Source organism: Aureimonas sp. Leaf427, assembly GCF_001425485.1.
Taxonomy (GTDB): Bacteria; Pseudomonadota; Alphaproteobacteria; order Rhizobiales; family Rhizobiaceae; genus Plantimonas.
Map to the genome: position 1 here is coordinate 1 of NZ_LMQW01000009.1, position 55,375 is coordinate 55,375.

At 69.0% G+C, this 55,375-nt stretch carries 51 protein-coding genes, 1 rRNA gene and 2 pseudogenes (1 of these 54 cut by a window edge); 29 read left to right on the forward strand and 25 right to left on the reverse strand.

Going from position 1 to position 55,375, the window contains the following annotated elements; all coding sequences use genetic code 11:
* The 4 genes and pseudogenes from rrf to ASG62_RS07395 form a co-directional block, all read left to right on the forward strand.
* A 5S ribosomal RNA gene (gene rrf / locus ASG62_RS07380) occupies positions 1-85 on the forward strand; the annotation flags it as partial.
* Between the two features lie 511 nt (positions 86-596).
* Complete coding sequence (locus ASG62_RS07385; RefSeq protein ID WP_056697840.1) at positions 597-1,091, forward strand: hypothetical protein; 495 nt, start codon at positions 597-599, stop codon at positions 1,089-1,091.
* Between the two features lie 16 nt (positions 1,092-1,107).
* Positions 1,108-1,227 (forward strand): annotated as a pseudogene (locus ASG62_RS26310) (transposase); the annotation flags it as partial.
* Between the two features lie 74 nt (positions 1,228-1,301).
* Positions 1,302-2,534: pseudogene (locus tag ASG62_RS07395) on the forward strand (transposase); the annotation flags it as partial.
* Between the two features lie 514 nt (positions 2,535-3,048).
* Here the strand turns inward: ASG62_RS07395 and ASG62_RS07400 are convergent.
* Positions 3,049-4,389 carry a dicarboxylate/amino acid:cation symporter gene (locus ASG62_RS07400; protein ID WP_413814187.1) on the reverse strand — a complete coding sequence of 447 codons (1,341 nt, stop codon included), beginning with the start codon at positions 4,387-4,389 and terminating at the stop codon, positions 3,049-3,051.
* Positions 4,390-4,668: 279 nt separating this feature from the next.
* Between ASG62_RS07400 and ASG62_RS07405 the strand changes: the two genes are divergently transcribed.
* The 8 genes from ASG62_RS07405 (at position 4,669) to ASG62_RS07440 (ending at position 18,537) form a co-directional block, all read left to right on the forward strand.
* A complete protein-coding gene (locus ASG62_RS07405) occupies positions 4,669-6,561 on the forward strand; it encodes a sensor histidine kinase (RefSeq protein ID WP_162246019.1) in 1,893 nt (630 codons plus the stop codon).
* Entirely contained in the window at positions 6,558-7,910 is a 1,353-nt protein-coding gene (locus tag ASG62_RS07410; protein WP_056695243.1) for a sigma-54-dependent transcriptional regulator, read from the forward strand. The genes ASG62_RS07405 and ASG62_RS07410 overlap by 4 nt, the downstream gene beginning before the upstream one ends.
* Positions 7,911-8,707: 797 nt before the next feature.
* Positions 8,708-12,253, forward strand: a complete 3,546-nt coding sequence (locus tag ASG62_RS07415; protein ID WP_082537256.1) for an error-prone DNA polymerase — start codon at positions 8,708-8,710, stop codon at positions 12,251-12,253.
* 231 nt (positions 12,254-12,484) lie between these two features.
* Positions 12,485-13,477: a c-type cytochrome gene (locus tag ASG62_RS07420; RefSeq protein WP_244487591.1), complete on the forward strand. Its 993-nt coding sequence runs from the start codon at positions 12,485-12,487 to the stop codon at positions 13,475-13,477.
* A complete protein-coding gene (gene ctaD / locus ASG62_RS07425) occupies positions 13,474-16,143 on the forward strand; it encodes a cytochrome c oxidase subunit I (protein WP_082537258.1) in 2,670 nt (889 codons plus the stop codon). The genes ASG62_RS07420 and ctaD overlap by 4 nt, the downstream gene beginning before the upstream one ends.
* A gap of 14 nt (positions 16,144-16,157) precedes the next feature.
* Positions 16,158-16,538 (forward strand): hypothetical protein, encoded by a 381-nt coding sequence (locus ASG62_RS07430; RefSeq protein WP_056695245.1) that lies wholly within the window; start codon positions 16,158-16,160, stop codon positions 16,536-16,538.
* Entirely contained in the window at positions 16,535-17,263 is a 729-nt protein-coding gene (locus tag ASG62_RS07435) for a cytochrome c oxidase assembly protein (protein ID WP_156382016.1), read from the forward strand. The genes ASG62_RS07430 and ASG62_RS07435 overlap by 4 nt, the downstream gene beginning before the upstream one ends.
* The gene (locus tag ASG62_RS07440) at positions 17,260-18,537 is read left to right on the forward strand and encodes a c-type cytochrome (protein ID WP_056695246.1); all 1,278 of its coding nucleotides are present in this window, start codon (positions 17,260-17,262) and stop codon (positions 18,535-18,537) included. Before ASG62_RS07435 ends, ASG62_RS07440 begins: the two co-directional genes overlap by 4 nt.
* A gap of 9 nt (positions 18,538-18,546) precedes the next feature.
* Here ASG62_RS07440 and ASG62_RS07445 read toward each other — a convergent pair whose 3' ends face one another.
* The 6 genes from ASG62_RS07445 to ASG62_RS07470 are packed head-to-tail and all read right to left on the reverse strand — an operon-like array spanning position 18,547 to position 22,071.
* Positions 18,547-18,867 carry a DUF86 domain-containing protein gene (locus ASG62_RS07445; protein ID WP_244487592.1) on the reverse strand — a complete coding sequence of 107 codons (321 nt, stop codon included), beginning with the start codon at positions 18,865-18,867 and terminating at the stop codon, positions 18,547-18,549.
* Positions 18,868-18,905: 38 nt separating this feature from the next.
* The gene (locus tag ASG62_RS07450; RefSeq protein ID WP_056695251.1) at positions 18,906-19,205 is read right to left on the reverse strand and encodes a nucleotidyltransferase family protein; all 300 of its coding nucleotides are present in this window, start codon (positions 19,203-19,205) and stop codon (positions 18,906-18,908) included.
* A gap of 57 nt (positions 19,206-19,262) precedes the next feature.
* On the reverse strand, positions 19,263-20,198 hold the full coding sequence (locus ASG62_RS07455; RefSeq protein ID WP_056695254.1) for a pirin family protein: 936 nt from the start codon (positions 20,196-20,198) through the stop codon (positions 19,263-19,265).
* Between the two features lie 13 nt (positions 20,199-20,211).
* A complete protein-coding gene (locus tag ASG62_RS07460; RefSeq protein ID WP_056695256.1) occupies positions 20,212-20,499 on the reverse strand; it encodes a GNAT family N-acetyltransferase in 288 nt (95 codons plus the stop codon).
* A complete protein-coding gene (locus ASG62_RS07465; protein WP_056695258.1) occupies positions 20,496-21,116 on the reverse strand; it encodes an alpha/beta hydrolase in 621 nt (206 codons plus the stop codon). The genes ASG62_RS07460 and ASG62_RS07465 overlap by 4 nt, the downstream gene beginning before the upstream one ends.
* Positions 21,117-21,138: 22 nt before the next feature.
* On the reverse strand, positions 21,139-22,071 hold the full coding sequence (locus tag ASG62_RS07470) for a ring-cleaving dioxygenase (protein ID WP_056695260.1): 933 nt from the start codon (positions 22,069-22,071) through the stop codon (positions 21,139-21,141).
* Positions 22,072-22,275: 204 nt separating this feature from the next.
* Between ASG62_RS07470 and ASG62_RS07475 the strand changes: the two genes are divergently transcribed.
* The 8 genes from ASG62_RS07475 to ASG62_RS07510 all read left to right on the forward strand — a co-directional run bounded on the left by ASG62_RS07475 (position 22,276) and on the right by ASG62_RS07510 (position 30,879).
* A complete protein-coding gene (locus ASG62_RS07475; RefSeq protein ID WP_056695262.1) occupies positions 22,276-23,094 on the forward strand; it encodes a polyphosphate kinase 2 family protein in 819 nt (272 codons plus the stop codon).
* Positions 23,095-23,894: 800 nt separating this feature from the next.
* Positions 23,895-24,704, forward strand: a complete 810-nt coding sequence (locus tag ASG62_RS07480) for a DeoR/GlpR family DNA-binding transcription regulator (protein WP_056695264.1) — start codon at positions 23,895-23,897, stop codon at positions 24,702-24,704.
* Positions 24,704-25,663, forward strand: a complete 960-nt coding sequence (locus ASG62_RS07485) for an N-acetylglucosamine kinase (RefSeq protein WP_056695266.1) — start codon at positions 24,704-24,706, stop codon at positions 25,661-25,663. The genes ASG62_RS07480 and ASG62_RS07485 overlap by 1 nt, the downstream gene beginning before the upstream one ends.
* A gap of 15 nt (positions 25,664-25,678) precedes the next feature.
* Positions 25,679-26,941 (forward strand): extracellular solute-binding protein, encoded by a 1,263-nt coding sequence (locus ASG62_RS07490; protein WP_056695268.1) that lies wholly within the window; start codon positions 25,679-25,681, stop codon positions 26,939-26,941.
* A 25-nt stretch (positions 26,942-26,966) separates the two neighbouring features.
* A complete protein-coding gene (locus tag ASG62_RS07495; protein ID WP_056695269.1) occupies positions 26,967-27,884 on the forward strand; it encodes a carbohydrate ABC transporter permease in 918 nt (305 codons plus the stop codon).
* A complete protein-coding gene (locus tag ASG62_RS07500; protein ID WP_244487593.1) occupies positions 27,881-28,762 on the forward strand; it encodes a carbohydrate ABC transporter permease in 882 nt (293 codons plus the stop codon). The genes ASG62_RS07495 and ASG62_RS07500 overlap by 4 nt, the downstream gene beginning before the upstream one ends.
* A 20-nt stretch (positions 28,763-28,782) precedes the next feature.
* Complete coding sequence (locus tag ASG62_RS07505; protein WP_056695271.1) at positions 28,783-29,733, forward strand: SIS domain-containing protein; 951 nt, start codon at positions 28,783-28,785, stop codon at positions 29,731-29,733.
* 66 nt (positions 29,734-29,799) lie between these two features.
* Positions 29,800-30,879, forward strand: a complete 1,080-nt coding sequence (locus tag ASG62_RS07510) for an ABC transporter ATP-binding protein (protein ID WP_056695273.1) — start codon at positions 29,800-29,802, stop codon at positions 30,877-30,879.
* Between the two features lie 116 nt (positions 30,880-30,995).
* Here the strand turns inward: ASG62_RS07510 and ASG62_RS07515 are convergent, their stop codons facing one another.
* Both ASG62_RS07515 and ASG62_RS27530 read right to left on the reverse strand, forming a co-directional pair.
* Positions 30,996-32,504, reverse strand: a complete 1,509-nt coding sequence (locus tag ASG62_RS07515; protein ID WP_056695274.1) for a Y-family DNA polymerase — start codon at positions 32,502-32,504, stop codon at positions 30,996-30,998.
* 25 nt (positions 32,505-32,529) lie between these two features.
* A complete protein-coding gene (locus ASG62_RS27530; RefSeq protein WP_056695276.1) occupies positions 32,530-33,537 on the reverse strand; it encodes a hypothetical protein in 1,008 nt (335 codons plus the stop codon).
* Between the two features lie 326 nt (positions 33,538-33,863).
* Between ASG62_RS27530 and ASG62_RS07525 the strand changes: the two genes are divergently transcribed.
* Positions 33,864-34,286: a metallopeptidase family protein gene (locus tag ASG62_RS07525; protein ID WP_056695278.1), complete on the forward strand. Its 423-nt coding sequence runs from the start codon at positions 33,864-33,866 to the stop codon at positions 34,284-34,286.
* 19 nt (positions 34,287-34,305) lie between these two features.
* Here ASG62_RS07525 and ASG62_RS07530 read toward each other — a convergent pair whose 3' ends face one another.
* On the reverse strand, positions 34,306-34,977 hold the full coding sequence (locus tag ASG62_RS07530; protein WP_056695279.1) for a TIGR02117 family protein: 672 nt from the start codon (positions 34,975-34,977) through the stop codon (positions 34,306-34,308).
* A complete protein-coding gene (locus ASG62_RS07535; protein WP_056695341.1) occupies positions 34,967-35,845 on the reverse strand; it encodes an HpcH/HpaI aldolase/citrate lyase family protein in 879 nt (292 codons plus the stop codon). The genes ASG62_RS07530 and ASG62_RS07535 overlap by 11 nt, the downstream gene beginning before the upstream one ends.
* 164 nt (positions 35,846-36,009) lie before the next feature.
* Between ASG62_RS07535 and leuD the strand changes: the two genes are divergently transcribed.
* Positions 36,010-36,615, forward strand: coding sequence for a 3-isopropylmalate dehydratase small subunit (gene leuD / locus ASG62_RS07540; RefSeq protein WP_056695282.1), 606 nt, complete (start codon positions 36,010-36,012; stop codon positions 36,613-36,615).
* A 97-nt stretch (positions 36,616-36,712) separates the two neighbouring features.
* Here the strand turns inward: leuD and ASG62_RS07545 are convergent, their stop codons facing one another.
* The 3 genes from ASG62_RS07545 to ASG62_RS07555 form a co-directional block, all read right to left on the reverse strand.
* Positions 36,713-38,299 (reverse strand): alkaline phosphatase D family protein, encoded by a 1,587-nt coding sequence (locus ASG62_RS07545; protein ID WP_056695284.1) that lies wholly within the window; start codon positions 38,297-38,299, stop codon positions 36,713-36,715.
* Positions 38,300-38,406: 107 nt separating this feature from the next.
* Complete coding sequence (locus ASG62_RS07550) at positions 38,407-39,627, reverse strand: argininosuccinate synthase (protein ID WP_056695286.1); 1,221 nt, start codon at positions 39,625-39,627, stop codon at positions 38,407-38,409.
* Between the two features lie 112 nt (positions 39,628-39,739).
* Entirely contained in the window at positions 39,740-40,606 is an 867-nt protein-coding gene (locus ASG62_RS07555) for a phosphatase PAP2 family protein (RefSeq protein ID WP_056695288.1), read from the reverse strand.
* Between the two features lie 224 nt (positions 40,607-40,830).
* Between ASG62_RS07555 and ASG62_RS07560 the strand changes: the two genes are divergently transcribed.
* The gene (locus ASG62_RS07560) at positions 40,831-41,472 is read left to right on the forward strand and encodes a LysE family translocator (protein ID WP_056695290.1); all 642 of its coding nucleotides are present in this window, start codon (positions 40,831-40,833) and stop codon (positions 41,470-41,472) included.
* A gap of 4 nt (positions 41,473-41,476) precedes the next feature.
* Positions 41,477-41,896: an EamA family transporter gene (locus ASG62_RS07565; RefSeq protein ID WP_274532608.1), complete on the forward strand. Its 420-nt coding sequence runs from the start codon at positions 41,477-41,479 to the stop codon at positions 41,894-41,896.
* A 25-nt stretch (positions 41,897-41,921) separates the two neighbouring features.
* On the opposite strand, the gene ASG62_RS07570 is transcribed toward ASG62_RS07565, so the two are convergent.
* Positions 41,922-42,836: a LysR substrate-binding domain-containing protein gene (locus ASG62_RS07570; protein WP_056695292.1), complete on the reverse strand. Its 915-nt coding sequence runs from the start codon at positions 42,834-42,836 to the stop codon at positions 41,922-41,924.
* 63 nt (positions 42,837-42,899) lie between these two features.
* On the opposite strand from ASG62_RS07570, the gene ASG62_RS07575 reads away from it, so the two are divergent.
* The gene (locus ASG62_RS07575) at positions 42,900-43,796 is read left to right on the forward strand and encodes a DMT family transporter (protein ID WP_056695294.1); all 897 of its coding nucleotides are present in this window, start codon (positions 42,900-42,902) and stop codon (positions 43,794-43,796) included.
* 106 nt (positions 43,797-43,902) lie between these two features.
* Here the strand turns inward: ASG62_RS07575 and ASG62_RS07580 are convergent, their stop codons facing one another.
* The 9 genes from ASG62_RS07580 to thpR form a co-directional block, all read right to left on the reverse strand.
* On the reverse strand, positions 43,903-44,562 hold the full coding sequence (locus ASG62_RS07580; protein ID WP_056695295.1) for a glutathione S-transferase family protein: 660 nt from the start codon (positions 44,560-44,562) through the stop codon (positions 43,903-43,905).
* 105 nt (positions 44,563-44,667) lie between these two features.
* Entirely contained in the window at positions 44,668-44,919 is a 252-nt protein-coding gene (locus ASG62_RS27160) for a BrnA antitoxin family protein (RefSeq protein WP_056695297.1), read from the reverse strand.
* A gap of 43 nt (positions 44,920-44,962) precedes the next feature.
* The gene (locus ASG62_RS27165) at positions 44,963-45,424 is read right to left on the reverse strand and encodes a hypothetical protein (RefSeq protein WP_056695300.1); all 462 of its coding nucleotides are present in this window, start codon (positions 45,422-45,424) and stop codon (positions 44,963-44,965) included.
* A gap of 36 nt (positions 45,425-45,460) precedes the next feature.
* Complete coding sequence (rlmN, locus tag ASG62_RS07595; protein ID WP_082537263.1) at positions 45,461-46,711, reverse strand: 23S rRNA (adenine(2503)-C(2))-methyltransferase RlmN; 1,251 nt, start codon at positions 46,709-46,711, stop codon at positions 45,461-45,463.
* A 177-nt stretch (positions 46,712-46,888) separates the two neighbouring features.
* Positions 46,889-47,182: a type II toxin-antitoxin system RelE/ParE family toxin gene (locus ASG62_RS07600; RefSeq protein WP_056695302.1), complete on the reverse strand. Its 294-nt coding sequence runs from the start codon at positions 47,180-47,182 to the stop codon at positions 46,889-46,891.
* Positions 47,179-47,430 (reverse strand): type II toxin-antitoxin system ParD family antitoxin, encoded by a 252-nt coding sequence (locus tag ASG62_RS07605; protein ID WP_056695304.1) that lies wholly within the window; start codon positions 47,428-47,430, stop codon positions 47,179-47,181. The genes ASG62_RS07600 and ASG62_RS07605 overlap by 4 nt, the downstream gene beginning before the upstream one ends.
* A 95-nt stretch (positions 47,431-47,525) precedes the next feature.
* On the reverse strand, positions 47,526-48,056 hold the full coding sequence (locus tag ASG62_RS07610) for an invasion associated locus B family protein (RefSeq protein WP_056695306.1): 531 nt from the start codon (positions 48,054-48,056) through the stop codon (positions 47,526-47,528).
* Between the two features lie 358 nt (positions 48,057-48,414).
* Positions 48,415-48,801 (reverse strand): YkvA family protein, encoded by a 387-nt coding sequence (locus ASG62_RS07615; protein WP_056695307.1) that lies wholly within the window; start codon positions 48,799-48,801, stop codon positions 48,415-48,417.
* A gap of 117 nt (positions 48,802-48,918) precedes the next feature.
* A complete protein-coding gene (gene thpR / locus ASG62_RS07620) occupies positions 48,919-49,521 on the reverse strand; it encodes an RNA 2',3'-cyclic phosphodiesterase (RefSeq protein WP_056695310.1) in 603 nt (200 codons plus the stop codon).
* Positions 49,522-49,769: 248 nt separating this feature from the next.
* Here thpR and ASG62_RS07625 point away from each other — a divergent pair, with 248 nt between their 5' ends.
* Complete coding sequence (locus ASG62_RS07625; RefSeq protein WP_056695312.1) at positions 49,770-50,480, forward strand: GNAT family N-acetyltransferase; 711 nt, start codon at positions 49,770-49,772, stop codon at positions 50,478-50,480.
* Here the strand turns inward: ASG62_RS07625 and ASG62_RS07630 are convergent.
* A complete protein-coding gene (locus ASG62_RS07630) occupies positions 50,477-51,154 on the reverse strand; it encodes an arylesterase (RefSeq protein WP_056695314.1) in 678 nt (225 codons plus the stop codon). The two genes, ASG62_RS07625 and ASG62_RS07630, sit on opposite strands and share 4 nt — an antisense overlap.
* A 177-nt stretch (positions 51,155-51,331) precedes the next feature.
* On the opposite strand from ASG62_RS07630, the gene ASG62_RS07635 reads away from it, so the two are divergent.
* The 3 genes from ASG62_RS07635 to ASG62_RS07645 all read left to right on the forward strand — a co-directional run.
* On the forward strand, positions 51,332-52,009 hold the full coding sequence (locus ASG62_RS07635; RefSeq protein WP_056695316.1) for an ABC transporter ATP-binding protein: 678 nt from the start codon (positions 51,332-51,334) through the stop codon (positions 52,007-52,009).
* Positions 52,006-54,600: an ABC transporter permease gene (locus ASG62_RS07640; RefSeq protein ID WP_082537261.1), complete on the forward strand. Its 2,595-nt coding sequence runs from the start codon at positions 52,006-52,008 to the stop codon at positions 54,598-54,600. Before ASG62_RS07635 ends, ASG62_RS07640 begins: the two co-directional genes overlap by 4 nt.
* Positions 54,601-54,811: 211 nt before the next feature.
* Positions 54,812-55,375 carry the 5' portion of a Bax inhibitor-1/YccA family protein gene (locus ASG62_RS07645; RefSeq protein WP_056695318.1) on the forward strand. Its footprint extends 201 nt past the window's final position, so only the first 564 of its 765 coding nucleotides appear in the window; it begins with the start codon at positions 54,812-54,814; its stop codon lies beyond the right edge, outside the window.

Below are 55,375 nucleotides of genomic sequence, written 5' to 3' on the forward strand. Positions count from 1 at the left end.
GATCCCATCCCGAACTCGGCCGTGAAACGCTCCAGCGCCTATGATACTTCGTCTCAAGACGCGGGAAAGTCGGTCGCCGCCAGGTCTGCAAATCGCAAGCTTCTCTCTTCACTCAATCAACACCACCAAACAGCACCACACACCCAAAGCCCCGTGCCCAAAAAGCGCGGGGCTTTCGTGCGTCTAAACGTCAGCCAACATGGCGAAAACAGCGTCAGGGCCGGCAAAGCCGGAAGCGTTGTTGAACCCGAATGATCGGACGGGTTCAGGCCGCCGGCAATCCTGCCGCGATCGTCTCCAGCCCCGCTCACCACGCCGGGGCTTTTGCACATTCCAAGATCGTTCAGCCGATCCGCTCCTACCCAACGTAAGCCGAAAGCGTCGAACGCGTCCCGATATCGCGAAGCGAGCTCAGCGCCGAAACAAACCGAGCCCGGAAAACAGCGCTGGCCCCAAAAAGACGGCTTGCGCCGAGCACCCGTGCGAGTTGTCATGCTCGTCCGGCCAAAGCCGCACGCCCCGAGCGGACGCTCTTCGAACCTGGAGGGGTGAACCGCTCGGATGCCTAGAGTTTCGCCGGCGAACGGGGAGCCCTGATGCCGCTGCAGAATCGCGTGACGCCGTTTGCCGAGATCGCGCGGTCTTCGGCGCGGGGGCTCTTCATGGGGAATCGCGGCGTTCTCCATGATGAGAACAGGGAGCTCGGCGCCGCGCGCTGGCGCAGCGAGCGTTGGATCGTCTGCACCCTCGAGCCGCGCCCGGGGCGGACGACGCGCCGCGCCGTCATGGCGCCGGGGCGCTACACCGAGCTCTTCTTTCTCGACGAGGCGACGGCGCTCGCGGCCGGTCATCGGCCCTGTGCGCATTGCCGTCGCGAGGCTTTCGGGCGCTTTTCCTCGGCTCTCTCGGGGGTGTCCGAGGGCGGCGTTTTGCGCAGTGCGCGGGAGATCGACCGCAATCTTCACGAGGAACGGCTGACCGGAACCGGTGCTCAGCGGCGGACGACCGCCAGCCTCGCCGATGTGCCTGACGGTGCTTTCAGAGGTGGTCCCGAAAATTCGGACCAGTGTTTAGAGTGGATCGCCTGCTGATAGGGACGATCCAAGCATGTCGAAGAGGGCGCGGTATTCCGCGGAATTCAAAGCYAAGGTCGCGCTGGATGCGATCCGTGGCGAGCTGACGCTGGCCGAACTGGCCAAGAAGCACGGGGTGCATCCGAACGTGGTCGGTCACCAGAGGTGGTCCCGAAAATTCGGACCAGTGTTTAGAGTGGATCGCCTGCTGATAGGGACGATCCAAGCATGTCGAAGAGGGCGCGGTATTCCGCGGAATTCAAAGCCAAGGTCGCGCTGGATGCGATCCGTGGCGAGCTGACGCTGGCCGAACTGGCCAAGAAGCACGGGGTGCATCCGAACGTGGTCGGTCAATGGAAGCGCCTGGCCATCGAGAACATGGCGACAGCGTTTGGGGGCGGCGTTGCAGAGACGGCCCGTGATCGCGACGCGGAATTCGAGAAGCTCCACGCCAAGGAAGCGCCTGGCCATCGAGAACATGGCGACAGCGTTTGGGGGCGGCGTTGCAGAGACGGCCCGTGATCGCGACGCGGAATTCGAGAAGCTCCACGCCAAGATCGGGCAACTGGTTGTGGAACGTGATTTTTTGCAGAAGGCCTTCGGTCGATGAGCCGAGATCGAAGGCAGGCGGGCATCGMGAAGAACCATCCTCGTCTCAGCGTCCGGCGCCARTGCCGTCTYTTGTCTCTGACACGCTCGACGCTCTATGCCACACCAGCGGACGAGAGCGCCGAGAACCTCGCCCTGATGCGACAGATCGACGAGCAGTTTTTGGAGACACCCTGGTATGGCTCTCGGCAGATGGCTCGCTGGCTGCATCGGCAGGGCCATCTCGCTGGGCGTCATCGCGTTCGGCGGCTGATGCGCAAGATGGGCTTGTCGCCGATCTACCAGGCGCCGCGCACCAGCCAGCCGCACCCACAGCACCGGATTTACCCCTATCTTTTGCGGGATCTGACGATCGAACGGCCGAACCACGTCTGGTGCACGGACATAACTTACATCCCGATGCGGAGAGGCTTTCTCTATCTCGTCGCCATCATGGATTGGGCAACGAGGAAGGTGCTGGCATGGCGGCTGTCGAACACGATGGACGCGGCATTCTGCATCGAGGCGCTGGAGGAGGCCATGGTTCGCTTCGGCAGACCGGAGATCTTCAATTCCGACCAAGGCTCGCAGTTCACCAGTGCCGACTTCACCGACAAGCTCAAGGCTGCCGGGATCAGAATCTCGATGGACGGCCGCGGCCGCTGGATCGACAATCGGTTCATCGAGCGGCTCTGGCGGTCGCTCAAATACGAATGCGTATACCTGCACGCCTTCGAGAGCGGCTCCGAAGCTCGGTGTAAAATCGGCTCCTGGATCAGCTACTACAACGCCGAGAGACCGCATTCGAGCCTGCGAGACGCGACACCGAACGAAGCCTACGCGATGAGCTGGGCCGATGAAAAACTGGCGGCATAACCACAACCGCGTTCCACTCTGNCCGCATTCGAGCCTGCGAGACGCGACACCGAACGAAGCCTACGCGATGAGCTGGGCCGATGAAAAACTGGCGGCATAACCACAACCGCGTTCCACTCTGAATCCGCCGCCGGATGGTCCGAAAAACAGGACCACCTCTTTCGTCGAGCGCGACGGGAATGCCTGGCTCGTTGTCGGCGGACAGTTTCTGCGATGGAGTTTCGACGGGTACGACCACGCCGAAACGGGCAAGCCCAGCGAGATCCTGAGCGTTCTGACGCCGATGCCGACACTGAACGCCCTTCGCCGGGGATTTCGGCCGATCTTCCATCCGTCCGCCCACCGGTGAAACTGGTTTCAACGATCGGCGAACAACCGGACGCATCAGGGCCCGCCGACGGCGTCGCGAGGATCCCGGCTGCGTCCGAGAGTCTGGATGCATGACACAAAAACGCGCGCCGGGCCGGGGCCGGGCGCGCGTCGAGATGCTGGTCTGGCTGTGCCGCGGCGGTCAGGCCGCCGACGGTGCGCCTTCCGCATGGGCGAGCGACTCGTCGCGGCCCGAGACCGGACGGGCCTTGCCGCTGAGGGCGGCCTTCAGCTTGCCCTCGTCGAGCTCGCCTTCCCAGCGGGCGACGACGAGCGCGGCGACCGCGTTGCCGGTGAAGTTGGTGAGCGCGCGGACCTCGGACATGAAGCGGTCGATGCCGAGGATGAGCGCCATGCCGGCGACGGGCACGGAGGGGACGACCGAAAGCGTGGCGGCGAGGGTGATGAAGCCCGCGCCCGTGATGCCGGCGGCGCCCTTGGAGGAGAGCATGGCGACGAGGAGCAGGAGGACCTGTTCGCCGAGCGAGAGGTCGATGTTCGTCGCCTGGGCGATGAAGAGGGCGGCCAGCGTCATGTAGATGTTGGTGCCGTCGAGATTGAAGGAATAGCCGGTCGGGACGACGAGGCCGACGACCGACTTCGAGGCGCCGGCCTCTTCCAGCTTCTCCATGAGCGCGGGCAGGGCCGCCTCGGAGGAGGAAGTGCCGAGCACGAGGAGAAGCTCTTCCTTGATGTAGCGGATCAGCGCGAAGATCGAGAAGCCGTTGTAGCGGCAGACCGCGCCGAGAACGACGACGACGAAGAGAAGCGCCGTCAGGTAGAAGGTGCCGACGAGCATGGCGAGATTGGCGACGGCCCCGATGCCGTATTTGCCGATGGTGAAGGCCATTGCGCCGAAGGCGCCGAGCGGGGCCGCGCGCATCAGGATGGCGACGAGCTTGAAGATCGGGATCGACAGCGTCTGCAGGAATTCGGTGACCGGACGGGCCTTCTCGCCGACGAGGGCGAGCGAGACACCGAAGAGCACGGAGAAGAACAGGACCTGCAGGATGTCGCCCTTGGCGAAGGCATCGATGATCGTGGTCGGGATGATGTTGGAGAGGAAGGCGACGATCGACTGGTCGTGGGCCTTTTCCGTGTAGGTCGAGACGGCCGCCATATCGAGCGAGGCCGGGTCGATGTTGAGGCCGGCGCCGGGCTGGACGAGATTGCCGACGATGAGACCGACGATCAGCGCCAGGGTCGAGAAGGTGAGGAAGTAGAGCATCGCCTTGCCGACGACGCGGCCGAACTTGGCGAGATCGCCCATGCCGGCAATGCCGGTGACGACCGTCAGGAAGATGACCGGCGCGATGATCATCTTCACCAGCTTGATGAAGGCGTCGCCCAGCGGCTTCAGGGCCTCGCCCCAGACGGGCTCGAAATGCCCGAGCAGGATGCCGGCGACGATCGCGACGATGACCTGGAAATAGAGCTGGCGGTAAAGCGGCTTCTTCGGCTCGGGCGTAGCGCCCGCGCTCATGGTGGTCGATGGCAACATGGTGTCTGGCCTCCCCAATGGACCGGTCGGAACGGCGCTAAACGCGCCCGGCTTCGCTCCCGAAGACGGCCGCCCCGGAACCCCGGCCGCAATCTCCCTATCGCAAGCCGCGTGCCAAACCGGATTTGCAGGGCTGCCATGCGCGAATGCAGGGGCTTCGGGGAGGGAGGAGGACCGGGTCCGAGCGGATGTCGGGCGAAATTCCGCTCGCTCCACGGGCCGAATGTGCGATAAACCGCACAGATGGACGGACGGGAAGCCTTGGAGCCCATCGAGGGCCAGCGCATGACGTTTCAAGAGGGGCCCGCGGCGGCACCGGTGCCCGATGCCGGCGGGCACCCGGCCCATGCCTATGCGCGCGCGATCGTCCGCGGGCTGGAACTGGCGATGCTCGTCGTCCTCGTCGCCGTTCTCGTGATCGCCGCGGGCGAGCTGGCGCGGCGCAGCACGCTGACCGGCCTTGCCGAGGAAGCCGTGTCCCGGTTGCCGCTCGCCGCCACCGCGCTGCGCGGCGAGCTCGACAAGCAGCGTGCGCTTCCCGCCATCCTGTCCGAAGACCCGACGGTGCGCGAGGCGCTTCGCGGCAATGCGGCGGCGACGCTGCTCGTCGACGAGAAGCTGCGCCGGCTCCAGCTGTCCACGCGCGCGGCCGTCATCTACGTGATCGACCGCGACGGGCGCACGATCGCGGCCAGCAATTTCGAGGAGACGACGAGCTTCGTCGGCCGGAACTACCGTTTCCGACGCTATTTCGAAGGCGCCCTCGCTCAGGGCTCCGCCGAGCAGGTGGCGCTCGGCACGGTGAGCGGGCGCCCCGGTGTCTACATCGCGCGGCGCGTCGGCGCCTCCGCCGAGACGGCGGAGGGCGTCGTCGTCCTCAAGGTCGAGCTCGACGATCTCGAGGCCGACTGGAAGGCGGGCGGCGCGCCGATCTATGTCGCCGACAGCCGCGGGATCGTGGTCGCGACGAGCGTGCCGGACTGGCGCTTCAAGACCCTGCGCGAGCTTTCCGGGGAGGAGGCCGCGGAGATCCGCGACAGCCTGCAGTTCGGCACGGGCCCGCTCGAACCCCTGCCGCTGAAGGCGGACAGCGCCTTTCCCGGCCTCGTCGTGGATGCCGGGGGGCGTCAGTTCGTCGATGCCTCCGCGCCCGTCGTCGGCGGGCTTCCCGGCTGGCGGCTGCATCTCCTCCTGCCGACGGTCGCTCCGGTCGCGGCCGCGCAGAGCCTTGCCCGGCTCGTCGCCGGCCTCGCGGTCGCCCTCGTTCTGGCCGCGGCCGCGCTCGTGCTGCGCCGGCTTTCGCGGCGCCGGGCGGAGCGGGCGGAGGAGGCGCGGCGGGCGATCGAGCTGGAGGCGAAGGTCGCGGACCGCACGCGCGATCTCGGCGCCGCCAACGACCGGCTGACGGCGGAGATCGGCGAGCGGGCGCGGGCGGAGGCGCGCGTTCTTTCCTTGCGCGACGACCTCGCCCAGGCGAACCGGCTGGCGACGCTCGGCCAGATCACAGCGGGCGTCGCGCACGAGATCAACCAGCCGCTCGCGGCGATCCGCACCTATTCGGAAAATGCCGGGCTCTTCCTCGACCGCGGCGACGTCGAGACCGCCCGGGCCAATCTGGCGACCGTCGTCGGCCTCACCCGGCGCATCGCGGAGATCACCGACACGCTGCGGGGCTTCGCGCGGCGGGGCGACGCCGTGCAGGCGCCGGTCGAGATCGAGGCGGCGGTGGACGGCGCGCTCCTCATCCTCGGCAGCCGCATCCATGCCTCGCCGGCGCAGGTGGTTCGGCGCTCGGGAGCGGGCGGGGCGGCGGTCCTCGCCAGCCGGGTGCGGCTGGAGCAGGTGCTGGTCAACCTCGTGCGCAATGCGCTGGATGCGCTGGGCGAGGCGCCGGGCGGGCGGGTGGAGATCGCGACGGCGGCGGACGAGGACGGGGTGCGCCTCACCATCGCCGACAATGGTCCAGGCATTTCCGATTCCGTGCGCGCGACGCTCTTCACGCCCTTCGCCACGACCAAGCCGAACGGCCTCGGTCTCGGCCTCGTCATCGCCGGCGACATCGTGACCGAACTCGGCGGCACGCTGAGGCTGGACGCCGGCCGGGCCGAGGGCGCCGCCTTCACCATCGAGCTTCCCAGAGGGCGCGCGCCATGACCGAGGTCCCGACGAACGATCCCGTCGCCTTCGTCGACGACGACGACGCGCTGCGGGCGGCCAATGCCCAGACGCTGGCGCTCGCCGGCTACAGGCCGCTGCCCTTCGCCTCCGCGGAAGCCGCGCTGGCCGAGATCGACGCGGCGTTTCCCGGCGTCGTCGTCACCGACATCCGCATGTCCGGCATGAACGGGCTGACCTTCTTCCGCGAGCTGAAGGCGCGCGATCCCGACCTGCCGGTGATCCTCGTCACCGGCCATGGCGACGTCGAAATGGCGGTCGCCGCGCTGAAGGAGGGGGCCTACGACTTCATCGCCAAGCCCTATTTCGCCGAGCGGCTGACAGGCAGCGTCGCGCGGGCGGCGGAGAAGCGCCGGCTCGTCATGGAGAACCGGCGGCTGAAGGCGGCGGCCGAGCGGGGCCAGGAGGACCTGCCGCTGATCGGCACGACGCCGGCCATGGAAAAGCTGCGGCGCACGCTGCGCCAGGTGGCCGGCGCGGAGGTGGACGTGCTCGTGGAGGGCGAGACGGGCTCGGGCAAGGAGGTGGTGGCCGAGCTGATCCATCGCTGGAGCCCGCGCGCCAAGGGCGCCTTCGTCGCGATCAATTGCGGCGCGCTGCCCGAGACGATCATGGAGAGCGAGCTGTTCGGCCACGAGCGCGGCGCCTTCACGGGGGCGGAAAAGCGGCGGATCGGGCGCATCGAGCATTCCTCGGGCGGCACGCTCTTTCTCGACGAGATCGAGTCCATGCCGCAGGCTCTGCAGGTGAAGCTCCTGCGGGTGCTGGAGGCGCGCGAGATCGCGCCGCTCGGGGTCAACGAGGTGCGGCAGGTGGACCTGCGCGTCGTCGCGGCCGCCAAGGCGGACCTCTCCGATCCCGCCGCGCGCGGCGATTTCCGCGAGGATCTCTTCTATCGGCTGAACGTCGTCACCGTGCGCATTCCCCCGCTGCGCGAGCGCCGGGCGGACGTGCCGCTGCTCTTCTCACATTTCCTTGCCCGGGCCGCCCAGCGCTTCCGGCGAAACGTGCCCGACCTCTCCCCGGCCGTGCGCGCGCATCTCCTCGGGCACGACTGGCCCGGCAACGTGCGCGAACTCGTCCACTTCTCCGAGCGCGTCGCGCTGGGGATCGAGGACATGGAGGATGCCGGCGAGCCCGCGCCCACGGACGGAACCGGTCTCTCCGAACGCGTCGACGCCTACGAGGCTCGGCTCCTCGGCGAAGCCCTCCGCCGCCACAAGGGCGCCGCCGCGCCCGCCATCGCGGAGCTGAAGATCCCGCGCAAGACCTTCTACGACAAGCTCCAGCGCCACGGGCTCGTGCCGAAGGATTTTCGGGAGGGGTGAGAGGAAGCGAAGCCTCCAAGCTGCCGAAACTCCCGCCTTGCGGAGGAGATGTCCGCCCCTCGAAATGGCTGGGAGGAGGACAGCGGGCGTGCCTCCCGCGACCTCCGACGTGCCGCCCCCTCCCATTCCCCGACGTTCGCGTCCCTACGCACCCCCCTCTGCCTGCCGGCATCTCCCCCGCAAGGAGGGAGATCAGGCTTGTCTCTGGGCGATCGTGCCCTGCGGCCGGTGCCGAGCATTTTCGCCGCGTGCCGCGTGTGGAGGGGAGCGAGACTTCGGAAGCTGCCGATCTCCCTCCTTGCGGGGGAGATGTCCGGCAGGACAGAGGGGGTGCCTCCCGCGACCTCCGACGTTCCGACACATCCCATTCCCCGATGTTCGCGTCCCTGCGCACCCCCTCTGCCTGCCGGCATCTCCCCCGCAAGGAGGGAGATCAGGCTTGTCTCCGGGCGATCGTGCCCTGCGGCCGGTGCCGAACATTTTCGCTGTGTGTGGAGGGAGTGAGGCTCCTGAAGCTGCCGATCTCCCTCCTTGCGGGGGAGATGTCCGGCAGGACAGAGGGGGGTGCCTCCCGCGACCTCTGGCGTTCCGACCCATCCGATCCCCGACATTCGCGCTCCTGCGCGCCCCCTCTGCCTGCCGGCATCTCCCCCGCAAGGAGGGGAGATCGGGCTTGTTTCCGGGCGCTTATGTCCTGTGGCTGGGGCCTGGGATTCTCGTTACGGGTGGGGGAAGATCGGTGGGGCGTCGCTCCCTGATCGTTCGAACGCAACCGCAACCGTCCGGCACGTCCAGCCATGACCACCATTCCCTATGCCGAGATCGGCGTGGCGACCAACTTTTCCTTCCTGCGCGGCGCCTCGCGGCCGGAGGAATTGGTCGTGGCCGCTCTTCATCGGGGGCTCGTGGGTCTCGGCGTCGCCGACCGCAACTCGGTGGCGGGTGTCGTGCGCGCCCATCAGGCGGCCCGCGAGGCCGGGCTGGCCTATGCGCCGGGCGCGCGCCTCGTCTTCGCCGACGAAACGCCGGACATTCTCGCCTTTCCAAGGGACCGCGCCGCCTGGGGCCGGCTCTGCCGTCTTCTGACGGTCGGAAACCTGCGGACGGTGAAGGGCGACTGCATCCTTCGCCTCGACGATCTCCTCGAATGGGGCGAGGGGATCAACCTGGCGCTGGTGCCCCCGCCCGATCTCGGACGTCCCGGCCGGGCGGGCGAGGTGGCGAGCGGCCGCATAGCGAAGGCGCTCGGCAGCTTGGCGGAGGCCTTTCCCCGCCATGTCCGCCTTGGCTTGTCGCCGCGCCACGACGGGCTCGACCTTCGCCGCCTGCTCGGCGCGGCGGATCTGGCGCGGGGCGCCGGCGTGCCGCTCATGGCGACGAACGACGTCCACTACCACGCGCCGGACCGCCGCCGGATGCAGGACGTCGTCACCGCCATCCGCGAGCATGTGCCGATCGCCGAGGCCGGCCGCATCCTCTCGGTCAATGCCGAGCGGCACATCAAGTCGGGCGCCGAGATGCTGGCGCTCTTTCCGGGCCATGGCGAGGCGGTGGCCGAGAGCGTGCGCTTCTTCCGCGAGCTCGCCTTCGATCTGAGGCAGCTGCGCTACGAGTATCCCGACGAGGCGCTGCGTCTCGGCGTCACCCCGGCCGAGGAGCTGCGGCGCCTTGCAGAAGTGGGCGCGGCGAAGCGCTATCCGGACGGCGTCTCGGCCAAGATCACCGACCAGATCGAGCACGAACTCGCGATCATCGCCGAGCTGAAATACGAGCCCTATTTCCTCACCGTCCAGCGCATCGTGGAAGCCGCGCGCGGCATGGGAATCCTCTGCCAGGGGCGCGGCTCGGCGGCGAACTCCACCGTCTGCTTCTGCCTCTTCATCACCGACGTCGATCCCGAACAGTCCGGCCTTCTCTTCGAGCGCTTCATCTCGCCCGACCGCGACGAGCCGCCCGATATCGACGTCGACTTCGAGCACGAGCGGCGCTCGGAGGTCATCGACTGGATCTACGACACCTACGGCCGCGACAAGGCCGCCATCGCGGCGACGGTCATCAGCTACCGCGCGCGCTCGGCCGCGCGGGAGGTGGGCGCGGCCTTCGGCCTGTCCAAGGACGCGGTCTCCGCCCTGTCCGGCTCGGTCTGGGGCTACCACTCCTCCGATCTCGGAACCCGCGAGGCGGAGGCGGCGGGCCTTGCCGCCCAGGACCCCGTGACGAAGCATGTCCTCGCCTTCTCCCAGGAGCTGATGGAGTTTCCCCGCCATCTCTCCCAGCATGTCGGCGGTTTCGTCCTGACGCGCGGGCGCACCGACGAGACCGTGCCCGTCATGAACACCGGCTCCAAGGGCCGGCTCATCATCGAATGGGACAAGGACGACATCGACGAGCTGAAGATCCTGAAGATCGACATTCTCGCGCTCGGCATGCTCACCTGCCTGAAGCGCGCCTTCGCCTTTCTCGACACGCATTATCCCGGCGCCGTCGGCGATGACGGCGAGCCGACGGCGCTGGCCTCGCTGCCCATGGAGCCCAAGGACGGCCCCGTCTGGAAGATGACGCACCGGGCCGACACGCTCGGCGTCTTCCAGATCGAGTCGCGCGCGCAGATGACCATGCTGCCGAAGCTGCGCCCCGAATGCTTCTACGATCTCGTCATCGAGGTCGCCATCGTGCGCCCCGGCCCGATCCAGGGCGACATGGTCCATCCCTATCTGCGCCGAAAGATGGGGCTGGAACGGCCGACCTATCCGAGCCCGGAACTCGAGGAGGTGCTCCACCGCACGCTCGGAATTCCCCTGTTCCAGGAACAGGCGATGAAGATCGCCATCGTCGCGGCCGGCTTCACGCCCGGCGAGGCCGACCAGCTGCGCCGCGCCATGGCGACCTTCAAGCGCTCCGGCCGCATCTCCAGCTTCAAGGAGAAGATGGTGAAGGGCATGGTCGCCAACGGCTACGAGGAGGATTTCGCCGAGCGCTGCTTCAAGCAGATCGAGGGCTTCGGCGAATACGGCTTTCCCGAAAGCCACGCCGCCTCCTTCGCGCTTCTCGTCTACGCCTCCTGCTGGCTGAAGTGCCATTATCCCGACGTGTTCTGCGCCGCGCTCCTCAACGCCCAGCCCATGGGCTTCTACGCGCCCGCGCAGATCGTGCGGGACGCGCGCGAGCACGGGATCGAGGTCCGCCCGCTCTGCGTCAACCGCTCGAACTGGGACTCCACGCTGGAACCGGAGGAGCCCGGGGCGGGGCGCGCCTTCGATCCCGCGCGCATCGTTCCGCGCCACCGCGAGATGGCGCCGGCCATCCTCTCGCGACATGCCGTGCGCATCGGCTTTCGCCAGGCCAAGGGCCTGTCCGAGACCGAGATGCGCCGCCTCGTCTGGATCAGGGAGAGCGCCGGCCCCTTCGATTCCGTCCGGGGCTTCTGGCTGCGCACCGGCCTGTCCCGCGCCACGGTGGAGCGGCTCGCCGATGCCGACGCCTTCGCCGCGCTCGGCCTCACCCGGCGCGAGGCGCTCTGGGCCGCCCGGGCGCTCGACGCCAAGGAGGCCGCCGAGCATCTGCCCCTCTTCGCCGCGGCCCCGACGGGTCTCGCCTCGGACGAGCCGGACGCGCATCTGCCGCCCATGCCGCTCGGCGAGGAGGTCATCAACGACTACCGATTCCTGTCCCTGTCGCTCAAGGCCCATCCGGTCTCCTTCGTGCGCGAGCGGCTGAAGCGGCAGGGCATCCTGCCGAACGGGCGGCTGGAGACGCTGCCCTCCGGCCGGCGCGTCACGGTCTGCGGCCTCGTCCTGGTGCGCCAGCGGCCGGGCTCGGCCAAGGGCGTGATCTTCATGACGATCGAGGACGAGACGGGCATCGCCAACATCATCGTATGGCCGAAGGTCTTCGAGACTTTCCGCCCGCTGGTGCTCGGCTCGCGCTTCGTGCGCATCACCGGGCGCATGCAGTCCGATCGCGGCGTCATTCATGTGGTCGCCGACCATGTCGAGGACCTGACGGGGCTCCTGCGCGAGATCGCGGCCGGCGATTTCGAGGAGACCGGCCATATCGCCCGCGCCGACCACGTGCGCAGCCCCCTGCGCTCCGCCGGCGGCAAGCGTTCCACGCCGCCGGCGGAGGCGTCCGAAGGCCTCTCGCTCGCCACCATGCTCGCCCATGCCGACGAGGTGCGCCGCCCGGTCGACGAGATGCGGATGCACCGGCGCCGGATCGACGAAATGCGCAGGGCCGCCATCGAGGCGAGCCGCCTCGACGCCGAACCGCCGGTCCTCCCTCCCTCCGGGCCCGATCGCGACGAGGTTCGGGCGGTCCTGCCGAAGGGTCGAAACTTCCACTGAGCGAATGACGCAATCTTGTCTGGCTTCCGCCACAGCTTCGCCTAGGTTGCCACACGATCGGGCATGCTTTGGAATCCTTCTGGATCGCCGCTTGCCGCCAAAAATCAACACCGGCCGGGCGCGACACCGTCGACCCGGCCCCGTGACGAGCGACGGACCGAGACCCTGCCAGCCTTTCTTCTTCAGCCTTCCGCCGAGCGGCGCCGCCCACTGGCGGGCCTGCCGCCCAAGGTGCTTTCCATCGCGGCCGGCCTTCCCGCTCTCGCCCTTCTCTCCGCCTGCAAAGGCCCGCAATCCACCTTCGACGCCGCCGGCACGGAAGCTTCCAGCGTCCTCACGCTCTTCTGGGTCATGCTCGCCGGGGCGGTGGCCATCTGGCTCTTCGTCGTCGGCTTCTCCGTCTTCGTCACGATCGCCAAGCCCGGGAGATATTCCGAGCGCGCGGGCGTGCATCTCATCGTCTGGGGCGGCTGCGTCTTCCCGACCGTCGTTCTCGGCGCCCTCCTCTGGTACGGCCTGTCCATGATGCCCGGCTTCCGCGCGCCCGCCGACGAGGGCCCGCGGATCGCCGTTTCCGGCGAGCGTTTCTGGTGGCGGGTGAACTACGGCGTCGAGGGCACGCCGGGCGTGGCGAAATCCCTGCCGGCGGGCGGCGTCGAAAGCGCCAACGAGCTCTGGCTGCCGGTGGGCAAGCGCATCGAGATCCTGCTCGGCAGCCCCGACGTGATCCATTCCTTCTGGGTGCCCTCGATCGCCGGCAAGACCGACACGATCCCCGGCCGCGTCAACCGCATCGTCCTGGAGCCGACCCGCACCGGCACCTTCAACGGCATCTGCGCCGAGTTCTGCGGCGAGGCCCATGCGCAGATGGGCTTTCGCGTAATCGTCGCCTCGCAAGGCGACTACGACGCCCGCGTCGCCGCCGAGGCCGAGCCCGCAGCGGTCGTGACCGGCTCCGGCTACGAGGCCTTCATGGCGAACGGCTGCAACGCCTGCCACACGGTGCGCGGCACGGACGCCGTCGGCCGTCTCGGGCCGGATCTCACCCATGTCGCCTCGCGCGCGACGATCGGGGCGGGCATCCTGCCGATGACGCCGGACAATCTCGCCCTCTTCATCCACTCGACCGGCCATGTGAAGCCGGGCGTCGAGATGCCGGCCTTCGCGGCTCTGCCGGAGGCCGAACTCGGCGCCATCGCCGCCTGGCTCGGAGACCTCAAATGAGCGCCACCACGACGGGCGGTGCGGACGGCACCGGCATCGAGACGCCGAACGATTCCGGGATCGAGAAGGAGGCGGCCACCGCCTCGCCGGAAACCGGCTCCTCGCTGGAGAGGAAGCGCGCCGCGCTCGCCGCCGTGCGCCCGCATTCCGACGACCCGGAAAAGGACGCCGCGATCCAGGCGGCGCAGGTTGCCCGGCTCGACGCCGTCTGGGCGAGCCCCAAGGGCTGGCGCTACTGGTCGGACGTGAACAACACCGAGATCGGCGTCTGGTACACCGCGACCTCGCTCGCCTTCATGCTCTTCGCCGGCATTCTCGGCCTGATGATCCGCGCGCAGCTCGCCGTTCCCGACAACGACTTCCTGACCGCGAACTTCTACAATCAGGTCTACACGCTGCACGGCACGGCGATGATGTTCCTCTTCGCCGTGCCGATCTTCGAGGCGGTGGCGATCATCCTCCTGCCGCAGATGCTGGGCGCGCGCGACCTGCCGTTCCCGCGCCTCTCGGCCTTCGGCTACTGGTGCTTCCTCATCGGCGGCGTCTTCGTCTGCGGCTCCATCTTCTTCGGCGCGGCGCCCAATTCCGGCTGGTTCATGTATCCGCCGCTGACCACCGAGGAGCGCTTCACGCCCGGCTACGGCGCGGATATCTGGCTGCTCGGCCTCTCCTTCATCGAGGTCGCCTCGATCGCGGCCGCCGTGGAGCTGATCGTCGGCACGCTGAAGTGCCGGCCGCCCGGCATGCGGCTGAACCTCATGCCGCTCTATGCCTGGTACGTCCTGGTCGTCGCGGCGATGATCCTCTTCGCCTTCCCGCCGCTGATCGCCGGCGACATCCTCTTCGAGCTGGAGCGCCTCTTCGACTGGCCCTTCTTCGATTCCACGCGCGGCGGCGATCCGATGCTGTGGCAGCACCTCTTCTGGATCTTCGGGCACCCGGAGGTCTACATCGTCTTCCTGCCGACGATCGCGCTGCTCGCCATGATCGTGCCGACCTTCGCCCAAAGGTCGCTGCTCGGCTATTCCTGGATCGTGCTGGCGGCCGTCGGAACGGGCTTCCTCTCCTTCGGCCTCTGGGTCCACCACATGTTCGCCACGGGCCTGCCGGCGATCTCGCTCGGCTTCTTCTCCGCCGCCTCCGAGGCGGTGGCGATCCCGACGGGCGTGCAGATCTTCGTGTTCCTGGCGACGCTGATGACCGGCCGCGTCATCTATTCGGTGCCGATGCTCTTCGTCTCCGGCGCGCTCGCGACCTTCGTGCTCGGCGGCCTCACCGGCGTCATGGTGGCGCTCGCGCCCTTCGACTGGCAGGCGCACGACACCTATTTCATCGTCGCCCATCTCCATTACGTCCTGATCGGTGGCGTCGTCTTCCCGCTGGTCGCGGGCATCTACTACTATTGGCCCGTCGTCTCCGGGCGGAAGCTCTCGGACCGGCTGGGCAAATGGGCCTTCTGGCTGATGTTCGCCGGCATGAACATCGCCTTCTTCCCCATGCACTTTTCCGGCCTCGCGGGCATGCCGCGCCGCGTCTGGACCTATCCGGAGGCGCTCGACCTCTGGCTGCCCAATCTCGTCTCCTCCATCGGCGCTGCGATCCTGGCGGCCGGCCTCATCGCCGTCCTCTTCGACATGCTGCGACCGCGGGGCAAGGAGCCCTATGCCCAGCGCAATCCCTGGAACGCGGGGACGCTGGAATGGCTGACGCAGATGCCGGGCAAGAACTACGGCGTGCGCACCGTGCCGATCGTCACCTCGCGCTATCCGCTCTGGAGCCAGCCGGGCTTTCTGGCAAACTACGATGCCGGCCGCTTCTACATGCCGGACGCCGAAGAGATGAAGCGCGAGACCATGGTGACGGGGGTTCTCGACGCCGAGCCGCTGCAGGTCCTGCGCGTGCCCGGCCCGAGCTTCATGCCGATGGTGGCCGCCGTCTTCCTCGGCTCGGTCTTCATTCTCGCGACCTTCCATCTCTGGATGTGGACGATCGCCGCCATGGTCGTCGCCACCGTCTCGATCCTCGTCTGGCTCTGGCGCGGCACGTCGATCATCCCGGAAAAGACGGAGAAGGACGTCGGTCTCGGCCTGACATTGCCGCTCTATCGCTCGGGGCCGGCCTCGGTCTCCTGGTGGGCGATGTTCATCACCATGACCGGCGACGCCACCGCCTTCTTCAGCCTCGTCTTCGGCTATTTCTTCTTCTTCACCATCCATGCCGACTTCCCGCCGCCGGGCGCGGTCGGCCCCGGCCTCCTCTGGCCGCTCGTCTCCCTCGCCGGCTTCATGGCCGCCTGGATCGCGGCCCGCCTCGCCCTTCGCGTCAACCGCGCGGGCCGGGTTCCGCTCGCCCGACTCCTCCTTGGGGCCGGCGGCGCCCTCTCGCTCGGCGCCGGCGCGGCGCTTCTCTGGGGCCCCTATACGACCGGGCTCGAGCCGAGCACCCATGTCTATCCCGCCATCGTCTGGACGCTCGCCATCTGGACCGCGGTCCATGCGGCGGTCGGCGCGCTCATGCTTCTCTACTGCCTCGCGCGATCGTTCGCGGGCCGGCTGACGCCCGCCTACGATCTCGATCTCTCCAATGTCGCGCTCTACTGGCACTTCATGGGGATGACCGCGCTCGTCACCGTCGCGACGATCGCGCTCTTCCCGCTGCCGGTCTGAGAGGGAGCGGCGCCATGACCAAGCCCGACAGCCAGACCCGCGACACGCTCTGGACGCTGATCCTCACGCCCACCGTCTGGGCGCTGCACTTCCTCCTCTCCTACGTCTTCGCCGCCTTCCAATGCGCGCCGAACGAGGCGATCTTCGAGACGATCGAGGCCTCGCGCCTCGCCATCGCGGGGCTCACCGCGATCGCCCTCGTCGTCATCGCCTATGTCGGCCTGCGCAGCTTTCGCGAATGGCGCGTCAACGAAGGCTCCTTCCCCCATGCCGGCGACACGGCGGAGGAGCGCGAGCGGTTTCTGGAGTTCTCCTCCGTCCTTCTCGCGGGCCTCTCCTTCATCGGCGTGCTCTTCGTCGCGCTGCCGGCGCTGCTCTTTGCGGATTGCCGATGAGAGCCGTCCTCCTCGCTCCCGCGCGGTCCCTGCCGGCCGGCGCCCTGCCGCTCGGCCTCGGGCTCGGGCTTCTGGCCGTCCTCTGGTCCGGCGCGGCGCCGGGAGCCGCGCTGCCGGGCGTCGGTCCCGACAGTTTCTCGGCGCATATGATCCGGCACATGGGCATCGTCGCGGTGGCCTCGCCGCTCGTCGCCTTCGGCCTGTCCCGCCTCTATCCGGCGCTGGTCGGCCTCGTGCCGCCGGGCTTCGCGCTCGTCGCCTCCTTCGCGGAATTCGCCGTCGTCTGGGGCTGGCACGCGCCCGCCCTCCACGATGCCGCGCGCGCCTCGACGGGCCTCTTCCTCGTGGAGCAGGGCTCGTTTCTCCTGGCCGGTCTCGGCCTCTGGATCGGCGCCTTCGGCACCGCCCATGCCGAAGGCCGCGCGGCCCGGGCGGGCGGCGTGCTCGCGCTGCTCCTGACCTCCATGCACATGACGCTTCTCGGCGCGCTTCTCCTTCTCGGGCCCCGTCCGCTCTACGCCTTCGGTGATCTCTGCCGCCCCGGCGCGGCCATGACGCCGCTCGGCGACCAGGCGCTCGGCGGCGTCATCATGCTTCTCGTCGGAGGCGCCGCCTATCTGGCGGGCGGGCTGACGCTGCTTCGCCCGCTTCTCGGCGGTGGCCGCGATGCCGAACGCGGCCCCCGCCACGCCCCCGCGCCCGACCTTCGGAGTTCGCTGCCATGAAGGTCCGGTTCGACCTCAACTGGAAGACGGCCGGCCTCGGCGCGCTCGTCGGCGTCGTCGGCGCGCTCGCCGTCGGCTGGTCCGGCCTCGTCTCCATCGCCGCCTCGTCGGGCCATTTCGGCCCGGTCTCCTGGTTCCTCCACTGGACCATGCAGAACGCCGTCGACACGCAGTCGCTCGGGCTCGACGTGCCCGCCGACGTCGATCTCTCCGATCCCGCGCTCGTCCAGCGCGCGGCCGGCCATTTCGCCAGCGGCTGCGCCGCCTGCCACGGCGCGCCCGGCGAGACGCAGTCGCCCGTCGTCCACGCCATGATGCCGCCGCCGCCCCGGCTGGAAGACCGCGTCGGCTATGGCGCCAAGTGGAAGGATCGCGAGCTCTTCTGGATCGTCCAGCACGGCGTGAAATATTCGGGCATGCCGGCCTGGGTCTCGCAGGGCCGGCCGGACGAGGTCTGGGCCATGGTCGCCTTCCTGCGCGCTTATCCCGGCCTGACGCCGGAGCGCTACGGCGCCCTGGCGCTCGGCGACGGTGAGCCCGCGCCGACGGTCGGCACCGGCCCGAACGCCGAAAAGGTCGCGACCGCGCTCGCCGACTGCGCCCGCTGCCACGGGCTCGACGGCCAGGGCGTCGGCGGCCCGGCGGAAGCCGGCGCCTTCCCGGTCATCGCCGGCCAGCCCGAGCCCTATCTTCTCGAAACCCTGCGCGCCTATGCGAGCGGCGGCCGGGAGAGCGGCATCATGCAGCCCGCCGCCGGCATTCATTCCGACGAGGTGCTTGCAGCTCTCGCCGCCCATTACGCGGCCCAGCCCGCGCTGGTCCGTCCGGCCGCCGCCTCGCCCGGCACCGCGCCGGGCCTGCCGGAGACGCCTGTCGTCACCGCCGCCGAGCCGGGGCCGACCGGCTCGCCCGCCGCCATCGCGACGCGGGACGCCGTCGCCGCAAACGTCGAGCCCTCGGCCGCGCACGGCCCGCCCTACGACGCGGCCGGCCTTCTCGAACTCGGCCGCGTCCTCGCGACAGAAGGCCTGCCCGTGCGGAAGCTGCCAGCCTGCGAAAGCTGCCACGGCGACGAGGGGCGCGCCAGGAACCCGAACTATCCCCGCCTCGCCGGCCAGCCCGCCTGGTATCTCTCCACCCATCTCCAGCTCTGGAAGCACCGCCAGCGCGGCGGCGGCCCCTATGCCCACCTCATGGCCAAGATCGCCCCGCACTTCACCGACGAGCAGATCGAGGCGCTGGCGATGTGGTATGCGGGGCAGGGCGGGGGGTGAGGCGCCTCATCACGATCGGGGCTTCTCCAAGCCTTCGATCAGACGGAGAACGGCGGGCCTCAGATCCGGCAGATGGTGGTGCAGGATGTCGATGATGTCGTCGTCGCGAATGCGGTAATATTCGTGGCGAAGAAGGTTTCCGATCCCGACGATGGAGCGCCAGGGGATTTCCGGCTCCAGCGCCAGAAGGCCGGCCGGCAACTCCTTCGCCGCTTCGGAAATGATCTGCAGCGAGCGCTCCACGGCTCGGATGACGATGTAGCTGTCGAGGATTTCGCGGCTCGACAGCCCATCCGTGGCCGACAGGATTCCGTCGATATGCTCCAACATGTGTTGAAGCCGAATCGCGGGAGACTTCGCGGAGTTCATCAAAAGACGCGGATGGCGGTTCGCTCGATCTCCGGGCGAAAGGTCGAGACCAGCGCATCCCGCGTGCTGTAGCCGATCTCGATCCCCGGAAACTGTTCGTCCAAGACGACGTAAGGGGCCATGTAATCGAGAAAGCCGATGCCGCGCCCAGGCTCGAATTCGACGAGCAGGTCGATGTCGCTGTCCTGACGGGCCTCGTCTCTTGCGTGAGACCCATAGACGTAGAGCGCTGCGACTCCGCGCGCGCGCACGTCCGGTTCCACGGCCTTCAGGCGAGCAATGATCTCGTCGCGCGTCATGGCATCATTCCATCACATCGGACGGCCCCGATCCAGAGCCGTCCGCCGTCCTCGCCCTCACCCCGGCAGCGGGATGAACTCCGCGTCGTCGCCCTTCGGCAGGTGGAAGCGCCCCTTGGCGAAGTCCGCCGCGGCCCAGGCCTCCTTGGCGGCCTCGATCCGGTCCTTCGAGGAAGCGACGAAGTTCCACCAGATGTAGCGCGGGCCGTTCAGCGTCTCGCCGCCCAGAATCATCAGCCGCGCGCCGCGTGTTCCGGCCGTCACCGTGATCGCGTCGCCCGGGCGGAAGACCATCATGCGCCCGGCCTCGAAGTTGTCGCCGGCAATCTCCACCGAGCCGTCCACCACATAGATCCCGCGATCCTCGTGCTCGGAGGGCAGCGGCAGGCGCGCGCCGGGGCTGAGCACGGCGTCGGCATAGACCATTTCGGAAAAGGTTGAGACCGGCGCGCGCTCGCCATAGGCCGTGCCGAGAATGAGGCGCACGCTCTTGCCCTCGCCCTCGATGACCGGCAGTTCGTGCGCTCCGCGATGCTCGAAGCTCGCCACGTCGTCCTCGTGCGTCTCGGGCAGCGCGACCCAGGTCTGGATGCCCGACAGCTTGTGGGGCGCGGCGCGCGTCTTGGCGCCGGTGCGCTCGGAATGTGTGACGCCGGAGCCCGCGATCATCCAGTTGACGTCGCCGGGCAGGATCGTCTGGTCGGCGCCCGTGGAATCGCGGTGGTGGAACGAGCCCTCGTGCAGATAGGTGACGGTGGCGAGCCCGATATGCGGGTGCGGGCGCACGTCGATGCCGCCGTCCGTCAGGAACTCGACCGGGCCCATCTGGTCGAAGAAGATGAAGGGCCCGACCATCTGGCGCTGGGGGGCGGGCAGGGCGCGGCGCACCTCGAAGCTGCCGAGATCGCGCGCGCGCGGCACGATCAGCGTCTCGATCGCATCCAGCGATCCGGCATCGGGGCAGGTCGGCTCGAGGGCGGGATTCCAGCTCATGATCTCGTCTCCTTCAACGTTTCCAGACATCCGCCCATTCGGGATGCTTGCCGAACTCGGCCCGGGCGAAGGGGCAGAGCGGCATGATCTTCTTGCCGGCCGCCCGCGCGTCCTCGACGGCGCGGGTGACGAGACGGCGGCCGGCGCCCTGGCCTCGGAAGGCATCGGGCACCTCGGTGTGCTCGATGATGATCATCGAGGCGCCGGCCTTGGAGAAGGCCAGCTCGGCGACCGCGCCGCCGGGTTCCGTCAGCGTGTAGACGCCCTTGGTGGGCGTCTCGGAAAAGGCGATCTCGCTCATGCCGCGGCCTCCACGGCACCTTCGCCGAGAAAGGTCTCGACCGCCGCGATCTCCTCGTTGCGGATCTCGTGGCCGCCCTCGTGCCAGGCGAGCGTCACCGCCGCTCCGCCCTTCGTGAGGGTCGCCGCCAGCCGTTCCGTCAGGGCGGGCGGGCAGATCGGATCGCGCCGGCCCGCCGTGATCAGCACGCGCTTGTCCGCGAGCGCCGGCACGGCGGCCGGCTCGAACGGGATCAGCGGATGCATCAGCACCGCCGCGTCGAAGAGGCCAGGCTCGTCGAGGAGCACGGAGGCGAGAATGTTCGCCCCGTTGGAATAGCCGAGCCCGATAATGCCGGAAGCGCCCGTCCGCGCGGCGGCCTCCCGCACGAAGCCGGCCATCTTGGCGGTGGCGCGGGCGAGATCGGCCATGTCGTATTGCCCCTCCGCCCGGCGCCGGAAGAAGCGGGCCGCGCCCGCTTCCGAGACGTCGCCGCGCGGCGCCAGAAGGCCCGCCTCCGGCATGAGCTGCCGGCCGAGCTCGAAGAACTGGTTCTCGTCGCCCCCCGTGCCGTGAAGGAGAACGAGAAGCGGCCGGCCGCGAGGCGCCGCGTGTTCGCGATGGCGATAGGTGCTCATGAAACCCTCCTGTTGCCTGCCCTCAGGCCGCGAGCGGCTCGAGATGCGCCTCGATCCGGTCCCTGGCATGTTCGTAGCGGCTCGGCAGTTTCAGCGCCTCGCCGAGATGGGCGCAGTCCTCGTCGCGGGTGAAGCCCGGCTCGTTGGTCGCGACCTCGAAGAGGACGCCGCCCGGCGTGCGGAAGTAGATCGCCCAGAAGTAGTCCCGGTCGATCACCGGCGTCACCTGATAGCCGGTCTCGGCGATGGCCTTTCGGACGGCCAGCTGCGCCGCGCGATCCTCGACCGCGAAGGCGACGTGATGCACCGATCCCGCGCCGAGCTGGGCCGCCGGGGCGCCCGGAAGCGTCTCGATGTCGATCGTGCCGGCGACGCCGCCGCCCTTCACCGCCATGCGCGTCACCGCGCCCGCCTGTTCCACGCGCTCGTAGTTCATGAAGCCGAGCAGTTCCTCGGTCGCGCCGCCGTCGCGCAGCCGCAGCGAGACCGAATGGAAGCCCCGGATCGCGACATCCTCGGGAACGCCGCCGCCCGTCCAGGGCGCGCGCCGGTCGTCCTCGACCTCCAGCACGGCGAAACGGTCGCCGTCCGGCCCGTCGAAGTCGAGCCGCTTGCCCCCGAAGCTCGAACCCTCGGAAAGGCCCGCGACGCCGGCGGCCGTCAGCCGGCCGCGCCAGTAGCCGAGCGCGCCCTTCGGCACGGAAAAGACGGTCGTTCCGACCTCGCCGGCGCCATGCCGGGCCGGACCCATGTTCGGGAACGGGAAGTAGGTCATGACCGAGCCGGGCGTGCCGATCTCGTCGCCATAGTAGAGATGGTAGACGTCGGGCGCATCGAAGTTCACCGTCGTCTTCACGCGGCGAAGTCCGAGCGTTCCGGTGAAGAAGGCGTTGTTGACGCGGGCGTCTGAAGCCATCGACGTCACATGGTGGAGTCCCTTGATCTCCTGCAGCATGGCCCTGGTCTCCTTGGTAAGGCTTGTTTCGGGACTGAAGATGCCCCTTCCGGACGGTCTCACCAAGAGGCTCGCGGGCTCGTCACTGTCAACGGATAGTGAACAATCGCCCGTCGCTATCCGGGATGGGCTCGCGCTTCCCGATCGCCGCCGCCACGCCAGATAGGCGGGATCGACGCGCGATCCCCGCGCCGGAGACCGCCCATGCCCGAGATCGACCATCCCCAGCCCTTCGCCTTCGCCGCGCTGGACATGAAGGCCAAGCTCGAAGACGACACCTACGACGCGCGGCTGGCCGAGCTTCAGGGCCGGCTCGTCGCGATCGAGCAGACCTATCTCGGCTCGAAGGAGAGCGCGGTCATCGTCTTCGAAGGCTGGGATGCGGCGGGCAAGGGCGGCGCCATCCGGCGCATCTCGAACGTCCTCGATCCGCGCGGCTTCAAGGTCTGGCCGATCGCGGCCCCGAGCCCCGAGGATCTGAAGCGCCACTATCTCGCGCGCTTCTGGGAGCGCCTGCCCAAAGCCGGCGAGATCGCCGTCTTCGACCGCTCCTGGTACGGCCGCGTCCTCGTCGAGCGCGTCGAGGGCTTCGCGCCGGAGGCGGACTGGCGCCGCGCCTATGGCGAGATCAACGCCTTCGAGACGACGCTGGCCGATGCCGGCATCCGCATCGTCAAGATCTTCCTCGCCATCACGCGCGAGGAGCAGCTGGCGCGCTTCGTGAAGCGCATGGACGATCCCTTGAAGCGCTGGAAGCTCAGCGCCGAGGACTTCCGCAACCGCGGCAAGTGGGACGCCTATATCGAGGCCGCCGAGGAGATGATCGCCAAGACCTCGACGGCGGACGCGCCCTGGCACGTCATTCCCTCCAACTCCAAGAAGTATTCCCGCATCACCGCCCTCCAGGCCGTCGCCGACCGCCTCTCCTCCGGCCTCGACCTCACCCCCCGTCCCCTCCCGCCCGACGTCGCGGAAGCGGCCCGACAGGCGGTCGAGGCGGAGAAGGAAGCAAAACAGAGCTGACGTAACGGCGGACAGACCGCACCCGCGGCTGCCCGATCCCGTCCGAAGTCGCTCATATGGAGCCTGATGTCGGAAGGGTCGCGAAACCCTCCTTTACGCGCGGATGAAAGCCGGACCATAGGCGCGAGGGGCCGGGAAGGATATTTCCTGTCTGTGACGGCGTTTCCGGCTTCCACGTCGTCCGCGAGGCGTGACGATCGGCTCGCGGCGGCAGGTCGAGGTTTAAGACTCGGCCGCGACGGCGCCGCCCGTCTCCTTCGACTCGCGTCATCGGGGCGGAGCGGCGGGCCGCATCCAGCGTAACAGTTCGACCTCGGGAGTGCCGAGAGATCACGCGACGCCGTATCAGGCGCCGCGTCCGGCACCCTGCCGCACCCGATGATCCTCCACCGTCAGCGCCCGGCGCGGCGTCGATCGAGGCGTCCAGCGATCCATCCATTTCATCCGATGAGACGGCGTCCGGCTCGTGCATCCGGCGCGGGCGCGGCGTGCCGTCGGTTTCGGCCGGTGTCGGTCGTGCCTGCGGGGAGCCGCGGCGACCGGCACTCACGCGCCGCATCGTCGGTATCCGTCCGGGCCCGTTTGCCGAGGGTCTCGATCGTCGCCAGGGGTCACGGGCCCACTCGCATTCGCCTTGAACGATGCCAGCCACGTATTCAATCATATTAGTTCAGAAGTCTGATTGACTCTGATCGAATTGCGCTCGATGTTGGGTCGAGCCGATCGACGTGACGGCGTTGATCGGCTCGGGTGCTCGAGAACGAGGTTCGCGGCATGCCCTGTTTCCCCGGAGGACGGCGATGAAGGACGACCGGCTGACGGCCATTCGCCAGCACCTCTATTCGCATGGCTTCAGCTCGGTTCAGGCGATCGCGGACGCCGTGGGCGCCTCGCTCGCCACCATCCGTCGCGACCTCATGGTGCTGGAGGCCGAGGGCGTCATCGCCCGCACCCATGGCGGAGCCCGCATCTCCAGCTCGAGCGGCGTCGAAGTCGCCTTCGCCTTGCGGGAGCAGGAGAATCTCGCGGCCAAGCGCGCCATCGCCGACATCGCCTTCGAGATGCTGAGGCCCTACAGCTCGGTCTTTCTCGACGCCGGCACGACCGTTCTGCAACTCGCCCGTCGTCTCCGTCTCGATCCGATGCCGCTTTCCGTCTTCACCAACGGGATCGTGGTCGCGCAGACCCTGATGGAAGTGCCCGGCCTGTCGGTGACGGTGATCGGCGGCAAGCTCCGGGCCGAGAACGCCTCGATGGTCGGAGCGGCGGCGGAGGCGATGATCGACCGGCTCTGGTTCGACCAGCTCTTCCTCGGCGCCGGCGCCATCGGCGACGACCGCCGGCTCTACAGTCTCGACGCCAGCGAGGCGCGATTGAACGAGATGATGATGGCGCGCTCGGCCGAGACCGTGCTGCTCGCCGACGCGTCGAAGTTCGACCGGCGCCTGACCTATCTCGTGACGCCGCTCGGGCCCTCGATGCGCATCGTGACGGACGAGGCCCTGTCGGCTTCGTGGCGTCGAAAGCTCGGCGAAATCCCGTGCGAGACGACGATCGCACCCGCGCCGATCGCGGTTCCGGCGGCGACCGCGCTGGAGGGCGAGGGGTGATGGGGCTGATCCTCGGCGTCGACGGCGGCGGCAGCAAGACACTTCTCGCCGTGGCGACACGCGGCGGCGAGATCGTCGCCTTCGAACGGGGCGCCGGCACCGATCCCGCCGCGGATCCCGACTGGGGCATCCTGCTGCGCGACATGATGGTCGCCGCCCGGACCTCCTCCCTGGAGATCGAAGCGGCGGTCTTCGGCCTGTCCTCCCATGGCGAGATCGAGAGCCAGAGCGCCCATCAGGAAAGCGTCGCGTCCGCGCTGGCGGGCGAGGGTGCCGTCGTCGACAACGACGTGCGCATCGCCTTCGACGGCGCTCTGGCGGGGGCCGGGGGCGTGCTCCTTCTGGCGGGCACCGGTTCCATGGCATGGGCGAGCGGCGGCGGCCCGGATGCGCCGCAGGTGCGCGTCGGCGGTTGGGGCGAGGCCTTCGGCGACGAAGGCAGCGCCTTCTGGATCGGGCGCGAGGCCCTCGGCCTCGCCACGCGAGCCCTCGACGGGCGAAGCGACGCCCTGCCGTTCGCCGAGGCTCTCATTGGAAGCCTCGACCTCGCCCCGCACGAGATCATGCCCTGGGCCTCCTCGCTGCAGAACCGCCGGGCGAGTTTCGCCGCGCTGGCCCGGTACGTGTCGGCGCTCTGCGAAGCCGGCGATCCCGATGCGGCCCGTCTGATCGAGGCTGCCGCTGCCCATCTGGCCGCGCATGCGACGGCCGCCTGGCGACAGGTCGACGCGGATCGCCCGATGATCTGGACCTATGCCGGCGGGGTCTTCGCCAGCCCGACGTTCCTCGCCGCCGTCACGCGACATCTCGGCCGTCCGCCCGTGCCGCCCCGGCTGCCGCCCGTCGGCGGGGCGCTTCTCCGGGCGGCCCGGCGGGCCGGCTGGGCCGCCGACGATGCCTGGATCGATCGGCTCGCCGCCGGTCTTGCCGCCCGCCTCGCCTCTTCGCCGCAACCGTAACCCAAGGGAAAAGCCATGAACCGACGCTCGCTTCTCGCCGCCACGATCGCCCTGCCGTTCGTCCTCGGCCTTCCCGCTTTCGCGCAGGACGCCCAGCCGTTCGCCGGCAAGGCGATCTCGGTGCTGCTGCCGCCCTGGGGCACGCTGCCGAAGGAGATGACCGACCGCTTCGTCGCGGAGACCGGCATCGCGCTGGAGACCCAGACGCTCGGCTGGGACGACATCCGCACCAAGATCGTCACCTCCATGGTGGCCGGCACGGCGCCGGCCAACGCCACCGAAGTCGACTGGTCGTGGGTCGGCCAGTTCGGCTCGGCCGGCTGGTACGCGCCCCTCTCGGGCAAGGTCGACCCCGCGCTTCTCGCCGACCTTCCGACCGCGAAGATCTTCCAGTTCGACGGCGAGCTTCTCGCCGTGCCCTACAACAACGACTTCCGCATCCTGATCCTCAATCGCGACCACCTGACCCGCGCCGGGATCAAGGACGCGCCGAAGACGCCGCAGGAGCTTCTCGACGCCGCCAAGGCGATCAAGGCCGCCGGCATCGCCGAGTTTCCGATCGGCCTGCCGCTCTCGGCGACGGAAGGCAGCGCGACGGCCTGGTATCTCCTGACCAAGGCGTTCGGCGGCGAGCTGTTCGACGCGGCCTTCGAACCCCAGTTCACCGCGCCGGATTCGGCCGGATACAAGGCGATGGCGTTCGAGGTCGAAGCCTTGAAGGCCGGGCTGATCGATCCGGCCTCGACCGGCCTGAAGGACGTCGAGATCCAGGAGCTGTTCAAGAGCGGCCGGATCTCCTTCGACGTCGCCGGCTGGGCGGGCAACGTCGCCGTCTATTCCGACAAGGCGAAGTCGCAGGTGTCGGACCATGTCGAGGCGGCGCTTCTGCCTTCGACCACGGGAACGTCGCGCACCTTCGGCCTGCCCGGCGCCGTCGGCATCCCGGTCTCCGCGGCCGATCCGGAGGCGGGCCTCGCCTTCATCGAATGGCTCTTGAAGCCGGAGAACCAGATCCAGAGCTACACCGCGCTCGGCAATCTTCCGACCCGCACGAGCGTGCTCGAGAAGCTCAACGCCGAGGGCAAGCTTGCGAGCGGCACCGCGCTCCTGCAGCAGGCCGCCCTCGTCGAGCCGCTGTTCCAGCAGGGCACGCCGGGCTGGTATCCGGAGTTCTCGAGCGCCGTCGCGACCTATCTGAACCAGGCTGCCAAGGGGCAGATCACCGTCGCCGAAGCGGTCGCGCAAATCGCGACCGAAGCCAAGAACGCGCAGCAGTAGGGCGGTCCGGCGAGGGAGAGCGACCATGACAGCGACACCGCTCGCCGGGCGGCCCCCCGGCCGGACCGGCCGGCTCGGCGGCGAGGCATGGCTCGGCCTCGCCTTCGTCGTCCCCATCATCGCGATCATGGGCGGGCTGGTGTTCCTGCCCGTGATCAGCACCCTCGTCGACAGCCTGTACCGCATCGATCCGATGCGGGCCGGCACGCCCTTCGTGGGCCTTGGCAACTACACGACCCTGGCGGGCGACGCCAATGTCCGGCAGGCCTGGTTCAACACCCTCGTCTACGTCGTCATCGCCGTCCTGCTGCAGGCGATCGGCGGCCTCGGCGCGGCGCTGCTTCTGAACCGCGTCCGGACCGGGCGGCGCTGGCTCCTGGCCGCGCTCGTCCTGCCCTGGTGCCTTCCGCCCGTGGTCAACGCGCTGGTCTGGCTCTGGATCTACAATCCGAGCGTCGGGCTCCTGAACTCCGTGCTGCAGAGTCTGGGCATCATCGAGACGAACAAGGTCTGGTTCAACGACCGCACCACGGCGCTGTTCCTGATCGCCCTCGTCCATGTCTGGCGCATGCTGCCCCTGACGGCGATCATCCTTCTCGCCGCGCTCCAGAGCATTCCCAAAGAGCTCTACGAGGCCGCCAAGCTCGACGGCGCGGGGCCGATCAAGGCGTTCCGCATGGTGACGCTGCCCCTGATCAGCGGCGGCATCGCGATCGCGCTCAGCCAGTCCACGGTCTTCGCCTTCAACCTCTTCGACGAGGCCTGGATTCTCGCCGGCAGCAGCCTCGATACGCGCACGGTGATCATCCAGGTCTACATGTCGGCCTTCCAGAACCTGAAGTTCTCGCTCGGCATGGCCCTGTCGGTGCTGGCGATGATCGCCTCGCTTCTCGTGTCGCTCGTCTACGTGCTGCGGGTCTACCGCGAAACGCGGTTCGAATGATGAGCCGCCTCGGTCTCTCCCGCCTCGCCGGCCGCCTCGGCATCGCCGTCGCCGTCCTCGCGCTTCTCGTCTGGTCGCTCGGGCCGATCTACTGGGCGCTCGTCACCAGCCTGACGACCCCGGCCGACCTCGTCTCGCGCATCCCGCACTTCTGGCCGCCGAACGTCACGCTGGAGCACTATGCCAAGCTCTTCGGGGCGACCAGCACCTCGCAGGGCAACCAGACGCAGTCGATCTGGCCGCAGGTCTCGGCCGCCTTCGTCAACAGCCTCGTCACCTCCCTCGCCTCGACCGTCGTGACGATCGTGCTGGCGGCCTTCGGGGGCTATGCCTTCGTGCGGCTGCGGTTTCCCGGCCGCAACCTCCTCTTCGTCCTCGTGGTCGCGACCCTCGCGATCCCCGCCTATACCGTGATGATCCCGCTCTACCGGCTGATGATCGCGCTCGGGCTCATCGACACCTATCTCGGCGTGACGCTGATCTACGTCTCGGCCTTCCTGCCGCTGGCGCTGTGGCTGATGCGCAGCGTCTACCAGTCGCTGCCGCTGTCGCTGGAGGAGGCGGCCTGGCTCGACGGCGCCGGCCGCACCTACACGCTGATCCGGATCGTCCTGCCGCTCGCCGCGCCCGGCCTCATCGCGGCCTCGATCCTCACCTTCCTCAGCGCCTGGGGCCAGTTCATGGTGCCGCTCGTCTTCTCGCCGACGCTGGCGACCAAGCCCCTGACGGTCCTGATCCCGGAATTCGTCACGCGCAACTACGTCGACTACGGGCTGATGAACGCCGCCGGCATCCTCGCCATCGTGCCCCCCGCGCTGCTCGTCCTCTTCCTCAATCGCTACCTCGTCAGCGGCCTGATGGCCGGTGCGAGCAAATAGGCTTACCTCAAGGACCGACCATGAACGTCACCGAACGCGTGATCCGCGAACAGTTCCCCTTCTGGACCGGAGCGCTCGACATCGCGCTTCCCGCCCCCGGCGCCGGCCTCAACGTCGTCGTCGGATGCGGCACGTCCTACTACCTCGCGCTCAGCATCGCCGCGACCTTCAACCGGCGCGGCCATCGGGCGATCGCGGTGCCGGGCGCGGAATGGTCGCGCCATCGCGACAGCTACCCCGCTGGAGAGGACGTCACCGTCATCGCCCTGTCGCGCAGCGGCGAATCCAGCGAGACGGTGCAGGCGGTGGAGACGAGCCGGAAGGCCGGCCTGCGCACGATCGCCATCACCTGCGCCGAGGGCAGCTCGATCGCCCGCGCGGCCGAAACGGTGGTCTTCGCCCCGACGCATCCGGCCGAAGGCATCGTGATGACCTCCTCGGCGAGCCTCATGCTGCTGATCGGCTTGCGCATGGCCGGCATCGTCTTCGACGCGGACATCGCCGATGCGGCCGAGAGGCTCATGGAGACGGCGGACCGGGATCTCTCCCGCATCATCCAGGGCCGTTCGCATTTCGTCTATCTCGGCTCCGGCGCGCTCTACGGGCTCGCGACCGAGGGCGCGCTGAAGCTGCAGGAGATGAGCCTCAGCTACTCGCAGGCCTTCCACCCGATGGAATACCGGCACGGCCCGATCAGCCTCGTCGACGACGCGACCTTCGTCGTCGCCCTCTACAACGAGGACACGGCGGCGGAGGAGGCCGGCGTGATCCGGGACGTTCGCGACAAGGGCGCCTTCGTCCTCGCCTTCGGCGGTCCGGGCGATCTGTCGCTCGACGTGCCCGCCGGCAACGAGGCGCGCGCGCTGGCGGTGCTGCCCGCGCTGCAGATCCTCGGCGAGCGCGTCGCGGAGATGCGCGGCGCCGACACCGAAGCGCCGCGCCATCTCAGCAAGGTCGTCGTCCTCGCCTGAACGGCCGCATCGGTCATCGGCTCGCCGCATGCCGCGGCGCGCGCAGTCTGGAAGCGAAAGAGATCCATGGCGACAGTCGACATCCGCGACGTGCAGAAGGCCTACGGCATCCTTCCGGTCATCCACGGCGTCAGCCTGTCGGTCGCCGACGGCGAGTTCGTCTCGCTGATCGGGGCGTCCGGCTGTGGAAAGTCGACGCTCCTGCGCATGATCGCCGGCCTCGAGGAGATCGACGCGGGCACGGTCTCGCTCGGCTCCCGGGTGATCAACGACGTCGCGCCGAAGGACCGCGACATCGCCATGGTCTTCCAGAACTACGCGCTCTATCCCCATCTTACCGTCGCCGACAATATGGGCTTCTCGCTGCGGCTGCGGAACGTCTCCAAGGCCGAGACGCGCAAGGCGGTCGAGGCGGCGGCGGATCTGCTCGGCCTTGCACCCTATCTCGACCGCCTGCCGCGGGCGCTTTCCGGCGGGCAGCGCCAGCGCGTCGCGATGGGACGGGCCATCGTGCGCCAGCCGCAGGTCTTCCTGTTCGACGAGCCGCTCTCCAATCTCGACGCCAAGCTGCGGGTGCAGATGAGGGTCGAGATCAAGTCGCTGCAGAAGCGTCTCGGCACCACGTCGATCTACGTCACTCACGACCAGATCGAGGCCATGACCATGTCGGATCGGATCGTCATCATGAACGGCGGGCGGATCGAGCAGATCGGCACGCCGCTCGACCTCTACGACCGGCCGGACAACCTCTTCGTCGCGTCCTTCATCGGCTCTCCGACGATGAACCTCCTCCAAGGCACGCTGCTGCGGGACGGCGGCCGCGCCTTCGTCCGGATCGGGCCGACCCGCATCGCGCTCGACCGCGAGGTCGGTGCCGCATCGGGGACCGCCGTCGTCTGCGGCATCCGGCCCGAAGACGCCGATCTCGCCTCCGCGGGCTCGGCGGAAACGGGGCTGCCGCTGACGATCGATCTCGTCGAGCCGACGGGCGCCGAGTCGCATCTCTACGGCCGCATCGCCGGCCAGCCCGTCGTCGTCGCCGTTCACGGCCGCTCGAACCACAAGACGGGAGACAGCTTCTTCGTGTCTCCGATGCCCGGCGAGATGCACGTCTTCGACGCCGGGTCCGGTCGGCGTCTGTCATAGGGGCCGAGGGCCTGCTCCCGACGCCGTCTCACCGTGATGTCGGCGGACGGAGCGCGCGCCTTGCGCCAAGCGCGCATTCCCTCAAACGCTTGGGCCGGCCGGGGCGAGGGTCGGGCTCAGGCGAAGATGCCGTGGAGGAACCAGGTGGCGAGGGCTTCAGGGGGGACGTTGTCGGGGAGGGCTTCGCCGTGGAAGCCGCGGCGGAAGAGCCAGAAGCGTCGGCCGCCGTCGTCCTCCACGCGGAAATAGTCGCGCGTGCGCGCTTCGTCCATGCGCCACCATTCCGGCGCGATGCGTTCGGGGCCCTCGAACCGCCGGACGACATGCAGCGCCCGGCGCCAGCGGAACTGCATAGGCACGCCGTCCGGCACCTCGAAGCTCGCCTCCACCGGTTCGGGCCGTTCGAGAAGGCGCAAGGGGCGCAGCAGCGTCGGGGCGGCGTGGGCGTGGGCTTCGGCCTCGGCCTCGGCTTTGCTGGACTCGGGCGCGGCTCCCCGCTGTGAGATCCCCCGCGGTTCGGCGGGCGCCGGTTCGGTGGCGGGCCGGCAGCGCGCGGCGCGCTCGGGCCAATGGCTCTCGCGGTTTTCCAGGCGCTGCACGGCGCCGGAGCCGAGCCGCGCGCCGATCCGGTCGATCAGCGTTTCGAGATCGCCGGCCCCGGCCGTCTCTCCCGAAAGATCCTCCTGCCGCTCCGCCATGGCCTCGGCCTCGGTGACGGCGAGGCGCACGAGATCGTAGCCGTAGCCGGCGTCGAGCTCGTCGCCGGCGCCCTTCAGCCGTTCGCGGAAGAGCGCCAGGATGCGCTCGGGCGCGCGCAGGGGAACGGAGGCTGCGACCCTCAGGCGCTCCACCCGGCCGTCCATGCGAAAGAGCGAGAGTTCGAGGCGTCTCGCGCCCTTGCCCTCGCGCTCCAGCGAGGCGCGCAGCCGCTCCGCGAGGAAGGCGATGATGCGCTCGACATCTCCCGTCTCGACGATCGGCTCGGCGAAGCGGCGCTCGGCGAGAAGAAGCGGCACGGGGCGGCGCGGCTCGATCGGGCGCCGGGCCCGGCCGAGCGCCTCGTCGAGCCGGCGAACGGGGCGCTCGCCGACGCGCCGGACGAGCCCGTTGCGCGGCAGGACGAGAAGATCGGCGATGCGCTTCAGGCCGAGGCGGGCGAGAAGCGCCTGCGTTTCCCCATCCAGCCGGAGGGCGGCGAGCGGCAGCGGGGCGAGGCGCGTCTCCTCCTCGCCCGCTTCCGCGATCGTGCCGGAAGCGCCGCCGTGCAGGAGCGCGGCGGCGGTGCCGGGATGGGAGGCGATGGCGGCCTCGGCCGCAAAGCCTTGCCCGCGAAACCGCTTCAGGACCGTCGCCATCATCGCGGCCTCGCCGCCGAAGAGATGGGCGCAGCCGGAAATGTCGAGGACGAGGCCGGCCGGCGCATCGAGCGCGACGAGCGGCGTGTAGCGGTCGCAGGCCTCCGCCAGCGCTTCGAGCAGGCCCGCATCGGCGTCGGGATCGGCCTTGGCGAGGTCGAGGCCGGGATGGCGGGCGCGGGCTTCCGCGACGCCGAGACCCCGCGACAGGCCGAGCGCCTCGGCCTCGGGGTTGAGGGCGGAGAGGCGGAGCGCGCCGGCCTGATCCATGAAGAGGGCGAGCGGGGCGGCCCTTTCAGGATGCCCGGCGGAGCGGGAGGACGTCGGCCCGTTCTGGGGCCCGTTCTGGGGCCCGCTCTCCCGGCCGCCGTCCCGCAGGTTCCTGCGCGCCCTCTCGCGAAGGGTCCGGTCGGTGGGAAGATAGGGGAAGCGCAGCGACAGGTAGCGGCCGGGGCTCGACGGTCTGGAGGCGACGGTCATGGGGATTCCACTCCAAGAGAAGACGATGGGCCCGGCCGTCCCGCGATTTTTCGACGGCGACGGAAAAGACGGGATGACCGATGAGGCGCTCGCCGGCCGGGCCGAGCGCCGAAACGCCCCTGGCCGGCCGGCCCTCGACGCGAAGGCGCAAGGGCGCGGCGGTCGGCTCGGGAACCGCGCCCTGGCGCAGGAGGAAGAGCGGCACGCCCGCCTCCCGCGCGCGGACATGGAGCCGGCGCGTGCCGTCCAAAGCGAGCTTGCCGGGATTGCCCCGCACCTCCAGCACGGCGCAGGCGAGCGCGCCCGACCGGGCCGCCTCCTCCGCCGCCCAGACCGCCTCGTCGAGGCGGCCGGTCTCGACCTGCAGGAGACCGCAGGGGTCGAAGCCGAAGGCATGGAGGCCCGGCGCATAGAGCCGGCCGGCCTCGTGCAGGCCGAAGCCCTGCGAGATCCAGAGGAGCGGCCGGCGCGGGGAGGCGCCGAGACGGGTGGCGAGCGCCAGGACGAGACCCGCCGCGCTGCCGCCGCCGCGCGTCTCGTCGGCGTGGATCTCGGTGAGGCCCTCGGCGGAGAGGCTCTCGGCGAAGCCTGCGGCGCGGGGCTTTGCGACCTCTGCCGCCGCTTCCAGCCGATGGAGGCCGGTGCCGGCGATGGCGGCCACGCGTTCGCGAAGCGCCTGGAGATCGGGCCGCCCTTCGCCCGGACGCGGCGGCGCCTCGCCCCGGGGCGAGGGGACCGAGGCCCGGACGGCGGATGTCCCGAGCGCCGTCGCGGGACGTTCCGGCCCGGCCTCGATCGGCCCTCTCCCTCCCGTTCCCGCCATGGTGCTCTCCTTGAAACATGCGCTGCGGCATGCGCTGGCCGGTCGCGCGCCGGAGGGGGTCCAGGCTCGGTCCGTCCTCTCTCCCGGAGAGGATTGTTCGTGATATGTTCTTATGGATTCCAGACCCGGGAGAGAGAGTCAAGCAATCCCATCCTGTGATTATTTTCCTCTTTCCGGGGAACGAAAAGAACGGGGATTTCGTTCGCCGCCCCCCTTGCGGATGGCGAGGGCCTGCCGGGCCTGGGGATTGCGCGCTCTTGCGCCCCCTATCCGTTTCCCTCCGCACGCCTTATCTCTCGGCCGCGGAACGAGGGAGATCTTCAAGCGTGGCGAAGCTGGATCAGAGCGGCGACTGGGCCCGGCGCATGGCGCCGAGCCTCGACGAGATCGAGGCGCTGGCGCTGGAAGCCTATGCGGGCCTGCCCGCCTCCTTTCGGGCGCTCTGCGGCGAGATCCGGTTCCTCGTCGCGGATTTCCCCGAGGAGTCCGTCGTCGAGGAGATGGGGCTCGACAGCGCCTTCGACATTCTCGGCCTGTTCGAGGGCCAGCCGGTCGCCGATTTCGACGTGTCGATGACGGGCCAGCTGCCCAATCGCATCCTTCTCTATCGCCGCCCCATGCTGGACTATTGGGCCGAGCACGAGGAAAGCCTCGGCACGCTCGTCTCCCATGTCCTGATCCACGAGATCGGCCACCATTTCGGCCTGTCCGACGACGACATGGAGACCCTGGAGGCCGAAGTCTCCTGACCCGTCGTCTCCCGGTCCGTCAGGGGCCGGGGGAGCCGCTCGCCTCGCCGCCATGGAGCTCCAGCGACCAGCGCAGCAGCTGGGGCAAGGGCGTCCAGAGGCCCGTCGCGATGCCGGCCCGGCGCAGGGTGGCGGCGGTCCAGACATTGCAGCCGGCCACGGCGTTGAACCGGCCGGTCGCCTCGAAGAAGCGGTCGTAGGGGCCGTAGCCCGCGCCCGGAATCGGCGTCGTTGCGGCGAAGCTCTCCTCGATCGCGGACAGGAGGGCCTCGTAGGCGGCATCGTCGAGGGTGAAGGCGCTGGTGTCCTTGTCCTCCTCGCGCAGCGGGCCGGCGAGGCCGACATGCATGACCGCATCGTCCAGCGTGAAGGACTTCACGACGGGCCAGGGGCGAAGGTCGCTCCAGGTCGGCGTCTCCACGTAGAAGCTTCGTCCCCCGCGCCCGACGAGCAGCCAGTCCGCGCGCTCGGCCGGCAGGCCCGCCGCCTGGAGGAAGGCGAAGCGGGCAAGGAGCGCGGCATCGACGGGCAGGGCGATGTCGGTGTGGATGGCGTTGGCGAGAACGAGGATGTGGTGGGCACCGCTCCCTTGCGCGGGCGGGCCGGACGGGCCGAGGCGGATCAGCGTCCCGAGCGCCAGGGCAAGGGCGAGGGTGAGGGCGGCGGCGGCGAGGCCGATCCTAGTGCGCATCCGGACCGGCCGTCTCCTCGAGGAGGCGCCGCGCCGCGTCGAGATGCATCCGCTCGGCCATGCGCCCGCCGACCTCGACGACGCCGCGTGCCGCCACGTCCGGCTCGGCGAAGGCGGCGACGATGGCGCGGGCCTCCGCGATCTCCGCCGGCGTCGGCGCGAAGCCGCGAAGCGTCGGGGCGATCTGGCCGGGATGGATCAGCGTCTTGCCGGCAAAGCCGAGACCGCGCGCCTGAAGCGCCTCGGCTTCGAGCGCAGCATCGTCGTCCAGCCGGTTGAAGACGCCGTCGAGCGCATCGAGCCCATGGGCCCTTGCGGCGAGGACGACGCCGGACAGATAGGGCACGAGCTCCGGCCGGCCCGGCGACAGGCGAAGGCCGAGCGTGGCGACGAGATCGTTCGGTCCGACAACGAGGGCCTCAAGCGGCGCGGACAGGCCGGCGCCCTCGCGCGCGATTTCGGGCGCGGCCAGAAGCCCCCTCGGCGTCTCGATCATCGCCCAGAGCGGCAGGGGCCTCGGTGGATCGGTCTCGGCCAGAGCCTGCGAGACATCGCGCAGCGTCCCGGCGCTCTCCACCTTCGGCAGGAGGATCGCATCGGGAAAGACCGCGCGCGCCATCAGGAGGTCTTCGGTGCCGTGGGGGCTCTCCAGCGGGTTGATGCGCACGACGCGCTCGGGCCCGCCGGGGGGAAGGCCCGTCAGATGATCGCGCAGGCGCTCGCGCGCCGCATCCTTCTCGTCGGGACCGGCGGAATCCTCGAGATCGAAGATCAGGACGTCGGCGGGAAGGCCCGCGGATTTGGCGAGCGCGCGCTGATTGGCGGCGGGAACGAAGAGGACGGTGCGGCGGCGGCGTGGGGCGATCATGCCTCCTTGGTGCCGCAAGACGGCGCGCGGCACAATCTCCGGCCCCGGAACGCCCTGCGGCAAGATGGTTTTCGCGGGGGAGCCGGAGTGGTATGGAACGGCGAACGGCCCATCCGACGAGCGCGGCTTCCCTGTCCGCGCCCAAACCCTCGCGAGGGATTTCCATGCAGAAGTTCGACAAGCTCACCGGCATCGCCGCGCCCATGCCGATCGTCAACATCGACACCGACATGATCATCCCGAAGGACTATCTGAAGACGATCGAGCGCACGGGTCTCGGCAAGGGCCTCTTCGCGGAGCTGCGCTACAAGGACGACGGCTCGGACAATCCGGACTTCGTTCTGAACAAGCCGGCTTACAAAGGCGCTGAGATCCTCGTCGTCGGCGACAATTTCGGCTGCGGCTCGAGCCGCGAGCACGCGCCCTGGGCGCTGCTCGACTTCGGCATCCGCTGCGTGATCTCCACGTCCTTCGCCGACATCTTCTACAACAACTGCTTCAAGAACGGCATCCTGCCCATCCGCGTCTCGCCGGAAGCGCTGGCGCTTCTGATGGACGATGCCGAGCGCGGCGCGAACGCGCGCGTCTCGATCGACCTCGAAGCCCAGGAAATCCGCGGCCCCGACGGCGGCACGCTCCATTTCGACATCGACCCCTTCCGCAAGCACTGCCTCATCAACGGACTCGACGATATCGGCCTGACGATGGAGAAGGAGGCGGGAATTTCCGCCTACGAGGCCAAGCTCTCGGAGAGCCGCCCCTGGGCGTGAGCGCCCGGATCGCTGCGGGCGTGATGTTCGAGTAAAGCCGTCCACCCTTCGAAGGGCAGGTGCCGCGACCCGGCGCCTGCCCTTTTTAAATGTGCGATCAGGCGCGCTTGGGTTCCAGCGCGACCTGGAAGAGTTCGGCATCGGCCACGTCGCGCAGCGTCACCGTCATGATCTCGGTGTCCGCCGCGATGGCGACATGGCCGAAGAACTGGAGACCGGCGGCCGGCGAGGTGTTCTGGCCCTGCTCCTTGGTCGGGGCCTTCACGTAGCGAAGCTCGGGGCCGAAGGTCTGGTCGAGATCGCCGGGGCCGAACGTGCCGGAATGGAGCGGGCCGGAGACGAACTCCCAGAAGGGCTCGAAATCCTGGAAGGCGGCCTTTTCGGGATTGTAGTAATGGGCGGCGGTGTAGTGCACGTCCGCGGTGAGCCAGACCGTGTTGCGGATCGCGGCGTCCTTAATGAACTTCAGAAGGGCGGCGAATTCCAGCTCGCGGCCGAGCGGCTTGCCCGGCTCGTTGTTGGCAACGGCCTCGAAACCCTTCTTCTCCTTGGCATTGTCCCAGACGACGAGGCCGAGCGGCATGTCGGCGGCGATCACCTTCCAGGTCGCCTGGGACGCCTTCAGCTCGCGCTCCAGCCAGGCGATCTGGTCGGCCCCGAGGAAAACGCTGTCGGTTCCAATGTCGGTTTCGAGATTGGCGCCGTTCGGGCCGCGATAGGTGCGCATGTCGAGGAAGAAGACGTCGAGCAGCGGGCCGTAGGCGACCTTGCGATAGACGCGCTGCGGCTCGCCGAGCGAGGCTGCGATCGGCATCATCTCGTGGAAGGCGCGCATGGCGCGAGCCGAGAGAAGCTCGATCGACTTCTCGTCATAGGCCTCGCCGAGGACCTTGGAGCTCGACCAGTTGTTCGTGACCTCGTGGTCGTCCCACTGGGCGAGCATGGGCACGGCCGCGTTGAAGGCGCGAAGGTTCGTGTCCATCAGATTGTAGAGGTAGTTTCCGCGGAACTCCTCAAGCGTCTCGGCGACCTTGGACTTCTCCGCCGTCACGACGTTCTTCCAGACGGTGCCGTCGGGCAGGTCGACGCTCTCCTTGATCGGCCCGTCCGCATAAATCGTGTCGCCGGAATGGATGAAGAAGTCGGGCCGGTGCTTCAGCATCGTGTCGTAGATGCGCATGCCGCCGCGCGCTTCGTCGATGCCCCAGCCCTGGCCTGCCGTGTCGCCGCTCCAGGTGAAGGAGATGTCGCGCTTCTGCGTCGGCGCGGTGCGGAAATGGCCGATGGCCGGCTCCGACACGGCATTGACGTCGGAGAGATCGGTCATGGCGACGCGCCAGAAGATGTCCTGGTCGGCGGGCAGCCCCTCTGCGAGAATCTTCACGGCATGGCCGGTGTCGGGCAGGGCATCGAGCGCGGGAAGGCGGGTGACGTCGGAGAAGGACTCGGTCGTCGACCATTCGAAATGGGCGCGGGCCGGGCGGTCCGAGCGCGCCCAGAGCACGCCGCGATCGGCGCCGATATCGCCGGACTGCACGCCGCTCGGCAGGCCCGGCCGCGTGTTGGCGCGAGAGAAGCCGGGAAGGGCCAGGGCGCCGGTCAGAGCCAGCGTGCCGCCGGCGGCGCCGCGCAGAAGGGCGCGGCGGGAGACGGTGGTGCTGTCGTCGAAGATGCGGATGGCCATGGAACGCTCCTGCAGGCTGAGGCTGGAGGCGTTCTAAGCTGGGTGCATGACAGGGGGGCGAAGGTCCGGCGACGATGGGATGACGCGCCGGACCCCGAGCGGAAGGATCAGCTCCGGTCGCGCTTGGCCAGGGTGCGAAGGCGCAGCGCGTTCAGCTTGATGAAGCCGGCGGCGTCCTTCTGGTCGTAGGCGCCGTGGTCGTCCTCGAAGGTGACGAGCGCGTCGGAATAGAGGCTTTTCGGGCTGGTGCGGCCGATGACCATGACATTGCCCTTGTAGAGCTTCAGCCGAACCGAGCCCTCGACATGCTCCTGGCTCTTGTCGATCAAGGCCTGGAGCATGTGGCGCTCGGGCGAGAACCAGAAGCCGTTGTAGATCAGCTCGGCATAGCGCGGCATCAGCTCGTCCTTGAGATGCGCGGCGCCCCGGTCGAGCGTGATGCTCTCGATCGCGCGATGCGCGGTGAGAAGGATCGTGCCGCCCGGCGTCTCGTAGACGCCGCGCGACTTCATGCCGACGAAGCGGTTCTCCACGAGATCGAGACGGCCGATGCCGTTGTCGCGGCCGAGATCGTTGAGGGCGGCCAGAAGCTCGTGCGGCTTCAGGCTCTTGCCGTCGAGCGAGACGGGATCGCCCTTCTCGAAGCCGATCTCGATCGTGGTCGCCTTGTCCGGCGCCTCCTCCGGGCTGATCGTGCGCTGGTAGACGTAGGCGGGGGATTCCTCGGCGGGGTCCTCCAGCACCTTTCCTTCGGAGGAGGAGTGGAGAAGGTTCGCGTCGACCGAGAAGGGCGCCTCGCCCTTCTTGTCCTTGGAGACGGGAATCTGGTGCTTCTCGGCAAAGTCGAGGAGATCGGTGCGGGACTTGAAGGTCCAGTCGCGCCAGGGGGCGATGATCTTGATGTCCGGGTTCAGCGCATAGGCCGACAGCTCGAAGCGGACCTGATCGTTGCCCTTGCCGGTCGCGCCGTGGGCGATGGCGTCGGCGCCGGTCTCGCGCGCGATCTCGACGAGGCGCTTGGAAATGAGGGGCCGGGCGATCGAGGTGCCGAGAAGGTAGACGCCCTCATAGGCGGCATTGGCGCGGAACATCGGGAAGACGAAGTCGCGGCAGAACTCCTCGCGCACGTCCTCGATGTAGATTTCCTTGATGCCGAGCATCTCGGCCTTCCTGCGCGCGGGCTCCAGCTCCTCGCCCTGGCCGAGATCGGCGGTGAAGGTCACGACCTCCGCGCCATATTCGGTCTGCAGCCATTTCAGGATGATCGAGGTGTCGAGGCCGCCGGAATAGGCGAGGACCACTTTCTTGATGTCGCGATGCTGTGCCATGCCGCTTGTCTGTCCCACGCGCTGATGAAGAGGGGCTTGCCGAGAAGGCGTCGCAGAGCGCTCTACAGCAAGTGCGGGGGCGGAAGGAAGCCTTTCGCGATGCGGGACAAGCTCACGCGGCCCGCGCGCCGAAGGCCGCGCCGCGCCTCCAGCGGGCCGCCAGACGCGCGAGCCCGCCCGTCACGGCCGCGTCGAGCGCCTCCGCCCGCCGGGTGAAGACCGGCCGCAGCGACAGCATCACCGCCCCGCAGAGCAGCCAGGACAGGACGACGTCGGAGAAGAAATGCGCGCCGAAGGCGATGCGGTTCAGCGAGACGGCGACGACGAAGGGCACGAGGACGTAGAGCGCCGGGCGACGCGAGGCCGGCGGCAGAAGGAAGACGAGGGCGAGCATCGCCAGCGCCGACCCCGCCTCGCCCGAGGGGAAGGAGCAGTTGCCCGAGCAGGCGGAGGAGGCCTGCCAGGCCGGCGTGAAGAGATCGGCCCCGCCGAATTCGGCGATGTCGCGCGGGCGCGCGCGGCCGACCAGCGTCTTCAGGCCGTTAACGAGAAGGCCGGGGCCGGCGGCATAGAAGGCGAGGACGAAGAGCACGGCATGGGGGCGCGGCAGCGCGGGCCTGCGCAGGCCGAGCCCTTGCGCCAGAAGCAGCGCGGCGAGACCCCAGAGCAGGACGGGCGTCAGGATGCGGTTGAGATCGCGCAGCGCGATCAGCGACGCCATGCCCGACAGGGGAAAGCCGCCGTCCGGCCCGACGAACCAGCCGGAGACGAGAAGGTCGATGCCGGGGGCGAGAAGGACGAGAATGCTGAAGAGCGCCGCCAGATGCGCCAGCGTGTTGGCGGGGCTTTCGGCGAGGAGGCGAGCCGGCGCCGCATCCATCCGGGGCGCCGGAACCGGCCGCCCGCGCGGGGGCGAGGCGAGGCGAGCCAAGGCGCGGCGTGCACGGACGGAGGCGGCATCCGGCCAGAAGATGGGCATGAGAGGCGGCTCCGATCGGGTGGCTCGCCTCCTCTGTGGCCGGCTAAGGTTACATGGGCATGATGGCTCGGTTACAGTTCCGTCATCGAAAGGCGCCGGCGCGACGTTTCATCGGCGCCCGGCCGCGCGCTATAGCGAAAACGGCTGGCGCGGCAGGCTCTGCGGGTCTATCGCGGAGGCCGGAGACATCGGACGCTCAAGCGAGGATCGGGGGCCGGAACGGCATGGACTTTCTTCCCGGTGCGGGGCCCTTCCTCGCCTTCACGCTGGCCGGACTCGTGCTGACGATCACGCCGGGGCCGGACATGACGCTCTTTCTCGGGCGCACGCTCTCCAGCGGCCGGGCCGCCGGCATCGCGGCCATGCTCGGCGCCTCGACGGGCGTTCTCGTGCACACGACGCTCGCCGCCTTCGGCCTCTCCGCTCTCGTCGCCGCCTCGCCGGAGGCCTTCGCGTTGCTGCGCTTCGCGGGCGCGGGCTATCTCCTCTATCTCGCGATCCAGGCGATCCGCACGGGATCGAGCCTGCAGCTGGAGGCCAAGGCCCCCGGCGAGAGGCGCTCGCTCGTCTCGCACTGGCTGACTGGCGTCGGCATCAATCTCCTCAACCCGAAGATCATCCTCTTCTTCGTGACCTTCCTGCCGAGCTTCGTCTCGGCCGGCGATCCCCATGCCGCGCAGAAGCTCGTCTTCTTCGGCGTCTACTTCATCGTCCTCGCGATCCCGATCTCGGTCGCGATGATCTTCGCCGCCGATCGTTTCGCGGGCGCGCTGAAGAGCCGGCCGAAGATCATGCGCGGCATCGACTACGTCTTCGCCTCCGTCTTTTCCGCCTTCGCGGTCTCGATCTTCCTGGCCAAGGCCTGAGCGTTTGAGCTGGCTTGGCTGGGCGCTGGGTTCGGCGGGCTTTGCGGCGATGACCGCGATCTTCGGCAAGATCGGCGTCGCCGGGGTTCCGTCCGACTACGCGACCTTCCTGCGCACGATCGTCATCCTCGCCTTCGCCGGCGCGATCGTCGCTGCGACCGGCCAGTGGCGCCCGCCCGCCGACCTGCCCGGCCGCACGCTCCTCTTCCTCGCCCTCTCTGGCCTTGCCACCGGCGCCTCCTGGCTCTGCTACTACCGCGCCCTCCAGCTCGGCCAGGCCGCAAAGGTCGCGCCGGTCGACAAGCTCTCGGTCGTCCTCGTCGCGGTCTTCGGCGTGGTGTTTCTGTCGGAAAAGCTCACCGCCGCGAACTGGGCCGGCGTGGCGCTGATCACGGCCGGCGCGGTGCTGGTGGCGTGGCGGTGAGGGGGCGATCCGCGGGATCGTGCGATCACGGCATCGGGGCGGAGAGGAATGCGCTCTCGATCGACCTCGCCGCCTCGCGCAGCCGATGCAGCAGACGCTCGACGGCGGGATGGCGGGGGCCGGGACGCATGACGACGTGGAAACATTCGGGATTGTCGGTCGTCGCCGGATGAACCGGGATCAGATGCAGGCTTTGACGAAACGCATTGCCGTAGGGCAATCGCGCCAGCGCGATGCCCATGCCCGAGGCGGCCGCCAGAAGGGCGAGATCGTGGCCCGGCAGGGTCCGACTTTGTCCGTCGGCCTCGTAGGCATGGCCTCGATCCGCGAGCCAGAGACGCCAGCCGGCCTCGGACGCATCATGAAGAATGGGAAAGCGCAGCAGGTCCTCGATCCGCGGCTGCCCGGACAGGGCGTCCGCGATCGTTCGGGACGCGACGGGTCGTAGAGCTTCCCGGAACAGGGGCTCCGATATGACATTCGGCCATCCGCCCCGCCCGAGCCGAATGGCGATCCGGGCATCCGACAGCGTCATGTGCCGGCTGTCGATCTCCAGTTCGATCCGCAGATCCGGTGGCGATCCTTCCAGCATCGCCAGCTTGGGCAACAGCCAGAGACGGGCGAAGGACTGTACGACGCCGACGCGGATCGTGGCGAGGCCGTGATCCGTGCGGTCCGTCGCCCGACTGTCCTCCAGCATCGCCACCGCCAGTTCGATGCGCGCGGCGAAGCGTTCGCCATCCAGGGTCAGCCGCACGCCCCGGCCGTGGCGCTCGAACAGGCGCAGCCCGGCCCACCGCTCGGCCATCGCGACACGTCGGCTGACCGCGCCGTGCGTGATGCCGAGTTCGTTCGCCGCAGCGGAGAGCGAGCCGAGGCGGGCGGCACCCAGAACCGCCTCCAGGGTCTCGAGCGGAGGTAGGCCCGTCCTGTGTTCCATACGCACATCTGAATGCGGATGCGGCTTCTATGTCAACGAACCGGCGTCGGGCAGAGATGGACTATGAGCCCCATCGCCACCGACACCCGCCCACCCGTTCTCCTTCCCGCCCTGGCGGTCGCGGGAACCGTTCTCACCTGGTCCGCGTCCTTCACGGCCATCGGCTATGCGCTGCGCGAGATCGCACCCCTGCCGCTGGCCTCCATCCGCTTCGCCCTCGCCAGCGTCTTCGCCCTCGCCTGGATCGCCTGGCGCAGGCCACGCTCCTTCCTGCGCCGGGACTATGCGACGCTGGCGATCAGCGGCGTCCTCGGCATTACGGCCTACAACGTCCTCTTGAATTCGGGGCAGGCGAGCGTCTCGGCCGGGGCGGCCGGCTTCATCGTCAACACGCAGCCGCTGTTCATGGTCCTGCTGGCCGTCGTGTTCCTGAAAGAACGCTTCAGCCGCTGGAGCTGGGTGGGCGCGCTGGTCGGCTTCTCCGGCGTCGCGGTCATCGCATCGGGGCAGCCGGGTGGATTGTCCTTCGGCGAGGGCTCCACTCTGATCGTGCTGGCGGCTGCCTGCGCCGCCGCCTATTCCATTCTGCAGCGGCCCTTGTTCGCGCGGGCGGCCCCGCTCGACGTGACGGCCTTCGTGATCGTCGCCGGCGCGATCGCGCTTCTGCCCTGGCTGCCGACGGGTTTGTCGCAGGCGGCAAAGGCCCCGGCCGACACGCTGATCGTGGTCGCCTTCCTGGCCATCGGGCCCGGCATCATCGGCCAAAGCTGCTGGACCTATGCTCTCAAGCGCTTCGGCGCGGCGCGGGCTGGCCAGTTCCTGTATCTCATACCGCCCGTCTCGGTGGTCCTGGCATGGCTGCTGCTCGGCGAGGCACCCAAGGCGACGACCCTCTTCGGCGGTGCCATGGCACTGACGGGCGTCGTCATCGTCAATCTCTGGGGGCGGCGTTCTCGGTAGGACGGAGCGGCCCGGTCGAACGGGTCGGCCCGGTAGGACAGGTCGGGAAGGCCGGCATCACGTCGCCTTCGCCGATCCCCCGCCATTCCTGCCTCGGCCTCCTCCCTCACGCATAGGCATACGGCCCGCCCCGCTCCAACGCCGCCTTGTAGGCGGGGCGGTGGTGGATGCGTTGGAGGAAGGCGGGGATGTTGGCGCGTTGGCCGAAGCCGATGCGCGAGCCGGCGGCTTCCACGGGGAAGCTCATCATGATGTCGGCGGCGGAGAAATCCTCGCCCGCGAACCAGCCGGAGCGGCCGAGCGAGCGTTCCCAATGGTCGAGATGGGTTTCGAGCTGGGGGTCGATCAGGCGCTCGTTCACGGCCTTCACCGTGCCGGTCAGGATGGGCTTGGCGAAGAAGGGCGCTTCCTTGGGCAGGCGCGAGAAGATCAACTTCAGGAGAAGCGGCGGCATGGCCGAGCCTTCCGCATAGTGCAGGAAGTGCTGGTAGTTCCAATAGGCGGCGCTGCCGCGCTCGGGGACGAGCCGCCCGGCGCCGTGGGTCTCCAGGATGTAGGTGACGATGGCCCCGGTCTCTGCGAGCGTCAGGTCGCCCTCGGTCAGGACGGGCGACTTGCCGAGCGGATGGACCGCTTTCAGCTCCGGCGGCGCCTGCATGGATTTCTGCCGCTGGTAGCGCTTGATCTCATAGGGAAGCCCCAGCTCTTCCAGGAGCCAGAGCACGCGCTGCGAGCGGGAATTGTTCAGGTGATGGATCGTGATCATCGGGGCGAACTGGGCTTCTGCGCCCGTTCGGCAAGGTCGGCTCCCCGCCGGGGAAAAGAAGCCAGTCTCGGAGGACGGCGGGCCCCGACAAGGGCTCGTCGGTATTCAAAGGCCGGAGGCGGCCCGGAGCGCGGCGTTGATGCGGTCCTGCCAGCCGGGGCCTTCGGCCTGGAAATGTTCGAGAACGTCGCGGTCGATCTTCAACGAGACGAGTTCCTTGGCGCCGGGCAGGGCGGGCGGGCGCAGCGTGCTCTCGTCGATGCGCCGGGGCTTTTCCGTCACCTTCTTGAAGGCGGCCTCGGCGGCGCTGCGCGGATCGGTGGGGCGGCGCGTGGGGCGCTCCGGGGGTCGGTTCATGGACGTGGCTCTTTCGAGGCTCTCGGGACGGTGAGGGCGGTTATCAAAGCGGCGTCGCGCGCTCCAGGGACGCTTCGGGGCGCGGGCGACGCGCCTTGCGCCAGCGGCCGGCGCCCCGGCCCGCAATGATCCAGTAGACCAGCGCGAAGGCGAGGCCCGCGACCACGAGCGCGGTCTGGACGCTGCCATGGGGAAGCTCGGCGCCATAGGCGATGCGCGTGGTGAGAAAGCCTGCCACGAGACCGGCCACGACGTGGAAAATCAGCGAGCGGAGGCCGAGGATTTCCGTCGCCAGCATGAAGACGCCCCAGGGCACGAGGGCGGCCGAGCCGACCTGCGCGGCCTGAGCGCCGAAGCCGAGGGCGATCTGGACCCAGAAGAACGGATCGCCCTCGCCGGCGCCGGAGAGATCGACGAAGGGCCAGAGCAGCGCGAAGGCGGCGGCCGCGCAGGCCGCCACGAAGCCGAAGGGAATGACGAAGAGGAAGCGCAGGAGCGCGGCCATGTCAAACGCCGGTCTTCATGCGGGGCACGGGGCGCCTCACGCTCCGGCCGCCTCCAGGGCGCCGCGATCGGTCTTCTTCATCCGCTCCGATTCCGACTTCAGCTGGCCGCAGGCGGCGAAGATGTCGCGGCCGCGCGGCGTGCGGATGGGCGAGGCATAGCCGGCCTGGTTCACGACCTCGGCGAAGCGCTCGATCTGGTCCCAGTCGGAACATTCGTGCGCCGAGCCCGGCCAGGGATTGAACGGGATGAGGTTGATCTTGGCGGGGATGCCCTTGAGCAGGCGCACCAGTTCCTTCGCCTCGGCCAGACTGTCGTTGACGCCCTTCAGCATCACGTATTCGAAGGTGATGCGCCGGGCGTTGGACACGCCGGGATAGGTGCGGCAGGCCTCCAAAAGGACCTTCAGCGGATACTTCTTGTTGATCGGCACCAGCTCGTTGCGAAGCTCGTCGGTGACGGCATGGAGCGAGATGGCGAGGCCGACGCCCATTTCCTCGCCGGTCCTCTCGATCATCGGCACGACGCCGGAGGTCGAGAGCGTGATGCGGCGCTTGGAGAGGGCAAGGCCCTCGCCGTCTGAAATGACGGCCAGCGCCTGCTTCACATGGTCGAAATTGTAGAGCGGCTCGCCCATGCCCATCATCACGACATTGGAGACGAGGCGCCCTTCGGAGGGCAGGATGCCGCCGGCGGGCGTGTCGGCATCGGGGAAATCGCCGAGCCGGTCGCGCGCGACCATGACCTGGCCGACGATCTCGTCCGGCGTCAGGTTGCGCACCATGCGCTGGGTGCCCGTGTGGCAGAAGGAGCAGGTGAGCGTGCAGCCGACCTGGGAGGAGACGCAGAGCGTGCCCCGGCCTTCCTCGGGAATGTAGACGGTCTCGATCTCGACCGGGCGGCCGGCGCCGCGCGCGGGAAAGCGGAAGAGCCATTTGCGCGTGCCGTCGACGGAGATCTGCTCCTCGACGATCTCGGGACGGGCGATGGAGGTCTTCTCGGCCAGAGCGGCGCGCAGGTCGCGCGAGACGTTGGCCATGACGGCGAAGTCGGACACGCCGCGCACGTAGAGCCAGTGCCAGAGCTGGCCGACCCGCATGCGGATCTGCTTCTCCGGCACGCCGACGGAGCGCAGCACCTCGCCGAGCGCCTCGCGGCTCATGCCGACGAGATGCGGCTTCTCGCCCTCGCCGAGCGTCTTCTGCACGATCTCGGGCTTCACCAGCGTCGCCGGCACGATCGCCTCCGCGCCTTGCTGGGTTGGTGAAGGCAAGGCGGAGCCGGGCATGCGGGACGCGACCGGCGCGGACGGGGGCGAAAGGTCGATGGAAACGGCCATGATCTGCCTTCGGGCGGCCGGCGCCATCGCCATTCGGCGAGCGCCTTCGAGAGCTTGAAATCTTCGGATGCCGTTCAAATGGCCTTTTTGTACGGTTTTCGCAAGTCTCGGGCGATCAGCCAGCTTTTAGGATAGCGCGGCCTGCCAATCCTGACGCGCGTTCAGGATGCGGATCACGAGGACGTCTTCATCTTCCGAGATGAGATAGACGATCAGGTGCGAACCGTAGGGATGCAGTCGCAGGGGCGGGTCGAATTCCGGGCGCTCGCAGGCCATTCGAGGATAGGCCGCGATGCGGCCGAGCGTCGCCTCCAGCCCTTCGGCATAGCGGTCGGCCTGCCGGGAGCCGAATGTTTCGAAACCGTCGATGTAGAGTCGGGAGAGATCGGCGACGGCTTCGCGCGTCAGCCGCGGCGTCACGCTTTCGAACGTTCCAGGGCCGTGCGGCGAGCCTTGGCGATGGTCTCGCCGAACGGCTCGTCGCTGATGCCGCTTTCCAGCCCCTCCGTCGCAAGGGCCTGGATTTCCGAAATGGCGGCAGACCGTTCCTGGTCACGCCGGATTAGCGCATGGAGGTAGTCGTCCGCACTCTCGTAACGGCCCGATCGTGCCTGTGATCGAACCCATTCGGTCATCGGCTCGGGAAGAGAGAGATGGATCGTCGCCATGGTTCGCCCCTTCACCCTACGTCGACCGATCGGAACGCCGAGGCATCCCGCTGGATCTCAGATGGCGAGCGCCGATCGCTTCTGTCAACCGGCTTTCACTTGCAGGTGTCGATCGACTTCAGCGCGGCGGTGACGCCGGCGAGCGAGTAGACGTAGTTGGTGGTGGTGCCGCGGCGGGACTTGGCGTCGACCTTCATGGAGGTGCCGTTGCGCAGGGCGGCGACGAATTTCGGCTCTTCGGCCGCGTTCTCCATCCAGGCGGATTCGCCGCGCGTGAAGAGCGTGTACTTCTGCCCGTCGATGTCGACGACGACCTTGGAGCCTTCCTGCATCGGGTAGCCCATCACGGCCTGCGGCTCGTAGGAGACGCCCTGGCCGGGCTTCTGGGAGACGAGGAAGAAGATGTCGCCGTGATCGACGCTGGCCGGCTCCATGGAGGTGGGCGTGGAGAGGATGTAGCAGACCTTCGAGCCCTGCGACGTGTAGGAATAGCTGCCCCAGGCGTTGAACTGGGCCATGCGCGTCGGCGTCTGCGCCAGGGCAACCGAGCCACCGAGGAGAAGGAAGGCGGTTGCCGCTGTCAGGATGGTCTTCAAGGGAAAGCTCCTCAATCGGATCGGCTGCATCGGGCGGGCGAGACCCTCCGCGACCTCTGCCACTTCAGTCGGATTTGACTCAAAAGCTCTTTACACGCCGTAAACGCGGCCCGTCGATAGCCTGTCCCGGCCAGTATCGGAACGAAGGTTCGCAGGGCTTTCTTTCAAGTGTTTCAAAGGGCTCTTCCGCTTTCGGGCCCGCCGGGTCCGGCCGGACGAGACCGTCCGGCGGATGGCGGGTCGAATGCGGGGGAGCCCCCTTGTTCGGGACTGACGCAAGCATGTTGGCAAGATTGGGGCCGGGCGCGGTGCGGCGCGCCCGGATGCTTCGAGGGCAGTGTCGAGCCGTGCGCACGAAGGTTTGAACGCCGGTCGGCCGTGTGTCGCGTCAGGCCTCCGTCTCGGCCTCGTTCATCGCCTCGCGCGCCCGGTCGTAATGCTCGGGCCGGATGTTGGAGCGCACGGCCTGGACCGCGGCGAGGAGCACGGCGACGTCGTCGGTGAAGCCGAGGCCGAAGAGGAAGTCCGGCACGATGTCGAAGGGCATGACGAAATAGGCGAGCGCGGCGAGGAGAATGCCCTTGGAGGCCGAGGGCGTCGAGGGATCGATCGCGCAATAGTAGGAGGCGGCGACGTCCTCCATGAAGGGGACATGGCGCATGGCGCGCTTCATCGTCCGGAAGAAGCCCGAGCGCACGCGCGCCTCGCGCCGCTCCTCTTCGTCCCGCGGCACCGGGGCGAGGATCTCGCCCACCTTGACCGTCTCGATCTCCATGCGTGCGCGCCTCCGCCCTGTCCTCGACAAAAGCCGAGATGGAGCGCGAGGGGCCGAACCTCAAGTCTTTCCCTCGTCACGCCTTTCGCCCGGCTCGGACGCGCCGGGCTCCTGCCTCTAGGGAAGAATGGCGGCAAGCGCTGGCGCGATCGGGGCCTCGGCTCGGCGCTGGGGCGCCGTCGCGGGTGCCGACAGGCGGTAGCTCTCTTCCAGCACATAGGGGCCGCCGCCGACGGAATCGCGCGAGGACAGGAGCACGAAGCGGCCGACGGAAAAGCTCGGCGTGCGGAAGTCGCCGCGCCCGGCGAGATAGCGGGCGACGTCGTCCGCCTTGGGCTGTCGCAGCCGCGCCAGCGTCACATGCGGCACGAAGCGCCTGATGTCGCCGGGCAGGCCGAGGCGCCGGCAGCTGCGCTCGAGGTCCGCCTGGAGCAGCTCCAGCGGCTGGCTCGGCACGACGCCGGCATAGATCGAGTGCGGCTTCTTGGAGCCGAAGGCGCCGACGCCCTGGAGCGTCACCTCGAAGGGCGCGCGATGGACGCGGTCGAAGGCCGCGACGATCTCGTCGGCCAGATGGTTCTCGACGTCGCCGATGAAGCGCAGCGTGATGTGGTAGTTCTCGGCGTCGATCCAGCGGGCGGAGGGCAGTCCGCCCCGCAGGAAGGACAAAGCCATGGCCGCGTCGCGCGGAATCTCGAGGGCGGTGAAGAGTCGCGGCATGCCATGTCCTTTCCCGGTGGATCGGAAGCCTTCGCGGTGAACCCTCGGCAGGATCGCGGGGGTTTGCCCATGATCCCCCTCGATGCTGACGCGAATCCTTTCATCTCGGCGGCGGCGTCGCAAGCGAGGGGTCGGCCGACACCCCAGATTTTAGGCTTGATCGTGCCGCAATGCACAAATAGTTTCGCAGGCGTGGCGCTGGGAGACGCCGCGGGGAGGTTGCCCGTCTCGTTTCCGAAGGCCGTCGCATGTCGTTCCTCCCGCAGCTCCCCTTGCCCGCCGAGGCCGAGGCGCCGCTCGAATCCTCGTCGGTCGAACCATCCCGGGTCCGGTCCGCCCAGGTCCCGACGCGCGGCTCGGCCGGCGAGACGATCGTCCTGCGCAGCCTGCGCTCGGACGAGACCGCGCTCTTCACCGAGCATCTCGCCCGGCTCGATCCCGAGACGCGGCGCCTGCGGTTCGGCAATCCCGTCAACGACACGTTTCTCTCACGCTATGCCGACCTGGCGCTGTCCTCCGACGCGGTGATCAAGGGCTGTTTCGTGGACGGCGTGCTGCGCGGCGTCGGCGAGCTGCGCTTTCTCTCCGGCGACCGGGCGGATGCGGAGGGCGCCTTCTGCCTCGAGCGCCCGTTCCAGGGGCGCGGGCTCGGCGACCGGCTCTTCGAGCGCCTCGTCACCGCCGCGCGCAATCGCGGCGTGCACCGCCTCTTCCTCACCTGCCTGCGCGAGAACCGGCGCATGCAGCGCATCGCCGACCATCACGGCGCCGAACTGTCCTTCACCGGCAGCGACGTCATCGCAGAGATCCGCCGGCCCTATGCCGATGCCGGCTCGGTCGCGCGCGAATGGCGCGACGAAAGCGAGGCCTTCGTCTTCGCCATGCTGGACTGGCGCCGGCGCGGGCTCGGGCGTCTCGCCGCGCCCTTCCGCCGGCTGGCCGCGGGCTTTCGCGACTAGTTTGGAGTCTTGGCCTGAACGGCGTCGAGTTCCGCTTCCACGACGGGAAGGATGCGCTCGACGATGCGCGCGACGCCGGCCGCGTTCGGGTGCATCTTGTCGGTCTGGTTGAGGCCGGGATCGGCCGCGACGCCTTCGAGGAAGAACGGATAGAGCGTCACGCCGTGCTTTTCGGCGAGGCGCTCGTAGATCGGGTTGAACCCCGCCGCATAGTCCGCGCCCATGTTGGGCGGGGCGATCATGCCGGCGAAGAGCGTGCGGATGCCGCGCGCCTTCAGCCGCTCCAGCATGGCGTCGAGATTCTGGTCCGTGATGGCGGGCGCGATGCCGCGCAGCGCGTCGTTGGCGCCGAGCTCCAGGATCACGAGGTCGGTCGTCTCGGGCACCGACCAGTCGAGCCGGGACAGGCCGCCGGTCGTCGTGTCGCCGGAGACGCCGGCATTGATCACGGTGACGTTACGACCCGCCGCCGTCAGCGCCGCCTGAAGCTGTTCGGGAAAGGCCTTGCCGGGCTCCACTCCGTAGCCGGCGGAAAGGCTGTCGCCGAAGGCCACGATCTCCATCGGCGCGGCGGGCGCGGTCTGCGCAAGTGAAGAGCCCGTCGCCATGGCGAGCCATGACAAGCTCGCGAGAACGGCGCCGAGGAGCGGGCGGGACGGTTTAAAGCGGTTCATGGGCGGCCCATATAGATTGCGGCCCGTTGGGGTCGGACCCGTTCTCAGCGATATAGGACCCTCGTGCCCTCTTCAGAACCGGCAGCCGCCGCAAAGTCCCGCTCGGCGGCGATCCGCCTTTCCGATGTCCACCTGACCCTCGGGCGCGGACACACTTCGGTCCATGTCCTGAAGGGCATGAGCCTCGACGTCGCGCGCGGCGAATCCATCGGCATCGTCGGGCCGTCCGGCTCGGGCAAATCGACGCTGCTCATGGTGCTGGCGGGCCTGGAGCGCGCCGATTCCGGGCTCGTCGAGATCGCCGGCCAGGCGCTCGGGCCCCTGAGCGAGGATCAGCTGGCGAGCTTTCGAGGCCGGAACATCGGCATCGTCTTCCAGTCCTTCCACCTCATCCCGAACATGACCGCGCTCGAGAACGTCGCGGTTCCGCTGGAGCTGGCCGGCGCGCCCGACGCCTTCGCGCGGGCGGAGCGCGAGCTCGGCCATGTCGGTCTCGGCCATCGCGTCACGCATTATCCGGGCGAGCTGTCCGGCGGCGAGCAGCAGCGCGTGGCGATCGCGCGGGCCCTGGCGCCCGAGCCCGCCATCCTCATCGCCGACGAGCCGACGGGCAATCTCGACGGCGAGACCGGCCGCCAGATCGCCGACCTCCTCTTCGCCGAGCAGGCGCGGCGGCACATGACCCTCGTTCTCGTCACCCACGACAAGGGCCTGGCCGCGCGCTGCGGGCGGGAGGTCTGGGTGCGGTCCGGCGTGATCGAGAGGGGCGGCCAGTCCGGCGGGGACGAGGCGTCCGCCCTTTCGCCGTCGGTGCTCCAGGGCCGTTCGGCCGGCACCGAGGGCGCGCCGGCATGACGGCCGTCGATGCGGGCCGGGCGGCCGAGACGCTGACGCGGGGCGCGGCCGGCCATCGTTCGACGCGGCTGAAGCTCGCGCTGCGCTTCGCGCTTCGCGAAATGCGCGGCGGGCTCGGCGGCTTCTACATCTTCCTCGCCTGCATCACGCTCGGCGTCGCCTCGATCGCCGCGGTGAACTCGGTCTCGCTGATGATGACCGAGGGCATCGCACGCGAAGGGCGCTCGATTCTGGGCGGCGACGTGCGCTTCCAGCTGATCCAGCGCGAGCTGTCGCCGGAGGAGCAGGCCTATGTCGGCGGGCTCGGCGACGTCTCGACGAGCGCGGCCATGCGCTCCATGGTCCGCGCCGTGTCCGGCGGCGATCCGACGCTGGTCGAGGTGAAGGCGGTCGACGCGGCCTATCCGCTCTACGGCGCCGTCGAGCTCTCCCCGGGCGAGCCGCTGGATGCGCTTCTCGCCGAGCGGAACGGGCGCTACGGCGCGGTCGCCGCGCCCGAGCTCTTCGACCGGATGGGCCTCGAGCCCGGCGCGATCCTGCGTCTCGGCTCGGCCGAGGTGGAGCTGCGCGGGCGGCTCGAACGCGAGCCCGACCTTCTCTCCGACGGCTTCAACTTCGCCCCGCGCCTCATGGTCTCGCGCGCCGCGATGGAGACGACCGGGCTGATCCAGCCGGGAAGCCTCGTCGAATATGCCTACAAGGTGCGCCTGCCCGAGGGCGCCGCCGGGGGCAAGGCGCTGGCGGACGCGGCCAACGAGCGGTTTCCCGCCGCCGGCTGGAGCGTTCGCGACGCTTCGGAGGCGGCCCCCTCGCTCCAGCGCAACATCGAGCGCTTCTCGCAGTTCCTGACGCTGGTCGGCCTCACCGCGCTGATCGTCGGCGGCGTCGGCGTCGCCAATGCCGTCAACGCCTATCTCGACGGCAAGCGGCAGGTCATCGCGACCTTCAAGAGCCTCGGGGCCGGCGGCGGCTTCGTGGTCGAGGTCTATCTCATCCAGATCATGATCATGGCGCTGGTCGGCGTGGCGCTCGGGCTGGTGCTCGGCGCGGTCGCGCCCTTCGTCACCGCGCGCTTCCTCGAAAGCGTCATTCCGGTGGCGGCGGAGGCCTCGATCTATCCGGGCGCGCTCGCGCTCGCCGCCGTCTTCGGCCTTCTCACCGCGCTCGCCTTCGCGCTCCTGCCGCTGGGGTCCACGCGCGACGTCGCCGCGACCGCGCTCTTCCGCGACGCCTCGACGGGCGGACGGCGCATCCGGCTCGGCTATCTGGCGGCCGCGCTCGGCCTTGCCGCCCTGATCGCGGGCCTTGCGCTTCTCATGGCGAGCGACCGCTTCGTCGCCGGCACGTTTCTCGCCGCCACCGCCGTCGCCTTCCTGATCCTCCGGCTTGTCGCGGCCGGCATCCAGCGGCTCGCCAAGCGTGCGCCGCGCATTCAATCGACCCCGCTGCGCCTTGCGATCGGCAATATCCACCGGCCCGGCGCGCTGACTCCTTCCGTCGTCCTCTCGCTCGGCCTCGGGCTCACGCTTCTCGTGACGCTCGCCATCATCGACATGAACCTTCGCCGGGAAATCTCGTCCGGCATCGCGACGCGGGCGCCGAACTTCTTCTTCGTCGACATCCAGAACGGCGAGATCGACCGGTTCCGCTCCGAGATCGAGGGGCTGGCGCCCGGCTCGACGCTCGACGCCGCGCCCATGCTGCGCGGGCGTATCACCAAGCTGGACGGCGTCGAGGTCTCCAAGATGGAGATCCCGGCCGAGGGCGGCTGGGTGCTGCGCGGCGACCGGGGCCTGACCTACGCTCCGACGCTGCCGGAAAACTCCAACCTCACGGACGGCAGCTGGTGGCCCGCCGACTATTCCGGCGAGCCGCTCGTCTCCTTCTCGGCCAAGGAGGCGGGGGAACTCGGCCTGAAGGTCGGCCAGACGCTGACCGTCAACGTGCTCGGCCGCGACGTGACCGCGCGGATCGCGAACTTCCGGACGGTGGAGTGGGAGTCGCTTTCCATCAACTTCGTGATGGTCTTCTCGCCCAACACCTTCGCCGGCGCGCCCCATGCCTGGCTCGCGACCCTCGCCATTCCGAACGCGACGGCCGAGACGGAGAAGGCGGTTCTGTCCGGCATCGCAAACGCCATGCCGGCGGTGACGACGGTGCGGGTGAAGGATGCGCTGGACGCGGTGAACGGGCTCGTCGCGCAGCTGGCCCTCGCCATCCGGGCGGCGGCGGCCGTGGCGCTCGTCGCCTCCGTGCTCGTCCTCTCCGGGGCGCTCGCCGCCGGCAACCGCAACCGCCTGCACGACGCGGTCGTCCTGAAGACGCTGGGCGGCACGCGCGCGGTGCTGATCCGGGCCTTCGTCACGGAATACATGCTGCTCGGTCTCGCCACCGCCGTCTTCGCCATCGGGGCGGGCGCGGCCGCCGCCTGGTTCGTGCTCGCCACGATCATGCAGCTGCCGTTCCATTTCAGCCCGGTCCTGGCGCTCGTCACGATCGCCGTTTCGCTCGTGCTCACCGTCGGCTTCGGCCTTGCCGGCACCTGGCGCGTGCTCGGGCAGAAGGCGGCACCCGTGTTGCGCGAGCTGTAAAGGCCCCGGCGCGGCGGCCGAATCTAACGGCGAATTAACCGCGCGGCGATGGAATCGCGGGGCCGGCCGGGCCCCGCGGCCTTGTCTGCGAGGGGAATGAGCCGCATATTCGGTGGGAGGCATGCTGGGCGCCCCGCCAGCGGCGCCTCGACGCGCGCCCGAGCGGCGATGCGTCGACACCGGAACGGGACAGCAGACAAGGATCATTCCCATGGCTGACAAGTGGAATCAGGGCGTGCGCAGCGTTCCGGTCGCCGGATCGCGGACCGACGCCTCGATCGACCAGGGCCTTCGCACCTACATGCTGAAGGTCTACAACCTCATGGCCGGCGGTCTCGCGATCACGGGTATCGCGGCCTATGCGATGTTCGCGGGCTCGGTCGTCACCAACGGCGCGGGCGACATCACCGCGCTGACGCCGCTCGGACAGGCCGTCTTCGGCTCGCCCCTGAAGTGGGTGCTGATGTTCGCGCCGCTCGCGATGGTGTTCTTCCTGTCCTTCCGCATCGACAAGATGAGCGTCGCCGCGGCACAGGCGACCTTCTGGGGCTACGCGGCCCTCGTCGGTCTGTCCCTCTCGACGATCTTCATGGTCTACACGCAGGAATCGATCGTCCAGGTCTTCTTCATCACGGCCGCCTCCTTCGGCGCGCTGTCGCTCTTCGGCTACACGACCAAGCGCGACCTTTCGGCCTGGGGCTCGTTCCTCTTCATGGGCGTGATCGGCATCGTGATCGCCTCGATCGTCAACATCTTTTTGGCCTCCTCGGCGCTC

What these genes read in the sequence shown, in the direction of transcription:
- ASG62_RS07385 (WP_056697840.1), top strand. Translation starts at nt 597, where the DNA reads ATGCCGCTGCAGAATCGCGTGACGCCGTTTGCCGAGATCGCGCGGTCT.
- ASG62_RS07400 (WP_413814187.1), bottom strand. Translation starts at nt 4,389, where the DNA reads ATGAGCGCGGGCGCTACGCCCGAGCCGAAGAAGCCGCTTTACCGCCAG.
- ASG62_RS07410 (WP_056695243.1), top strand. Translation starts at nt 6,558, where the DNA reads ATGACCGAGGTCCCGACGAACGATCCCGTCGCCTTCGTCGACGACGAC.
- ASG62_RS07415 (WP_082537256.1), top strand. Translation starts at nt 8,708, where the DNA reads ATGACCACCATTCCCTATGCCGAGATCGGCGTGGCGACCAACTTTTCC.
- ctaD (WP_082537258.1), top strand. Translation starts at nt 13,474, where the DNA reads ATGAGCGCCACCACGACGGGCGGTGCGGACGGCACCGGCATCGAGACG.
- ASG62_RS07430 (WP_056695245.1), top strand. Translation starts at nt 16,158, where the DNA reads ATGACCAAGCCCGACAGCCAGACCCGCGACACGCTCTGGACGCTGATC.
- ASG62_RS07435 (WP_156382016.1), top strand. Translation starts at nt 16,535, where the DNA reads ATGAGAGCCGTCCTCCTCGCTCCCGCGCGGTCCCTGCCGGCCGGCGCC.
- ASG62_RS07440 (WP_056695246.1), top strand. Translation starts at nt 17,260, where the DNA reads ATGAAGGTCCGGTTCGACCTCAACTGGAAGACGGCCGGCCTCGGCGCG.
- ASG62_RS07445 (WP_244487592.1), bottom strand. Translation starts at nt 18,867, where the DNA reads ATGTTGGAGCATATCGACGGAATCCTGTCGGCCACGGATGGGCTGTCG.
- ASG62_RS07450 (WP_056695251.1), bottom strand. Translation starts at nt 19,205, where the DNA reads ATGACGCGCGACGAGATCATTGCTCGCCTGAAGGCCGTGGAACCGGAC.
- ASG62_RS07455 (WP_056695254.1), bottom strand. Translation starts at nt 20,198, where the DNA reads ATGAGCTGGAATCCCGCCCTCGAGCCGACCTGCCCCGATGCCGGATCG.
- ASG62_RS07460 (WP_056695256.1), bottom strand. Translation starts at nt 20,499, where the DNA reads ATGAGCGAGATCGCCTTTTCCGAGACGCCCACCAAGGGCGTCTACACG.
- ASG62_RS07465 (WP_056695258.1), bottom strand. Translation starts at nt 21,116, where the DNA reads ATGAGCACCTATCGCCATCGCGAACACGCGGCGCCTCGCGGCCGGCCG.
- ASG62_RS07470 (WP_056695260.1), bottom strand. Translation starts at nt 22,071, where the DNA reads ATGCTGCAGGAGATCAAGGGACTCCACCATGTGACGTCGATGGCTTCA.
- ASG62_RS07475 (WP_056695262.1), top strand. Translation starts at nt 22,276, where the DNA reads ATGCCCGAGATCGACCATCCCCAGCCCTTCGCCTTCGCCGCGCTGGAC.
- ASG62_RS07480 (WP_056695264.1), top strand. Translation starts at nt 23,895, where the DNA reads ATGAAGGACGACCGGCTGACGGCCATTCGCCAGCACCTCTATTCGCAT.
- ASG62_RS07485 (WP_056695266.1), top strand. Translation starts at nt 24,704, where the DNA reads ATGGGGCTGATCCTCGGCGTCGACGGCGGCGGCAGCAAGACACTTCTC.
- ASG62_RS07490 (WP_056695268.1), top strand. Translation starts at nt 25,679, where the DNA reads ATGAACCGACGCTCGCTTCTCGCCGCCACGATCGCCCTGCCGTTCGTC.
- ASG62_RS07495 (WP_056695269.1), top strand. Translation starts at nt 26,967, where the DNA reads ATGACAGCGACACCGCTCGCCGGGCGGCCCCCCGGCCGGACCGGCCGG.
- ASG62_RS07500 (WP_244487593.1), top strand. Translation starts at nt 27,881, where the DNA reads ATGATGAGCCGCCTCGGTCTCTCCCGCCTCGCCGGCCGCCTCGGCATC.
- ASG62_RS07505 (WP_056695271.1), top strand. Translation starts at nt 28,783, where the DNA reads ATGAACGTCACCGAACGCGTGATCCGCGAACAGTTCCCCTTCTGGACC.
- ASG62_RS07510 (WP_056695273.1), top strand. Translation starts at nt 29,800, where the DNA reads ATGGCGACAGTCGACATCCGCGACGTGCAGAAGGCCTACGGCATCCTT.
- ASG62_RS07515 (WP_056695274.1), bottom strand. Translation starts at nt 32,504, where the DNA reads ATGGATCAGGCCGGCGCGCTCCGCCTCTCCGCCCTCAACCCCGAGGCC.
- ASG62_RS27530 (WP_056695276.1), bottom strand. Translation starts at nt 33,537, where the DNA reads ATGGCGGGAACGGGAGGGAGAGGGCCGATCGAGGCCGGGCCGGAACGT.
- ASG62_RS07530 (WP_056695279.1), bottom strand. Translation starts at nt 34,977, where the DNA reads ATGCGCACTAGGATCGGCCTCGCCGCCGCCGCCCTCACCCTCGCCCTT.
- ASG62_RS07535 (WP_056695341.1), bottom strand. Translation starts at nt 35,845, where the DNA reads ATGATCGCCCCACGCCGCCGCCGCACCGTCCTCTTCGTTCCCGCCGCC.
- leuD (WP_056695282.1), top strand. Translation starts at nt 36,010, where the DNA reads ATGCAGAAGTTCGACAAGCTCACCGGCATCGCCGCGCCCATGCCGATC.
- ASG62_RS07545 (WP_056695284.1), bottom strand. Translation starts at nt 38,299, where the DNA reads ATGGCCATCCGCATCTTCGACGACAGCACCACCGTCTCCCGCCGCGCC.
- ASG62_RS07550 (WP_056695286.1), bottom strand. Translation starts at nt 39,627, where the DNA reads ATGGCACAGCATCGCGACATCAAGAAAGTGGTCCTCGCCTATTCCGGC.
- ASG62_RS07555 (WP_056695288.1), bottom strand. Translation starts at nt 40,606, where the DNA reads ATGCCCATCTTCTGGCCGGATGCCGCCTCCGTCCGTGCACGCCGCGCC.
- ASG62_RS07560 (WP_056695290.1), top strand. Translation starts at nt 40,831, where the DNA reads ATGGACTTTCTTCCCGGTGCGGGGCCCTTCCTCGCCTTCACGCTGGCC.
- ASG62_RS07570 (WP_056695292.1), bottom strand. Translation starts at nt 42,836, where the DNA reads ATGGAACACAGGACGGGCCTACCTCCGCTCGAGACCCTGGAGGCGGTT.
- ASG62_RS07575 (WP_056695294.1), top strand. Translation starts at nt 42,900, where the DNA reads ATGAGCCCCATCGCCACCGACACCCGCCCACCCGTTCTCCTTCCCGCC.
- ASG62_RS07580 (WP_056695295.1), bottom strand. Translation starts at nt 44,562, where the DNA reads ATGATCACGATCCATCACCTGAACAATTCCCGCTCGCAGCGCGTGCTC.
- ASG62_RS27160 (WP_056695297.1), bottom strand. Translation starts at nt 44,919, where the DNA reads ATGAACCGACCCCCGGAGCGCCCCACGCGCCGCCCCACCGATCCGCGC.
- ASG62_RS27165 (WP_056695300.1), bottom strand. Translation starts at nt 45,424, where the DNA reads ATGGCCGCGCTCCTGCGCTTCCTCTTCGTCATTCCCTTCGGCTTCGTG.
- rlmN (WP_082537263.1), bottom strand. Translation starts at nt 46,711, where the DNA reads ATGCCCGGCTCCGCCTTGCCTTCACCAACCCAGCAAGGCGCGGAGGCG.
- ASG62_RS07605 (WP_056695304.1), bottom strand. Translation starts at nt 47,430, where the DNA reads ATGGCGACGATCCATCTCTCTCTTCCCGAGCCGATGACCGAATGGGTT.
- ASG62_RS07610 (WP_056695306.1), bottom strand. Translation starts at nt 48,056, where the DNA reads ATGCAGCCGATCCGATTGAGGAGCTTTCCCTTGAAGACCATCCTGACA.
- ASG62_RS07615 (WP_056695307.1), bottom strand. Translation starts at nt 48,801, where the DNA reads ATGGAGATCGAGACGGTCAAGGTGGGCGAGATCCTCGCCCCGGTGCCG.
- thpR (WP_056695310.1), bottom strand. Translation starts at nt 49,521, where the DNA reads ATGCCGCGACTCTTCACCGCCCTCGAGATTCCGCGCGACGCGGCCATG.
- ASG62_RS07625 (WP_056695312.1), top strand. Translation starts at nt 49,770, where the DNA reads ATGTCGTTCCTCCCGCAGCTCCCCTTGCCCGCCGAGGCCGAGGCGCCG.
- ASG62_RS07630 (WP_056695314.1), bottom strand. Translation starts at nt 51,154, where the DNA reads ATGAACCGCTTTAAACCGTCCCGCCCGCTCCTCGGCGCCGTTCTCGCG.
- ASG62_RS07635 (WP_056695316.1), top strand. Translation starts at nt 51,332, where the DNA reads ATGAGCCTCGACGTCGCGCGCGGCGAATCCATCGGCATCGTCGGGCCG.
- ASG62_RS07640 (WP_082537261.1), top strand. Translation starts at nt 52,006, where the DNA reads ATGACGGCCGTCGATGCGGGCCGGGCGGCCGAGACGCTGACGCGGGGC.